46 protein-coding genes (1 of these 46 running past the window's edge) are annotated in these 57,671 nt (G+C 69.9%); 8 read left to right on the forward strand and 38 right to left on the reverse strand.

Going from position 1 to position 57,671, the window contains the following annotated elements; all coding sequences use genetic code 11:
* Positions 1-11: 11 nt before the first annotated feature.
* The 4 genes from V3W46_RS13135 to V3W46_RS13150 form a co-directional block, all read right to left on the reverse strand.
* Positions 12-1,652 carry a stealth family protein gene (locus tag V3W46_RS13135; protein WP_331783573.1) on the reverse strand — a complete coding sequence of 547 codons (1,641 nt, stop codon included), beginning with the start codon at positions 1,650-1,652 and terminating at the stop codon, positions 12-14.
* Positions 1,649-3,769 carry a DEAD/DEAH box helicase gene (locus tag V3W46_RS13140; protein WP_331783574.1) on the reverse strand — a complete coding sequence of 707 codons (2,121 nt, stop codon included), beginning with the start codon at positions 3,767-3,769 and terminating at the stop codon, positions 1,649-1,651. Before V3W46_RS13140 ends, V3W46_RS13135 begins: the two co-directional genes overlap by 4 nt.
* A 222-nt stretch (positions 3,770-3,991) precedes the next feature.
* Positions 3,992-4,348 (reverse strand): DUF6804 family protein, encoded by a 357-nt coding sequence (locus V3W46_RS13145; RefSeq protein ID WP_331783575.1) that lies wholly within the window; start codon positions 4,346-4,348, stop codon positions 3,992-3,994.
* A complete protein-coding gene (locus tag V3W46_RS13150; protein ID WP_331783576.1) occupies positions 4,345-4,908 on the reverse strand; it encodes a heme-degrading domain-containing protein in 564 nt (187 codons plus the stop codon). Before V3W46_RS13150 ends, V3W46_RS13145 begins: the two co-directional genes overlap by 4 nt.
* Positions 4,909-4,926: 18 nt before the next feature.
* On the opposite strand from V3W46_RS13150, the gene V3W46_RS13155 reads away from it, so the two are divergent.
* Together V3W46_RS13155 and V3W46_RS13160 are read left to right on the forward strand one after the other, a co-directional pair.
* The gene (locus V3W46_RS13155; RefSeq protein ID WP_331783577.1) at positions 4,927-5,844 is read left to right on the forward strand and encodes a pseudouridine-5'-phosphate glycosidase; all 918 of its coding nucleotides are present in this window, start codon (positions 4,927-4,929) and stop codon (positions 5,842-5,844) included.
* A 26-nt stretch (positions 5,845-5,870) separates the two neighbouring features.
* Positions 5,871-6,968 carry a carbohydrate kinase family protein gene (locus V3W46_RS13160; protein ID WP_331783578.1) on the forward strand — a complete coding sequence of 366 codons (1,098 nt, stop codon included), beginning with the start codon at positions 5,871-5,873 and terminating at the stop codon, positions 6,966-6,968.
* A 34-nt stretch (positions 6,969-7,002) separates the two neighbouring features.
* Here V3W46_RS13160 and V3W46_RS13165 read toward each other — a convergent pair whose 3' ends face one another.
* From V3W46_RS13165 to V3W46_RS13220, 12 genes are all read right to left on the reverse strand, one after another.
* Positions 7,003-7,587 carry an SGNH/GDSL hydrolase family protein gene (locus V3W46_RS13165; RefSeq protein WP_331783579.1) on the reverse strand — a complete coding sequence of 195 codons (585 nt, stop codon included), beginning with the start codon at positions 7,585-7,587 and terminating at the stop codon, positions 7,003-7,005.
* A gap of 80 nt (positions 7,588-7,667) precedes the next feature.
* Positions 7,668-9,215, reverse strand: a complete 1,548-nt coding sequence (locus V3W46_RS13170; protein ID WP_331783580.1) for an SDR family oxidoreductase — start codon at positions 9,213-9,215, stop codon at positions 7,668-7,670.
* A gap of 318 nt (positions 9,216-9,533) precedes the next feature.
* Entirely contained in the window at positions 9,534-10,481 is a 948-nt protein-coding gene (locus V3W46_RS13175) for a spermidine synthase (protein ID WP_331783581.1), read from the reverse strand.
* 35 nt (positions 10,482-10,516) lie between these two features.
* Positions 10,517-11,377, reverse strand: coding sequence for an aldehyde dehydrogenase family protein (locus V3W46_RS13180; RefSeq protein ID WP_331783582.1), 861 nt, complete (start codon positions 11,375-11,377; stop codon positions 10,517-10,519).
* Complete coding sequence (locus V3W46_RS13185; RefSeq protein ID WP_331783583.1) at positions 11,374-12,837, reverse strand: aldehyde dehydrogenase family protein; 1,464 nt, start codon at positions 12,835-12,837, stop codon at positions 11,374-11,376. Before V3W46_RS13185 ends, V3W46_RS13180 begins: the two co-directional genes overlap by 4 nt.
* A 12-nt stretch (positions 12,838-12,849) precedes the next feature.
* Complete coding sequence (gene deoC / locus V3W46_RS13190; RefSeq protein WP_331783584.1) at positions 12,850-13,857, reverse strand: deoxyribose-phosphate aldolase; 1,008 nt, start codon at positions 13,855-13,857, stop codon at positions 12,850-12,852.
* Positions 13,854-15,227, reverse strand: a complete 1,374-nt coding sequence (locus V3W46_RS13195; RefSeq protein ID WP_331783585.1) for an MFS transporter — start codon at positions 15,225-15,227, stop codon at positions 13,854-13,856. The genes deoC and V3W46_RS13195 overlap by 4 nt, the downstream gene beginning before the upstream one ends.
* Positions 15,224-16,153, reverse strand: a complete 930-nt coding sequence (locus tag V3W46_RS13200; RefSeq protein ID WP_331783586.1) for a bifunctional riboflavin kinase/FAD synthetase — start codon at positions 16,151-16,153, stop codon at positions 15,224-15,226. The genes V3W46_RS13195 and V3W46_RS13200 overlap by 4 nt, the downstream gene beginning before the upstream one ends.
* Positions 16,150-16,722, reverse strand: coding sequence for a hypothetical protein (locus V3W46_RS13205; protein ID WP_443069985.1), 573 nt, complete (start codon positions 16,720-16,722; stop codon positions 16,150-16,152). Before V3W46_RS13205 ends, V3W46_RS13200 begins: the two co-directional genes overlap by 4 nt.
* A gap of 13 nt (positions 16,723-16,735) precedes the next feature.
* Positions 16,736-17,104, reverse strand: a complete 369-nt coding sequence (locus V3W46_RS13210) for a hypothetical protein (protein ID WP_331783587.1) — start codon at positions 17,102-17,104, stop codon at positions 16,736-16,738.
* The gene (gene truB, locus V3W46_RS13215; RefSeq protein ID WP_331783588.1) at positions 17,101-18,024 is read right to left on the reverse strand and encodes a tRNA pseudouridine(55) synthase TruB; all 924 of its coding nucleotides are present in this window, start codon (positions 18,022-18,024) and stop codon (positions 17,101-17,103) included. Before truB ends, V3W46_RS13210 begins: the two co-directional genes overlap by 4 nt.
* Positions 18,025-18,177: 153 nt before the next feature.
* Positions 18,178-18,792, reverse strand: a complete 615-nt coding sequence (locus V3W46_RS13220; RefSeq protein ID WP_331783589.1) for a hypothetical protein — start codon at positions 18,790-18,792, stop codon at positions 18,178-18,180.
* A 123-nt stretch (positions 18,793-18,915) separates the two neighbouring features.
* Here V3W46_RS13220 and V3W46_RS13225 point away from each other — a divergent pair, with 123 nt between their 5' ends.
* The gene (locus V3W46_RS13225) at positions 18,916-19,794 is read left to right on the forward strand and encodes an A/G-specific adenine glycosylase (protein WP_331783590.1); all 879 of its coding nucleotides are present in this window, start codon (positions 18,916-18,918) and stop codon (positions 19,792-19,794) included.
* A gap of 17 nt (positions 19,795-19,811) precedes the next feature.
* Positions 19,812-20,831, forward strand: a complete 1,020-nt coding sequence (locus V3W46_RS13230; RefSeq protein WP_331783591.1) for a ketopantoate reductase family protein — start codon at positions 19,812-19,814, stop codon at positions 20,829-20,831.
* A 65-nt stretch (positions 20,832-20,896) separates the two neighbouring features.
* Here V3W46_RS13230 and V3W46_RS13235 read toward each other — a convergent pair whose 3' ends face one another.
* From V3W46_RS13235 to V3W46_RS13290, 12 genes are all read right to left on the reverse strand, one after another.
* Positions 20,897-21,214: a YciI family protein gene (locus tag V3W46_RS13235; RefSeq protein WP_331783592.1), complete on the reverse strand. Its 318-nt coding sequence runs from the start codon at positions 21,212-21,214 to the stop codon at positions 20,897-20,899.
* A 99-nt stretch (positions 21,215-21,313) separates the two neighbouring features.
* A complete protein-coding gene (gene rbfA / locus V3W46_RS13240; RefSeq protein ID WP_331783593.1) occupies positions 21,314-21,841 on the reverse strand; it encodes a 30S ribosome-binding factor RbfA in 528 nt (175 codons plus the stop codon).
* Between the two features lie 74 nt (positions 21,842-21,915).
* Entirely contained in the window at positions 21,916-24,975 is a 3,060-nt protein-coding gene (gene infB, locus V3W46_RS13245; RefSeq protein ID WP_331783594.1) for a translation initiation factor IF-2, read from the reverse strand.
* Between the two features lie 82 nt (positions 24,976-25,057).
* Complete coding sequence (locus tag V3W46_RS13250) at positions 25,058-25,366, reverse strand: YlxR family protein (protein WP_331783595.1); 309 nt, start codon at positions 25,364-25,366, stop codon at positions 25,058-25,060.
* Positions 25,367-25,419: 53 nt separating this feature from the next.
* Positions 25,420-26,421 (reverse strand): transcription termination factor NusA, encoded by a 1,002-nt coding sequence (nusA, locus tag V3W46_RS13255; RefSeq protein WP_331783596.1) that lies wholly within the window; start codon positions 26,419-26,421, stop codon positions 25,420-25,422.
* Between the two features lie 129 nt (positions 26,422-26,550).
* Entirely contained in the window at positions 26,551-27,522 is a 972-nt protein-coding gene (locus V3W46_RS13260; RefSeq protein ID WP_331783661.1) for an NAD-dependent epimerase/dehydratase family protein, read from the reverse strand.
* 104 nt (positions 27,523-27,626) lie between these two features.
* A complete protein-coding gene (locus V3W46_RS13265; RefSeq protein WP_331783597.1) occupies positions 27,627-31,094 on the reverse strand; it encodes an alpha/beta fold hydrolase in 3,468 nt (1,155 codons plus the stop codon).
* Positions 31,094-32,122: a 3-oxoacyl-ACP synthase III gene (locus V3W46_RS13270; protein WP_331783598.1), complete on the reverse strand. Its 1,029-nt coding sequence runs from the start codon at positions 32,120-32,122 to the stop codon at positions 31,094-31,096. Before V3W46_RS13270 ends, V3W46_RS13265 begins: the two co-directional genes overlap by 1 nt.
* Before the next feature lie 99 nt (positions 32,123-32,221).
* Positions 32,222-34,015, reverse strand: a complete 1,794-nt coding sequence (locus V3W46_RS13275) for a proline--tRNA ligase (protein ID WP_331783599.1) — start codon at positions 34,013-34,015, stop codon at positions 32,222-32,224.
* A 55-nt stretch (positions 34,016-34,070) separates the two neighbouring features.
* Positions 34,071-35,567, reverse strand: coding sequence for a trypsin-like peptidase domain-containing protein (locus V3W46_RS13280; RefSeq protein ID WP_331783600.1), 1,497 nt, complete (start codon positions 35,565-35,567; stop codon positions 34,071-34,073).
* A 113-nt stretch (positions 35,568-35,680) separates the two neighbouring features.
* Positions 35,681-37,084 carry an MFS transporter gene (locus tag V3W46_RS13285; RefSeq protein ID WP_443069986.1) on the reverse strand — a complete coding sequence of 468 codons (1,404 nt, stop codon included), beginning with the start codon at positions 37,082-37,084 and terminating at the stop codon, positions 35,681-35,683.
* A 37-nt stretch (positions 37,085-37,121) separates the two neighbouring features.
* Positions 37,122-37,607: a MarR family winged helix-turn-helix transcriptional regulator gene (locus tag V3W46_RS13290; protein ID WP_331783663.1), complete on the reverse strand. Its 486-nt coding sequence runs from the start codon at positions 37,605-37,607 to the stop codon at positions 37,122-37,124.
* Positions 37,608-37,890: 283 nt separating this feature from the next.
* Between V3W46_RS13290 and V3W46_RS13295 the strand changes: the two genes are divergently transcribed.
* Positions 37,891-39,471, forward strand: a complete 1,581-nt coding sequence (locus V3W46_RS13295; RefSeq protein ID WP_331783601.1) for an HNH endonuclease signature motif containing protein — start codon at positions 37,891-37,893, stop codon at positions 39,469-39,471.
* A 220-nt stretch (positions 39,472-39,691) separates the two neighbouring features.
* Here the strand turns inward: V3W46_RS13295 and V3W46_RS13300 are convergent, their stop codons facing one another.
* The 8 genes from V3W46_RS13300 to V3W46_RS13335 form a co-directional block, all read right to left on the reverse strand.
* Positions 39,692-40,264, reverse strand: coding sequence for a GNAT family N-acetyltransferase (locus V3W46_RS13300; RefSeq protein ID WP_331783602.1), 573 nt, complete (start codon positions 40,262-40,264; stop codon positions 39,692-39,694).
* A gap of 282 nt (positions 40,265-40,546) precedes the next feature.
* Positions 40,547-41,698 carry a flavodoxin-dependent (E)-4-hydroxy-3-methylbut-2-enyl-diphosphate synthase gene (ispG, locus tag V3W46_RS13305; RefSeq protein ID WP_331783603.1) on the reverse strand — a complete coding sequence of 384 codons (1,152 nt, stop codon included), beginning with the start codon at positions 41,696-41,698 and terminating at the stop codon, positions 40,547-40,549.
* Between the two features lie 221 nt (positions 41,699-41,919).
* Positions 41,920-42,330: an SHOCT domain-containing protein gene (locus tag V3W46_RS13310; protein ID WP_331783604.1), complete on the reverse strand. Its 411-nt coding sequence runs from the start codon at positions 42,328-42,330 to the stop codon at positions 41,920-41,922.
* A 225-nt stretch (positions 42,331-42,555) separates the two neighbouring features.
* Positions 42,556-43,398 carry a response regulator gene (locus V3W46_RS13315; RefSeq protein WP_443069989.1) on the reverse strand — a complete coding sequence of 281 codons (843 nt, stop codon included), beginning with the start codon at positions 43,396-43,398 and terminating at the stop codon, positions 42,556-42,558.
* Positions 43,399-43,545: 147 nt separating this feature from the next.
* A complete protein-coding gene (locus V3W46_RS13320; protein WP_331783606.1) occupies positions 43,546-45,258 on the reverse strand; it encodes a sensor histidine kinase in 1,713 nt (570 codons plus the stop codon).
* A gap of 120 nt (positions 45,259-45,378) precedes the next feature.
* Positions 45,379-46,713 (reverse strand): M50 family metallopeptidase, encoded by a 1,335-nt coding sequence (locus V3W46_RS13325; RefSeq protein WP_331783607.1) that lies wholly within the window; start codon positions 46,711-46,713, stop codon positions 45,379-45,381.
* 140 nt (positions 46,714-46,853) lie between these two features.
* Positions 46,854-47,939 carry a 1-deoxy-D-xylulose-5-phosphate reductoisomerase gene (gene dxr, locus V3W46_RS13330; RefSeq protein ID WP_331783608.1) on the reverse strand — a complete coding sequence of 362 codons (1,086 nt, stop codon included), beginning with the start codon at positions 47,937-47,939 and terminating at the stop codon, positions 46,854-46,856.
* 4 nt (positions 47,940-47,943) lie between these two features.
* Complete coding sequence (locus tag V3W46_RS13335; RefSeq protein ID WP_331783609.1) at positions 47,944-48,960, reverse strand: FKBP-type peptidyl-prolyl cis-trans isomerase; 1,017 nt, start codon at positions 48,958-48,960, stop codon at positions 47,944-47,946.
* A gap of 313 nt (positions 48,961-49,273) precedes the next feature.
* On the opposite strand from V3W46_RS13335, the gene V3W46_RS13340 reads away from it, so the two are divergent.
* Both V3W46_RS13340 and V3W46_RS13345 read left to right on the forward strand, forming a co-directional pair.
* Positions 49,274-53,818: a Pls/PosA family non-ribosomal peptide synthetase gene (locus V3W46_RS13340; RefSeq protein WP_331783610.1), complete on the forward strand. Its 4,545-nt coding sequence runs from the start codon at positions 49,274-49,276 to the stop codon at positions 53,816-53,818.
* Positions 53,818-55,173 carry a M1 family metallopeptidase gene (locus V3W46_RS13345; protein ID WP_331783611.1) on the forward strand — a complete coding sequence of 452 codons (1,356 nt, stop codon included), beginning with the start codon at positions 53,818-53,820 and terminating at the stop codon, positions 55,171-55,173. The genes V3W46_RS13340 and V3W46_RS13345 overlap by 1 nt, the downstream gene beginning before the upstream one ends.
* Before the next feature lie 49 nt (positions 55,174-55,222).
* Here the strand turns inward: V3W46_RS13345 and V3W46_RS13350 are convergent, their stop codons facing one another.
* The gene (locus tag V3W46_RS13350) at positions 55,223-56,587 is read right to left on the reverse strand and encodes an MFS transporter (protein WP_331783612.1); all 1,365 of its coding nucleotides are present in this window, start codon (positions 56,585-56,587) and stop codon (positions 55,223-55,225) included.
* A gap of 127 nt (positions 56,588-56,714) precedes the next feature.
* Positions 56,715-57,176 carry an OsmC family protein gene (locus V3W46_RS13355; RefSeq protein WP_331783613.1) on the reverse strand — a complete coding sequence of 154 codons (462 nt, stop codon included), beginning with the start codon at positions 57,174-57,176 and terminating at the stop codon, positions 56,715-56,717.
* 98 nt (positions 57,177-57,274) lie between these two features.
* On the opposite strand from V3W46_RS13355, the gene gabT reads away from it, so the two are divergent.
* Positions 57,275-57,671: the 5' end (the start) of a 4-aminobutyrate--2-oxoglutarate transaminase gene (gene gabT, locus V3W46_RS13360; protein WP_331783614.1), read on the forward strand. The gene runs 965 nt beyond the window's last position; only the first 397 of its 1,362 coding nucleotides appear in the window; its start codon is at positions 57,275-57,277; its stop codon lies off the right edge, out of view.

The raw sequence follows: 57,671 nt of genomic DNA on the forward strand, positions 1-57,671 counted from the left end.
GCGGCCCCCGCCTAGTTCTCCCAGGGCGCCTTGAACGGGAAGTACTGCTCGAGAAACGCCTGCACGGCCTCGGTGCGTTCTTCGGCCGACACCTCGGGGTAGCTGCCGTCGTTCAGGCAGAAGAAGTCGAACGAGCGCTTGCGCAGAATGCCGGGCAGCATGGCGAGCCCCGACCGGATGGTCGTGTCGACGTAGCGCACCCGGGCCGCCTCCTGCACCACCGCCCGCCCGGTCATCAGGGCGTAGTAGTGGTACAGCGAGTTCGTCACCGAGATGTCGGTGCTCGAACGGAAGCGGCTCGCCGCCGTGCGCTCGAAGTCTGCCGGAAACTCCATCTCGAGCTCAGACATGATGCTGCGGCGAAGCGGGGCGGCCGCGTGCTCGAGGTGACGGGTGATGATGCGGCCGAACTTCTCGAACAGCAGGCGCCGGTTCACCCGGGCCGCGTTCTCGAATCCGCTGCGCGACGCCTCGTTCTCGCCGAGCCCGATGCGGGTGGTCGCCTCGATGAACTTGGTCACGCCACCCGAGCTGAAGAACATGTTCGGCTGCACGGGGCGGCCGAAGAACATGTCGTCGTTCGAGTAGAGGAAGTGCTCGCTGATGCCCGGAATGTGGTGCAGCTGGCTCTCGACGGCCTGTGAGTTGTGAGTGGGCAGCACCGAGGCGTCGCTGAAGAACTCCTCGCTGCGCACGAAGGTGACCCGCGGATGATCGGCGAGCCACGAAGGCCTGGCCGAGTCGCTCGCCACGAAGATGCGCCGCACCCACGGGGCGAAGGTGTACACCGACCGCAGCGCGTACTTCAGTTCGTCGATCTGGCGGTACCGGGCATCCGAGTCGTCGCCGTCGCCGAGTACCACGTCGTCGGACTGCGCGCGGCGCCGGCGCTGGTACTCGATGTCGTTGCCGTCGACCCACGAGAACACCATGTCGATGTCGAACACGACGTCGTTGGCCTGCACATCGAACATGCCGCGCAGACTGTTCCAGGTCACCCCGTAGAGGTCGACGGTGCTCGCCACGGCCTCTGAACGCGGCAGGATGCGCCGGGTCAGCGAGTTCTCGACCGGGCACACGATGACGTTGTCTTCGAAGCCCCACAACTGCAGTTCGATGCCGGTGGACGAGCCGTAGGTCAGGCCGCCGACCGGCTCGACCCGGGGACGGTACAGCCGGAAGATACGGGCCTTGCGGCTCTCGGAGAGCAGGCCGTCGCAGACCAGCACGGGCGGCCGCTTCTTGCCCTCGACGGTCTTGGAGTACATCGGTTCGTCTTCACAGGCCCGGGCGAGAGCCCGTTCGAGCCGGCGCCGGCGCGCGGCGTCGACCACGACCACGGGCCGCTCGTCGTTGCCCCGGATGAGGAAGAACGGAATCGAGGCGTCGATGAGGGCACGACGGATGAACAGCAGGTCTTCGACCATCGCCTCGTGCGGCGTGAGGGTCGTGTTGACGAGCGCGAGCAGGCCCTTGCGCACGATGACGTCGGTGCGCCCGTGGCTCTTCGGCCACGACCGGGGCGAACCCAGCCGGCCCGAGACCGAGCCGAACAGCTCCTCGGGGGCCTCGGGCTCGAGCGTCGTCTCGAGCGCTACGTTGTGGGTCGCCGCGCTGCCGGTGGGCAGCGAGACGGGGCCGAACGAGCTCATGAGAGCGCCTTCTCGAGCAGGTGCACGAGGGCATCCAGCTGCACGCTGTCGCTGGAGGTGATCTCGGCGTCAGAGCCGTCGAGCGCCCGGGCGGCGAGTCCCTGCTTGCTGTCGATGAGTTCGGCGATCTTCGAGTCGATGGTCTGCGCGGCGATGATTCGCCACGCCGTCACGGGTTCCTCCTGGCCGATGCGGTGCACGCGGTCGATGGCCTGGGTCTGCTCGGCCGCCGTCCACGACAGTTCGGCGAGCACCACGTTCGACGCTGCCTGCAGGTTGAGGCCGACACCGGCCGCGGTCAGCGAACACACCGCCACCGAGACCTCCGGGTCGTTGTTGAACGCATCGATCTGGGTCTGCCTGAAGGCGGCGCTCTGGTCGCCGCGAATCGAGATCGTTTTGAGGTCGCGGCGGGCGAAGGCCTCTTCGGCCTGGTCCATCACGTCGATGTGCTTGGCGAAGAACACCACCTTGCCCACCGACCGAGCCAGCTGGGCGGCGTAGTCGGCGGCGAGGCCTGCCTTGGCCTGGCCGATCTTGCGCACCATGGTGAACACGTTCTCGCCGGTCGACGACGACTTCGACTCTTCGAGCTCGGCTTTGGCCACCAGCCGCATGAGCTCCCTGTTGGGGCCGTCGCTTGTGTCGTAACCGCTTCCGAGGGCTCCGGATGCCGCACGGCGGTACCGCGTGACGAGTCGTCTGCCGAGCTCCGCCTCGGCCTGCCTGATCGATCGCCCGAGGTCGTCGTCGAGTTCGACGGGAAGGTCGACCACTCGTTTGGCGGGCAGGTCGGCCGCGACATCCACTTTCTTGCGGCGCACGATGCCCATGTCGATAACCGCCTCGCGCGCTTCGGCGAAGAAGCCGAAGTCGGCCGGGGTGAGGCCGGTGTCTTCGAGCTTCGACATGAGCTCGGCGGTGGGCTTGTCGCCGTCGATCCAGCCCAGGAACTGCCAGATCGCCCTGAAGTCGTCGACGTCGTTGATGAGCGGTGTTCCGGTGAGCGCCATCATCAGCGGGTCTCCCCCGGGCGCGAACTTGCGGATGCGCTCGGCCAGCGCCAGCACGTTCTTCGAGCGCTGCGACTGCAGGTTCTTGATGAAGTGCGCCTCGTCGACGACCATGCCCTTGAAACCGAGCGTGCCGAGCCAGGCGAGGTGGCGGTCGAGCACGTCGTAGTTCACGATCACGACGTCGGCAAACGCGTCGAGGTTGGCCCCGTCGCCCTGGATGACGGTGGCGCGGCGCTGCGGGGTCCAGATCTCGACCTCGCGGGCCCAGTTCATCTTCACGACGTTCGGCACCACCGCGAGCAGCGGGTACGAGTCGCTGACAGATGCGGCCAGCAGCGACTGCGCCGTCTTGCCGAGCCCGGGCTCGTCGGCGAGCAGGAACGAGCGATGCCCGGCGGCGACGGCCGCGATGAAACGCGCCTGGTGGTGCATGAGCTCGTGACCGGGGGGCGAGATGCGGTCGATCTTCGGTGCCTCGGGCAGCTCCATGCTGGCGACCGTGCCGCCCGAGCCGTACTCGAAGGCACGGTAGAGGGGGCCGAGCAGCTCCCAGCTCGACAGCCGGCCGCGTGACACGGGCTTCTGCGCCGTGGCGGCGCTGAAATCGGGCGCCAGAAAGGGGTTCGCCAGCTGGCGGGCCTTGACCGACTGCGGAACGACCTGCCGCTCTGAGAACAGGTCGGCCGCGAACGGCGAGGCGGCGGCGGGCGCCGGGGGTTCTTCTTCGTCGAGCTCGACACCGGCATCCGCCAGGTACTCGCGGCGCAGCCGCTGAGCGACGGGCGAGACGGGCGCGTCGCTCTCGAGCAGGGTAATCAGCGACGTGTCGCGCGCGGCCGTCTGGGCCAGGATGCCCGCGATGCCGTCGAGCCGCTTGAGCTGTTCAGCGCGCTCGGCGTCACTCAGGTCGGCATCGCCCTTGATGCGGGCCCGTTCTTCGCGCATCAGCAGCGCGACGACGAGAAACTTGGTGCGGTTCGACGGCACGACCTTGCCGCGCTGAGCGGCGGCCTCGACCTCGCGCACCTTGCGCGCGAGAATCGGAATGAGCCCGGTGTTGTCGACCGTGCGGGTAGATCGGCGAACGCCTGATCGTGACATGCTCCTCCTGTGGAGTCGTGACGGGCCTCGTGACCCGTGACATGACTGCCGGGACTTCCTGGCCGTGCAGCGCGAGACGAATGCGGTCACCCGCGAGGTTCACACCTGCGGTGACTTCACCGAATCACGGTCGACGCTAGAGCGGAATTCCCCGTGCGCGTCTATTCTACCCGATGCCGGGGGTTCGCCGGCCCGGCCACTCGGGGTGTCACGGCGGAGCTGTCACTTCTTCGTGTCGACGGGAATCTTGATGAGCAGGCCAGAGGCCACGAAGACGACCGCCGCCGCCAGGTGGAAGGCGTACCAGACCGGCGCGTCGAAGTGCAGCGGCCACACCGGGTTCCAGATCACCGCGATGGGAACCAGCCCGATGATCCACCACCACTGCCTGGCCTGCCAGGCGAAGACGCAGATGATCAGCGCCAGAATGCTGATCACGTACTGCAGAATCGTGAACCAGCCCGAGTCGATGACCGCGACGGCGGCGAGCAGGGCGATCGCGCCGAGCAGGCCGGGCGCGAGGGCCGTGCGGGTGTAGGTGGGGTACCGCGACGCGTCGGCGCGGCCCCGGCCGCTCACTCCTGGCCCCGCAGGTACGACAGCGCGCTCACGACGAGGTCGTGGTCGTCTGACTGGGCGAGCCCAGAGACGCCGACCGCCCCGATCAGGCTGCCGTTCACCCGCAGCGGAAACGCTCCGCCGTGCGCGGCGAAGTCGGCCAGCGGCAGGCGCGAACTCGCCTCGAAGGTGGTTCCGCGCGAGCGGTACAGCGTGCCGACGGTGTACGACGCCTCGCCGTACCGGCGAACCACGTTGAACTTGCGCCGCAGCCAGTCGTCGTTTTCGGCGCTCGAACCCGGCAGGGCGGCGTGGAAGACGCGCTGCTCGCCGAAGACGACCGCGATGGCGACGGGCAGCGAAGCCGCCAGCGCCTCGTCGCGCAGACGTGAGCCGACATCCCAGGCGTCGTCGTAGTCGAACGAGGTGAACTGCAGGCTGCGCTCCTGCTCGCGCAGTTCTTCGAGCTGTCCGGCGGCGGCCAGAATCGCATCGTCGGTGTTCGCGGCCGTGTCGTCGCCCGTGCCGCCGGGGTCGCCGTCTGCGGCGTCGAAGGGGCGGGGCGAATCTGTGCTCGACATAAGGCTTAGCCTAGATCCATGCCTTCGCCATTCGTAATCTCCGACGCCGTGCAGACCGCCCTCGAGGCGAACCGCCCGGTGGTCGCGCTCGAGTCCACCATCATCTCGCACGGCCTCCCCCGGCCGCGCAACCTCGCCGCCGCGCAGGAGTTCGAAGAGATCCTGCGTTCGGCCGGAGTGACGCCGGCGACGATCGCCGTGCTCGACGGTGTTCCGCAGATCGGCCTCGACGCCGACGGTGTCGATCGCATCGCCAACGAAGACATGGTCAAGGCCAGCGTGCGCGATCTGCCCATTCTCTCGGCCAAGAAGATCTCGGGCGCCACCACCGTCGCGGCGACGGCGTATCTGGCCGGCAAGGCGGGCGTGCGGGTGTTCGCCACCGGCGGCCTCGGCGGCGTTCACCGCGGCGCCAGCGCCACGTTCGACGAATCGGCCGACCTCTCGTCGCTGGCAATCGCCGGCGTCACTGTCGTGGCCGCCGGGGTCAAGTCGGTGCTCGACATCGCCGGCACGCTCGAACGCCTCGAGACGCTGAGCGTGCCCGTCGTCGGCTACCGCACCACCAACTTCCCGAGCTTCTGGCTCACCGAGTCGGGCGAGCAGATCGACTGGTCGGTCGAGTCGCCCGGCGAGATCGCTGCCGTCATGCAGAGTCAGGATGAACTCGGTCACGGCCAGGGCATCATCGTGGCGAACCCGCTGCCGCCCGAGCTGCAGTGGGAGCCCGACGAGCACGACGCGGTGCTGCTCGAAGCACTCGCCGAGGCCGATGCGCAGGGCATCCGGGGCAAGGCGGTCACTCCGTTCCTGCTGTCGTACATCGTCGGCGCCTCGGGCGGCCGCAGCCTCGAGGTCAACCTCGATATCGCCCGCAACAACGTTCGGCTGGCCGGCGAGATCGCGACGGCCTGGAGCGCGCTGGCCGCCGGCTGAGCGACGCGCGACCGGCCCTGAGACACGTGACGAGCACTGAAGAGCATCCGGTGACCACCCCGCACCTGCCGATACGCATCGTGGTGTTCGGCGACGTCTTCGACGACATCATCGCCTCGCCTGCCTCGCCGATCCGCAGCGACACCGACACGCTGGCGCGCATCGAGCGTCGCCCGGGCGGCTCCGCGGCGAACACAGCGGCCTGGCTCGGGTCGCTCGGCACGCAGGTCGACTTCGTCGGCCGCACGAACATCGTCGACACCGTGCGGCACGAGACGGCGCTGCGCAACTCGGGCGTCACGGCGCACCTGCTCGGCGAGAGCATCCTGCCCACCGGAACCATCGTGGTGATCGTCGAGACCACCACCGACCCCGTCTCGGGCCGCACCATCGACACCCGCACCATGCTCACCGAGCGGGGCGCCAACGCGCTCACCGCGCCCGACGACGTCAGCGACGCCCTGCTGCGCGTGGCCAGCCACCTGCACTTCACCGGCTACACCATCTTCAGCGGCCAGCCCGTCGACGGCTTCGGCCGCCTCATCGAGCGGGCCCGGATGCACGGCATCACGGTCTCGATCGACCCGGCCTCCTCGGGGTTCATCACCGACCACGGCGCCGACGCGTTCCTCGAGGCGGTTCGAGGCGCCGATGTGCTGTTTCCGAACCTCGACGAGGCGCGGGCGCTGACGGGCCTCGGCCATGCCGCCAGGCCGGCCGAGCTGGTCGACGCCCTCGCCGAACACTTCGCGGTGGTGGCCCTGACACTCGGCCGCACCGGCGCGTTCATCGGGGCGGGCCCGCGCGGCAGTGACGCCGCCGTGCGCTTCACGGTCGACTGCGTTCCCGTCGAGCCGGTCGACACCACCGGCGCCGGAGACGCCTTCAACGCGGGCTTCCTGTCGGGCTACTTCGATACGCAGGCTGGGGAAGCGCTGCCCGCAGCCGCGGCGCCCATCGCCGTGCCGCCCGCAGCCGCGCGGCCCGCAGCCGTGGCGCTCGAAGCGCGCCTACGTCGAGCCGCCGAGCGCGGCGTGGCAACCGCATCACGGGCGATCGAGAGCGTCGGCGCCCGCCCGGTCGGTGTCGTCACCCACCACCACGGCGTCAACGTCAACGACTGACCACTGCCGCAACGTCGCTGCGCGGCGCCCGGCCTCAGATGTGCGGGTTGCGCAGCTCGGGCAGCCTGATCGGGCGGCTCTTCGGGGGCAGGCCGTAGACGCGCTCGAGGGCCGGCTCCAGCTCGTCGAGCCAGGCACGGTAGCCCTGCTCGTTGAGGTGCAGCCCGTCGTCGGTGTACTCGGGGTTCAGTTCTCCCTCGGCCGTCGCCAGAGCGGGCCAGAGGTCGAGGTAGTGCGTGCGCACGCTCGACGCGAACTGCCAGATGTGCCGGTTGATCTCGCGCACCTCGTCGGCGAACTCGGCGCCGCGCGGCATCACCGACTCGAGCAGAATCTCGGCGTCGGGCAACTCGGCGCGAAGCACGGCCAGAATCGTCTCGATGTTCTGCACCACGTGCTCGACCGACCGGCGCTTGTTGCCGAGGTCGTTGGTGCCGATCAGCAGCACCACGGTGCCGGGGTTCAGGGCGACGACGTCGTCGAGCCGGGCCCTGACGTCATCGGTGGTGTCGCCGCCGACTCCGAGGTTGTGCACGTCGTAGTCGGGGAACCACTCCTGCCAGCGACCGTGCGCTGTCAAGCTGTCGCCGAGAAAAACGAGTGTGGGGTTTTCGGGCATGTCCGCCTCCTGATTGTGGAGATATGCGAGGTCGTGGGCTATGCGATCATCCAGTGTGCGACGGGTGGGGAGCTACAAGTCTACGCAACCTCGTCGGCGGGCGACGCATTCGCCGGTTCGGCGGGATGCGTATGGCCCACATCGCCGACCGTGCGGCCCGCCTCGACCTCGGCCGTCTGGGTGATGCGGTTCGCCATTCCGGGAAAGATGAAGCCGTGGAACGGCAGGATCGAATACCAGTACAACCGCCCCGCGAGCCCCTTCGGAAAGAACACCGCGCGCTGTGTGTAGGTCGAGCCGCCGCCCTCGCGGGGCTCTACGCGCAGCTCGAGCCAGGCCGGGCCGGGCACCTTCATTTCGGCCCGCAGGCGCAGGAAGCTGCCGCGGGTGATCTGCTCGACGCGCCAGAAGTCGAGCGCGTCGCCCGTATGCAGGTGGTCGGGGTTGCGGCGGCCGCGGCGCAGGCCGACTCCGCCGACGAGCTTGTCCATCCAGCCGCGAACCGCCCACGCCAACGGAAAGGAGTACCAGCCGTTGTCGCCGCCGATGCCCTCGATGACCCGCCAGAGGTCACCGGGCCGGGCATCCGTCGTGCGTACCTGAAGGTCGGTGTAGACCGTGTGGCCCGCCCAGTCGGGGTCGCTTGGCAGCGTGTCGGCCGGGGCGCCGCGCACGTCGCTGTCTTGCCAGCTCGTCTCGACCTGGCCGGTGCGCACCTTGTCGAGGGCGAGCCGAACAGAGCGCCGGTAGCCGGTCAGACCGCCCTCGGGGTCGGGGATGTACGTGCGGATGTCGTGCTCGCTCGTGACGCACTCGAACTGCAGCGACTCGATGATCGGAACCGCGAGGCTGCGCGGAATCGGCGACACCAGGTTGACCCACTGCGAGGCCAGCCACGGAGTGAACACCGGCAGCGACGCGATGGGCCGTTGGTGCAGGCCGGCCTCGACGGCGTACCCGTTCATCATCTGGCCGTAGCGCAGGATGTCGGGCCCGCCGATGTCGAAGGTGCGGTTGACCGGCTCGTCGATGTCGGCCGCCTTGACGAGATAGTAGAGCACGTCGCGAATGGCGATGGGCTGGATGCGGTTGCGCACCCACTTGGGCGCGGGCATGTACGGCAGCACCTCGGTGAGGTGCCGGATCATCTCGAAACTCGTCGACCCCGACCCGATGACCACGCCCGCCTGCAACGCCACGGTCGGCACACCCGACTGCAACAGGATGCTGCCCACCGCCGCCCGCGAACGCAGGTGCCGTGACAGTGTGACGCCCTGCGGGTGCAGACCGCCGAGGTAGACGATGCGCTTCACGTCGGCCTTCAGCGCGAGTTGCGCGACGTTCTTCGCGCTCGACAGCTCGGTGCCGTCGAAGTTGCCCGAGCTGCCCATGGAGTGCACGAGGTAGTAGAGCACGTCGACGCCGTCGAACGCGCCCTCGAGCGAGTCTCGGTCGGCGAGGTCGGCCGTGATGACCTGCACCTGGTCGGCCCAGGGCACGTCGGCGAGCTTCATGGGCGAACGCACCAGCACCCGCACCGCGAACCCCGCGTCGAGCAGGCGGGGCACGAGGCGGCCTCCGATGTATCCGGTGGCGCCGGTCACGAGGGCGGTTCGCTGAGTAGTCACCTGAACAGGCTACGCCGCCCGGCCGACATCGACCCGGGATGCACAGCAGGCTGGAAGTCACCCGCCAGAGGATCTATAGTAGACATCGTTCCCGAGCATTGCTCATGTAGTGAGAAGGAGAGGTGAGCCATGGGCACCCTGCCCCCGAAGCCCCCGACCGAGTAGGCCAGACCGAGCTCGTCAGACCTCGTCGGCCAGACCGAGTAGGCCAAGTCCGAGCGACTCAGACCCGTGGGCTAAAGCGTTCGTCACGGCGCGTTCGTCACGGCGCGCCCGTCACGGCGCGCCCGTTACGGCGCGTTCGCCGCGGCGCGCCCGTCACGGCGCGAAGAAGTCGCGGCCGAAGAACCGCTCGAAGTGCGACTCGTCGGGAGGCGGCGAGTCGCACGCCTGGGCATCGTCGGCCGCCGGCACGTCACCGACCCACCCGGCGAGTTCGGCTGCGTCGAGCACGCGCACACCGCCGGCCAGCGAGACCGCGTGCAGCGCGCGGCCGAGGGCGGCATCAGATGCCAGCACGAGCACGTTGCCCATCTGCGTATTGTCGAGCATCCGTTCGTCGAGCACGACAGCCACGTAGGCGAACACGTGGCTGAGTGCGGCGACCTGGCCCTTGGTGTAGACGAAACCGGGACCGTCGAGCAGATTGACGGCCACCACTCCCGTCGCAGCCGAGCGAGCACCCACCAGACGATAGAACTCGAGGCCCGCCACCCGTGACGCGATGAACGCACCCGACCACAGGTCGACCACGGTGACCTCGGCGTCGCTCCACCCCGCCACCGCAGATTCGGCCACCGCCCTCGCGTCGCCGCCGCTCCACCCCGCCACCGCAGATTCGGCCACCGCCCTCGCATCGCCGTACACGAGCCGGAGCGGCTCGCACAGCGGCAGGGCCTCGAGCACCGCCTCGCAGAGCGCGCGTTCGACCTCGACCACCACCTGGCGCGACGTGGCCCTGGTGGCGGCCACGTAGCGCGGCAGCGTGAGGGCTCCCGCCCCGAGGTGCACGACGGCGAGCGGATGCCCGGCCGGCGCCCACGCATCGATGACCCGCGCCACCTGCCGGATGTACCCGAACGCGAGCGAAGTGGGGTCGCTCAGGAACACCCGCGACTGCGGAATCCCGTCGACCGACAGCACGTACTCCTGCGTCACTGCGTCGATGCAGACGAGGTCGGCTCGCTGCTCCGCGCGCGGCCCCACAGCCATGGTGAACACGAGCCCCGGCGAAGCCGGAGCGGCGGCGGTGCGGGGTCGAGGCATTGCCCCAGTCTACCGTTACCGAGCGTTGCTCAGCTTCACAGCATCGACTTGGTGTGCCAGACCGTCTTCGTCTCGGTGAACGCGGTGATGCGTTCGAGCGACGGCAGCGCGGCATCCGGTCCGTTCTCGGGCGGCAGCACGCGCTTCAGCGTCTCGGCCGCCGCGATCTGCAGCGACACCCAGTCGAGCGAACCAGCCCCGACCAGGTCGAGGGCGTTCACGTCGGCGTGCGAGGCGAGCCACGGCACGATCTCGGCCGGCGACCCCGTCAGCACGTTCACGACTCCCCCGGGCACATCGCTCGTGGCGAGCACCTCCGACAGGCTGATGGCCGCGAGCGGCAGCTTCTCGGCTGCGATGACCACGACCGTGTTGCCGGCGACGAGAGCCGGTGCCACCGCGCTCACGAAGCCGAGCAGTGACGAATCCTGCGGGGCCACGACAGCGACCACGCCGGTGGCCTCGGGCACTGAGATGTTGAAGAACGGGCCCGACACGGCATTCGCGTTGCCCGCCACCTGCACGTACTTGTCGGCCCAGCCCGCGTACCAGATCCAGCGGTCGATGGCCTCGTCGACCTGGCCGGCGGCGACCTCCGCCGTCACGCCTTCGCCGGTGACGATCTCGTCGACGAACTGCGCCCGGCGCCCCTCGAGCAGCTCGGCGATGCGGTACAGCACCTGGCCCCGGTTGTACCCGGTGGCCTTCGACCAGCCCGAGACGGCGGCGCGGGCCGCCACCACGGCGTCGCGGGCATCCTTTCGCGACGCCTGGGCGGCGTTCGCCACGAACTCGCCCGACGCGCTGCGCACCTCGTAGACGCGGCCCGACTCGCTGCGCGGAAACTTTCCGCCGATGTAGAGCTTGTAGGTCTTCAACACGGCCAGCCGGCTCACTTCGTGCCACCCTTCGTCACGACCGACGCCGGCGCGAGGTACGCAGCCAGCCCCTGCTTGCCGCCCTCACGGCCGTAGCCACTCTCTTTGTAGCCGCCGAACGGGCTGGCCGGATCGAACTGGTTGAAGGTGTTCGCCCATACGACGCCGGCCCGCAGCTTGTCGGCCACGGCGAGGATCTTACTGCCCTTGTCGCTCCAGATTCCGGCAGACAGCCCGTAGGGCGTGTTGTTCGCCTTGGCGACGGCCTCGGCAGGCGTGCGGAAGCTGAGCACCGACAGCACCGGCCCGAAGATCTCGTCGCGTGCGATGCGACTGCTCGTCGACACGTTCGTGAAGATCGTGGGCGCGAACCAGAAGCCCGACGTCGGCAGCTCGCACGCGGGGCTCCAGCGATCGGCGCCCTCGTCTTCGCCGATGGCAGAGAGCTCACGGATGCGCTGCAGCTGTTCCCTCGAATTGATGGCCCCGACGTCGGTGTTCTTGTCGAGCGGATCGCCGACCCGCAGCGTCGACAGCCGCACCTTCAGACGCTCGACCACCTCGTCGTGGATGTTCTCCTGCACCAGCAGGCGCGACCCGGCGCAGCAGACGTGCCCCTGGTTGAAGAAGATGCCGCGCACGATTCCCTCGACGGCCTGGTCGATCGGGGCGTCGTCGAAGACGATGTTGGCGCCCTTGCCGCCGAGTTCGAGCGTGAGCTTCTTCGTTGTTCCGGCCAGCGACCGGGCGATCTCGCGGCCGACTGACGTCGAGCCGGTGAACGCCACCTTGTTCACGTCGGGGTGGTTGACCAGGTCGCGGCCGGTGTCGCCCGCGCCCGTGATGATGTTCACCACGCCCGATGGCAGGCCGGCCTGCTGCACGATCTCGGCGAACAGCAGCGCGGTGAGCGGTGTGGTCTCGGCGGGCTTCAGCACGACCGTGTTGCCGGCCGCGAGGGCGGGAGCGATCTTCCACGCCAGCATGAGCAGCGGAAAGTTCCATGGGATGACCTGGGCAGCCACGCCGAGCGCGCGCGGGTTCGCCCCGAGGCCGGCGTGGTCGAGCTTGTCGGCCCAACCGGCGTAGTAGAAGAACCACGCGGAGACGAGCGGAACGTCGACGTCGCGGCTCTCCTTGATCGGCTTTCCGTTGTCGAGGCTCTCGGCGACGGCGAGTTCGCGGGCGCGCTCCTGCACCAGCCGCGCGATGCGGAACAGGTACTTTCCGCGCTCACGACCCGACAGGCGCGACCACGTCGTGTCGTAGGCGCGGCGAGCGGCGGCAACCGCGGCATCCACGTCGGCCGACGAGGCCTGCGCGATGGTGGCGATGTGCTTCTCGGTCGCCGGCGAGATGGTCGCGAACGATTCACCCGACCCGGCCGTGAACTCGCCGTCGATGAAGAGCCCATACTCAGATTTGAGGTTCAGCAGCGCCGTCGACTCGGGGGCCGGGGCATATTCCAGGAATGACATGTCTTGCGTCTCTCAGTCGATCGTCACGTAGTCGGCACCGGAGTAGTGCCCCGACGCCAGCTTCTGGCGTTGCAGCAGAACGTCGTTCAGCAGGCTCGACGCCCCGAATCTGAACAGGTGCGGCTGCAGCCACTGCTCCCCCGCCGTCTCAGCGACGGCGACCACGTATTTGATGGCGTCTTTCGACGCCCGGATTCCGCCGGCCGGCTTCACGCCGATCTGCTCGCCGGTGAGCCGGTACCAGTCGCGAACGACCTCCAGCATCAGCACGGTGACGGGCAGCGTGGCGGCCGGGGCGACCTTGCCGGTCGACGTCTTGATGAAGTCGCCGCCCGCGAGAATGGCGAGCCAGGATGCCCGGCGCACGTTGTCGTAGGTGTTCAGTTCCCCTGTCTCGAGAATCACCTTCAGGTGGGCGTAGCTGCCGTCGGCCCGGCGGCACGCCTCCTTGACGGCGACGATCTCGTCGAAGACCTGGCCGTAACGGCCGGAGAGGAACGCCCCCCGGTCGATGACCATGTCGATCTCGTCGGCGCCGGCGGCCACGGCGTCTGCGGTGTCGGCCAGCTTGACCGGCAGCGATGCGCGGCCGCTCGGAAAGGCGGTGGCGACGGCGGCGACGTTGATGCCGCCCTCGACGGCGTCGCCGTGGAAGGCGCCGAGCGCCTCGACCGCAGAGGGCACCATGTCGCCGTACACGCAGACGGCGGCCACCCGCGGGCAGCTCGGGTCTGCAGCATCCGGAGTCAGGCCCTTCGCAACGAGCGACCGCACCTTGCCGGGCGTGTCGGCCCCCTCGAGCGTGGTCAGGTCGATCAGCGAGATGATGCGATCGAGCGCCCAGGCCTTCGAGGTCGTCTTGATCGACCGGCTGCCGAGGTCGGCCGCCCGTGCCTCGAGGCCGACGGCATCGACGCCGGGGATGCCCGCAAGGTAGCGTTTCAGACTCGACTCGGTCAGGTCACCGCCGACGATCTCGATGGCCCTCGACGCGGGGCTCACAACTCTGTCAATACTCACCGATCAAGTGTACGGCCCTCGGCTGGGCGACGCCCGGTGCCGATCGGTACCTCTGGCGTGCGACGGTGCCAGTCGTCTTCGAGCAGCCGCGGCCGCGCCACCACGAGACCTGCGATCAGGATGATCGGCACCGTCGCCGTGAGAAAGAGCAGCGCGAGCGTCCAGTCGCCGGTCGACTCGCGCAGCACACCGAGCAGCAGCGGGCCGGCCGCACCGATCAGGTAGCCGATGCCCTGCATGAACCCACTGAGGGCGACCGATCCGGCCTGGCTGCGCGTACGCAGGTTGACGAGCAGCAGCGAGAGCGGGAAGAGCAGCGGACCGATGCCGGCGAACGCGACCCAGAGCCACGTGAGCGTGCCGGGTGCGAGCAGCAGACCGAGATCGCCGGCCAGGTAGAACCCGGCGCCGGCCCAGACCAGCCCACCGATGCCGGGCAGCCGCGACGCCAGCAGAGGGATCAGCAGCGACAGCGGTATTCCCATCGCGGAATACAGCGCCAGCAGTGCCCCGGCCTGGGCGGCGTCGACTCCGGCACGCTCGGTCAGCAGCTCGGGCAGCCACGCGAACACGGCGTAGACGTTCAGCGATGTCACTCCGAACATGATCGCGAGGGCCCAGGCGAGCCCCGAGTGCCACACGCGCCCGACCAGCGGGCCGCCGGTTCCCCCGGGCGCGTGTGTTGCTCCGTCTGCGGATTCGTCGGTCTCCGAGACGGCGCGTTCGCCGGTCGCCGAGTCACCGGACGAATCGCCCTTCTCTGGCCTCACCGCCCTCCGGTCGCGCACTAGCAGCACCAACCAGGGCGCGATGGCAATGACGCTGAACACGCCCCACATGCCCACCGACACCCGCCAGCCGGCCTGCTCGCTGACCGGCACCGCGACGAGCGGCGGCACCAGTGAGAACAGCGCCATCGAGGTGGCGTAGAGCGACGTCAGCAGCCCGATGCGATCGGGAAAGTACTTCTTCACCAGTGGCGGCAGCAGAACGTTGCCGGTACCCATCCCCGCGAAGGTCAGGATGCTGCTGCCGACCAGCACCGCGTACGACCCCGACAGGGCGCGACCCGCGTCGCCCAGCACCATCGCGGCCAGGGCGAACAGCAGCAGCGTCTCGAGCCGCAGGTGGCGCTGCAACAGCGGGGTGAGCAACCCGAACGCGGCGAAGCACAGCGGCGGCAGCGTGCCCAGAACGCCGATGCCCAGGCTGCCGAACGGAATGTCGATCTCGATCGCCCCGAAGATCGGCGAGAGGGCCGCGACCGCGGTGCGCAGGTTGATGGCGACGAGCAGCACGCCGGCCAGGGCGAGGGCACGACCGGCCCACAGAGGCCGCACGGGCAGCGGCCGGGCATCCCGAGCGGTCACGCCAGGCGCTTTCGAACCTGCTCTACGTCGTCGTTCATCTGTTCGATCAGCGGTTCGATTCCGGTGAACTTCACCATGCCGCGGATGCGGTCGGCGAACGAGATCAGCACCGTGTGCCCGTAGAGGTCGATGGTCTCGTCGAGCACGTAGGCCTCGACCTGCTTCGGCGGCACGCCGTCGAAGGTGGGGTTGCTGCCGACCGAGATGGCGGCCGGGTAGCGCCGGTCGCCGTCGGTCAGCCAGCCGGCGTACACCCCGTCGGCGGGAATCAGGCCCTCCGACCGCGGCGACAGGTTGGCCGTCGGAAAGCCGAGCTCGCGCCCGCGCTTCGCCCCGTGCACCACTTCGCCCTGGATCGCCGGCGGATGGCCGAGCAGGGCCGTCGCGCGCACGACGTCGCCGTCGGCGAGCAGCTCGCGAATCCAGGTCGACGACACCCGGCGGTCGGAGTCGGGCGCGACGTCGGCGATCACCCGGGTCTCGAAACCGAACTCGGCGCCGAGCGTGCGCAGCAGGGCGACGTCGCCCGCACTGCGGTGCCCGAAACGGAAGTCGCCGCCCACCAGCACCACCCTGGCGTGCAGCCCGTCGACCAGGATGCTCGTGACGAAGTCGCGCGGGCTGAGCGACGCGAGCTCGTTGTCGAACGTGAGCATGAGCGTGGCATCCACACCCGTCTCGGCCAGCAGGTCGAGCTTCTGCTCGTTGCCGACCAGCGAGATGGGCGCCCGCTCGGGGTTCAGCAGGCGGGCCGGATGCCGGTCGAACGTCACGACGACGGCGGCGAGGTCATCGTGCCGTGCGGCATCCAGCAGCTCGCGGATGACCGCGCGGTGCCCGGCGTGCACGCCGTCGAACTTGCCGACGGTGATCGCAGACGGGCCGAAGTCGGCGGGCACCTCGCCGACCGACCTGAAGACCTTCACGACCGGCCCGGGCCAGCGGTCGCCGATGGGCCAGGGGTCGCCGATGGGCCACCGGTCGCCGATGAGCCAGTGGTCGCCGATGGGCCACCGGTCGCCGCCGGTTCTGCCGGCAGCTCGGCCGAGCGCACCGGGCGGTTCTTCGACAGCCAGATCATGCCGAGAACCGGGAGTACCAGCGGCACGAAGCCGTAGCCGATGCCGTAGAACGACCACACCGAGGCATGCGCGAACAGCTCGGGAGCGACGATGCTCAGGGTGCCCACGACGAGCACGCCGAGCATCTCGAACGAGATCGTGATCCAGGCGATGCGATACCACACGGCGCCGCGCGCGACGAGAGCGATGGTCGCCACGATGTACACCGCGGCCGAGACGGCCGAGAGCGTGTAGGCGACGGGTGCGTCGGCGAACTGCTCGGTGATCTGCACGAGCGACCGCCCGAAGGCGCCCAGCGCGAGAATGGCGTAGACCACCACGAGAACACGGCCGATGCCCGCCACCCGGGGCCGTTTGAGGGTCGTGCCGACCGCGGCAGGAACGGTGGCAGGAGTGTCATTGGTCGATGGCATGGCACTGTCGAGTTTAGACGTTCTGAACCAGCCAGATTTCGTTCATTCGAAAGACCATCACGGCGATGGCCAGACAGGCGACGCCGAGCACGACGGTGCTCCACTTCGACCGGTCGATCAGCGCCCAGAACACGGCGGCCACGGGCAGCAGTAGCGCCGACACCATGTAGACCCAGAACGTCAGCACGTCGCCCTGGGGCGGGTTGCCGGCCGCGGGCGACACGATGGCGACGATCAGCTGCGCCACCAGCAACACCTCGACGAGCGCCGTCGCGCCGAGACTGAAGTCGTTCGGCTTGCGCCCGGCGAAGCCCGAGACGAGGCAGAAGACTCCGGCGACGAGGGCCACGGCGATCTGCACGTACGAGAACCAGACGATCATGCGGGCTCCTTGTCGGCCGGGAAGTTCACCAGAACGCGAGCCGCCCCGCCTCGCACTTCGAAGAGCCCGATCAGGTCGCCGGCCGGGTCGATGGCGGCGAACGTCGTGCGGGCCGGGCCGTCGAAGGCGATCTTCTTGCCGTTGCGCAGATCGATCGACTGCTGGGCATCGAGGTCGGCCACGGTGAACAGCGCAGCGGCGACCCGGGCCGGGGGCACGAGCGCCGTCGACGGGTCGAGCGTGTCGATCGCGTGGGCCTGAGCCACGCCGAAGGGGCCGATTCGGGTGCGCCTCAGCGCAGTGAGGTGGCCGCCGACGCCGAGCGTGTCGCCCAGGTCGCGGGCGATGGCGCGGATGTACGTTCCCGACGAGCACGTCACCCGCACGTCGAGGTCGAGCACGGTCGCGCCCGCCGCATCGAGCACTGGCCTCTCGGCGAGCAGGTCGATCGAGGCGATCGTGACCGGCCGGGCATCCAGAACGACCGTCTCGCCCTGGCGCACCCGGGCGTAGGCACGGCGGCCGTCGACCTTGATGGCGCTGACCGAGCTGGGGCGCTGCAGGACGGCACCGGTCTGGGCAGCGAGGCCGGCCGCGATCGCCTCGGGCGTGACGCGTTCGACGGTTCCGGATGCTGCGGTCTCGAGGGTCTCACCCTCGGCGTCGTCGGTGGTGGTAGAGGCCCCGAGCCGGATGGTCGCCTCATACTCCTTGTCGAGCCCGACAACGTAGGTGAGCAGCCGGGTCGCCGAGTTGAGCCCCAGCACCAGCAGGCCGGTGGCCATCGGGTCGAGCGTTCCGGCGTGGCCGACCTTGCGGGTGCCGGCGGCACGGCGGGTTTTGGCGACGACATCGTGGCTGGTGAGCCCGGTGGGCTTGTCGATGAGCAGGATGCCGCTGGTCGGGCCCGAAGAAGTCACCCGACAACGCTAACAGCGGTCGGCACCGACAGCGGCCGAGGATGGCAGCGTTCGGCGCCAACGGCGATTGAAGTCAGCCGCGGTCGAGGTCGGCCGCGGTCGAAATCAGCCGCGGTCGAGCTCAGCCGCGGTCGAGGTCAGCCGCGGTCGGCGTCAACAGCGGTCGGCGAAGAGGCGGCGCGGTGCGGCCGCAACGGTGTCGTCGATGATCGCATCGGCGAGCGGGCGGGGCCCCACGGCTGCCTCGTACAGCTGCTTCGCCCCGGCCTGCTGCGCATCGAGCGTGTCTGCGGGTGTTTCGAGGTAGGCGATGAAGTTGGCGTTGCCGCGCAGCTCGGGGCGCTGCAGAAACGGGCCGTCCACCAGAAGCATCGCGTCTTGCGGGCCGGTGACCCAGCGCGATTCGCGCGGAATGTCGCGGTCGGCGTCGAAGTTCGCCGTGCTGAAGCCGGTGCTGCCGCCCATGCGGAACGGCTGCACGAGCACCCGCAGAAAGGCCGAGTAGTCGTACCAGTCGAAATAGAGCGCTTCGGGTGAGGCGGCTCCGCGCTGGGTGCGAGCCGCCCTCGGTCGCTGGAAGTCGTCGAACGAAGCGCGGAAGACGGCGTGGCCGGCCTCGCGCAGCGCCACGGCGAGGTCGTCGGCGAACGCTCGCGCGCCGACGAGGCCGTCGATGCCGATGAGCACCCGGCCGCGCCGGTAGTTGTGCAAGATCTCGGCCGCGAGAGCGTCGAAGAATTCGCTGCGGGGCGTCGGTGGATAGACCATGCCCCCAGTCTACGAGCGTGGCAGAAGGGCGGGGCAGGGCAGCGCGGGCAGGGCAGGGCACGCGACAGCACCCCGGCCGCCGTGCCGGCATCACCGCGCGCTCCGTTCGGTAACGTTGCGACTGTGACTGCCGAGATCAGCGCCGCGATCATCCCGTGGTTCGCCGCCACCGCCCGCGACCTGCCCTGGCGCCGGCCCGGCTTCCCCCCGTGGGGCACGCTGGTCAGCGAGTTCATGCTGCAGCAGACACCCGTCAGCCGCGTCGTTCCGCGCCTGGCCGAGTGGCTCGAGCGCTGGCCCACCCCCGCCGCCCTCGCCGCCGACTCCCCCGGCGACGCCGTGCGCGCCTGGCAGTCGCTCGGCTACCCGCGCCGCGCGCTCTGGCTGCACGCGGCCGCGGTCGCCATCGTCGAACGGCACGACGGCGTCGTTCCGCGAGACGTGGATGCCCTGCTGGCCCTGCCCGGAATAGGCGACTACACCGCCCGCGCCGTCGCCGCGTTCGCCTACGGCGACCGGCACCCGGTGGTCGACACGAACATCCGTCGTGTGATCGCCCGCGCCGTGCTCGGCCAGGCCGAACCGGGGCCACCGACCGGCCGCCGCGACCTCGCCGACATGGCGGCGCTGCTGCCCGAGGGCCGCGACGACGCCCGTGCCTTCAACGCGGGCATGATGGAGCTCGGCGCCGTGGTCTGCACCGCGCGGGCTCCCCGCTGCGATGAGTGTCCGCTGCGCGCGACGTGTGCCTGGCGGGCCGCCGGGTACCCCGGCTTCACGGGCCGCCGCAAGGCCGTGCAGAAGAAGTACGAGGGCTCTGACCGCCAGGTTCGGGGCATCATCCTCTCCGCGCTGCGGGCGACAGCCGAGCGCCACGACACGGTCTCGGCGGCCGAGGTCGACGCCCTCTGGCCCGATGCAGAGCAGCGCGCACGAGCACTGGCCGGCCTGCTCGTCGACGGTCTGGCCGTCGAATCGAACGGCGGGTTCCGCCTGCCGTGACGCGTTAGCCTGTAGCCATGAAGATCGCCATCGTCGGTGCCGGTGCCATCGGAGGCAGCATCGCCGCCGCTCTCGACCGTGCGGGTCACCAGGTCGAGCTCGCGGCACGCGGTGACAATCTCGTCGCAATACGGCAGAGCGGCATCCGGCTCACGGGCGCGTGGGGCGATCACGTCGCGCATGTGACGGCACACGAACAGCTCACCCGCCGCCCCGAGCTCGCCCTGGTCTGCACGAAGGCGCAGGATGCCCGGGCGGCCATCACCGCGAATGCCGACCTGCTGCGAGGGCTGCCCGTGGTCATCGTGCAGAACGGCCTCGAAGCGCTCGACACGGCCCGCGCCGCCCTGCCCGAGGCGACCTGGATCGGCGCCCTCGCCCTCTACGCCACGAGCTACCTGTCACCCGGCGAGGTGACCGTCACGACGTCGGGCCCGACGTACCTCGGCACCGGCGCGGGACCGGTCGGCTCGGCGGCCCTCGCCGCCGCCTCGACCCTCGCCCAGGGCATTCCGGCGCAGGCGATCGGCAACTTCCGCGGCGCACAGTGGACCAAACTCATCGTCAACCAGGTCAACGCGATGCCTGCGATCACCGGGCTGAGCGCCCAGCAGACCCTCGCACACCCACGGTTGAACCCGGTGATCTCTGCGAGCATGCGGGAGGCCGTGCGCACCGGGTTCGCCCGAAAGATCCACTACGGCAGCGTGCAGGGGCTGAACAACGCTCTGCTGCGCGTGTTCGCGGTGGCACCGGTTCGGCTCGGCGGAGCACTGCCGAGGCTGATGGGGCGACGGATGGGCGGCACTCCGAACCCGGGATCGACGCTGCAGAGCATCCGTCGTGGCCAGCCGACCGAGATCGACTACCTCAACGGCGCCGTGGTCGCCGAGGCTCGGCAGCTCGGCCGGCACGCGCCGGTGAACCAGGCGCTGACCGACCTGGTGCACCGGGTGGAGCGCTCGGGCGAGTTCGTCGCCCCCGACGAGGTCGTCGCAGTCGTCGCTGCGGCCGTCGCTGCCGACGCTCGCAGCTGAGCTGACGTAGCCGCCAGTGCGCGGTAGAGGCCGCGCTGCGTTCAGCCAGGTTCAGCCAGGTTCAGCTAGCCCACGAAGTTGGCCGGGTCGAGCGTGCGGCTGGCCCGGGCCGGCTCGAACTCGAGGGGCTGCCACTCACGGATGCTCGACGAGGCCACGAGGCCCTCGGTGACGAACGGGTCGTTCGCCACGAACTCCTCGGCGGCGTCGCGCGTTCGGAAGACGGCCATCGATCCCTCGACCTCCGGGTCGCCGAAGCTGCCGATCAGCCACAGGCCGCCGCCCTCGGCGAAGGCGTCGAGGTACGCGCGGTGCCGCGGATACACCTCGGCCACGCGGGCGAAACCGGCCGGATCGGCCGTGTAGAGCGTCACGTAGTACACGCAAGAATCGTAAGCCCGTCACCGGCCCCGGTGGAAGGAATTTCACCACGTTGCAGCAAGCGGTGTGAAATTTCTCACCGCAGCCGTGCAACCGAGTGTCTAGCGGGCGCCTTTCCCGGCGTCGGCGTCAACTGCGTCATCACTTTCGTCATCGAAGTCGTCGTCATCGTCATCGTCATCGAAGTCGTCATCGTCATCGTCGCCGATCACGCGCGGCTTGACGTACGGGTCGGCGTCGCCGGCGTACGTGCCCTGCCGGGCCAGTCTCTCCACCTCGGCGTCGCGCGCCCTCGCCTCATTCAGCAGGGAGTCGATGAGCTTCGCGTTCTCGGGGATGCCGTCGGCGATGAACTCGAGCGAGGGGGTGAGGCGCGACGTGATGTTCTTGCCCACCTCGGTGCGCAGCATGCCGGTGGCCGACTTCAGCGCCGCGGCGCTGTCGGCCCGCTCTTCGTCGGTGCCGTACACCGTGTAGAAGATCGAGGCGTGCTGCAGGTCGCCGGTGACCCGAACGTCGGTGATGGTGACGAATCCGAGGCGCGGATCTTTGATGCCGCGTTCGAGCTTCTTCGCCACGATGACCTTGATGCGGTCTGCCAACTTGCGTGCTCTGGCTTCGTCAACCATGACTGATCCTTTCATCGGAAGTGAAAGCGGGGCATCCCAAGGTTCAGGATGCCCCGCCGGGGTACTGCTACCGCCTACGCGCGCGGCTTCTCTTTGAGCTCGATGGTCTCGATCTCGTCGCCCACCTGGATGTCGTTGAACTTGCCGAGACCGATACCGGCCTCGAAGTCGGTACGAACCTCGGTGACGTCGTCTTTGAAGCGACGCAGCGACTCGATGGCCAGGTTGTCGCCGACCACGACACCGTCGCGGATGACCCGCGCCTTGGCGTTCCTCGTGATCGTGCCCGACCGCACGATGACACCGGCGATGTTGCCGAACTTCGACGAGCGGAAGATCTCGCGAATCTCGGCCACACCCGACTGCACCTCTTCGAACTCGGGCTTGAGCATGCCCTTGAGCGAGTTCTCGATGTCTTCGAGCGCGTTGTAGATGACCGAGTAGAACCGCACATCCACACCCTCGCGCGCCGCACGTTCGCGGGCCTTCGGGTCGGGGCGCACGTTGAACCCGATGATGATCGCGTTGTCGATCGTCGCCAGGTCGACGTCGGATGCCGTGACGGCACCCACACCGCGGTGGATGATGCGCAGCTGCACGCTGTCGTCGACCTCGATCTTGAGCAGCGACTCCTCGAGTGCTTCGACAGCACCGGAGACGTCACCCTTGATGATGAGGTTGAGCGACTCGACCTTGCCCTCTTCGAGAGCCTTGGTGAAGTCTTCGAGCGAGATGCGCTTGCGGGCACGGGCCAACAGGGCGTTGCGCTCGACGGCTTCACGCTTCTCAGCGATCTGGCGGGCGGTGCGGTCTTCTTCGGTCACGAGGAAGGTGTCACCGGCGCGTGGCACGCTCGACAGACCCTGCACCTGAACCGGGCGTGACGGGGTTGCCGCCTCGACCGAGTTGCCGTTCTCGTCGTGCATCGCCCGAACGCGGCCGTAGGCCGTTCCGGCGACGATGGCGTCACCCACGTGCAACGTACCCGACTGGATGAGCACGGTGGCGACAGCACCGCGGCCCTTGTCGAGCTTCGCCTCGATGGCGACACCACGGGCATCCTTGTTCGGGTTGGCCCGCAGGTCGAGACCTGCGTCTGCGGTGAGCAGCACAGCGTCGAGCAGCTTGTCGATGTTCGTGTTGTTACGAGCCGACACGTCGACGAACATCACGTCTCCGCCGTACTCTTCGGCGACGAGACCGAACTCGGTGAGCTGCTGGCGCACCTTGGCCGGGTTCGCACCGTCGACGTCGATCTTGTTGACCGCGACCACGATCGGCACGTTGGCCGCCTGGGCGTGGTTCAGGGCCTCGATGGTCTGCGGCATGATACCGTCATCGGCCGCGACAACCAGAACCGCGATGTCGGTGACCTGAGCACCACGGGCACGCATGGCGGTGAACGCCTCGTGGCCCGGTGTGTCGATGAAGGTGATGGCGCGTTCGATGCCCTCGTGCTCGGTGATGACCTGGTAGGCACCGATGTGCTGGGTGATGCCACCGGCTTCACCGGCGACGACGTTCGCGTTGCGAATGGCGTCGAGCAGGCGGGTCTTACCGTGGTCGACGTGACCCATGACGGTGACGACGGGCGGCCGGATCTCGAGTTCTTCATCGGTCTCATCGGCGAGTTCTTCGTCGATGTCGATGTCGAAGCCGAGCAGCAGCTCGCGGTCTTCGTCTTCGGGCGAGACCATCTGGATCTTGTAGCCCAGCTCTTCGCCCAGCACGCCGAACGTGGCCTCGTCGAGCGACTCGGTCGCCGTGGCCATCTCACCGAGGTGGAACAGCACGGTGACCAGGTTGCCCGGGCTCGCGTCGATCTTGTCGGCGAAGTCGGTGATCGAGGCGCCACGGCGCAGACGGATGACCGTCGTGCCGTCACCGCGGGGAACACTGACACCACCGAGCGAGGGAGCCTCTCTCAGCTCGAACTCGGCCCTCTTCGTGCGCTTCGACTTGCGTGCCTTCGCACGACCGCCGCCGCGACCGAATGCGCCTGCGGTACCACCACCGGGGCCACGACCGCGACCGCCGGCTCCACCAGCGGGGCGCGGGGCGCCGAAGGTGTTGCCACCGGCTGCGCCGGGAGCGCCACCGGGGCGGAAACCACCGGCACCGGCCGGGCGAGCGCCACCGGCGCCACCGGGACGGAAGCCGCCGGCACCCGCGGGGCGGGCACCGAAGCCGCCGGGGCGAGCGCCCTGGCCTGCGCCACCCGGGCGCGGGGCGCCGGGGCGGGGCGCGCCGGGGCGAGGAGCGCCGGGGCGGGGGATGTTGCTGGCTCCGCCGGCCGCGGGAGCACCGGGGCGGGGCGCCTGGCCACCGGCCTGCATGCCCTGCTGGCTCGCGAACGGGTTGTTGCCCGGGCGCGGTGCGCCGGGGCGCTGCATGCCCTGGCTCGAGGCGAAGGGGTTGTTGCCGGGGCGCGGGCCGCCGGGGCGGGGAGCACCGGGAGTCGCCGAGCCGGGCGTGGCCGAGGCGGTGCCCGAACCGGCCTGAGCGGCGGAACCGGGAGCGGCCGAACCTGGGGTTGTCGTACCGGGGGCGGCCGAACCGGATGCCGCACCGGGGGTTGCACCGGTCGCAGCGCCTGCGGCAGCACCCGTCGCAGCCGAGCGTGGCGCGGACTGGTCAGTGGAGGGCGCGCTCGAGCGCGGCGCGCTGGGCGCCGACGTGCCGGCAGTCGCGGCCGGAGCCTCGGCAGCGGGCGCGGTCGACGAGGCCGACGGCGAACCGGTCGACGACGCGGCCGGCGCCGACTGGCGGCCGGGCGTCGGGGTCGACGAGGGGCCCGTCGAGCCGGGGCGGCCGGGAGCAGACGAGGCCTGCGAACCGGGCGCCTTGGGCGCGGCGGGGCCGGGCCGTGAGCCCGGGCGAACGGCGGTCGCTGAGGCGACGCCGCCGGCCGAACCCGACGATGAACCGCCGGCGGCGGCAGACGAGGCCTGGCCGCCCGACGTCGCTGCGGCACTCTCGGCCTGCAGCGCCTCTTTCAGGCGCCGGGCCACGGGGGGCTCGATGCTCGATGACGGGCCCTTGACGAACTGACCCATTTCTTTCAGCTTGGCCAGTGCGACCTTGCTGTCGACGCCGAGTTCGCTTGCGATCTCGTGTACGCGTGGTTTTGCCACAATTCTCCTTGTTCGGGCCTACTCCCGAACAGGGGCAGGCCTCAGCTACGTGCGGGACTCATTTCGAGTCGCTCATCAGTTGTCACTCATTTGTGTTCACAATGCCGTTCAGCCTTGTCTGTAGGTTGGCCGTGTCAGGTGGTGTGTTGCCGGGGGCGAGACGAAGTGCACGGGCGAAGGCCCGGCGCTTCACAGCGCTGTCGAAACACGCCTGCGTCGGATGCACGTACGCGCCGCGGCCCGGAAGAACAGCGGCCTCGTCGACGACGAGCACTGGGTTCTGGGCGAGTGCCCTCCGCTGACCCGCGGCCGTGGTCTGAACCACGATGCGAAGCAGAGAGGACTTTTCGGCGCGTGCCCGGCAACCGACACACGTTCTTACTGGATTCATTCTAGCACCCGCCGACTGGCGACACCCGGCAGCGCCGCCGCCGGGAACGCCGTTCAGTCGCCTTCGAGAATCGAGTCGGGCTGGATGTCGATCTTCGCCCCGGTCAGTTTCGCCGCAAGCCTGGCGTTCTGGCCCTCTTTGCCGATGGCGAGGGAGAGCTGGTAGTCGGGCACGAGGGCGCGAACAGCCTTGAGCGAAGCGTCGATCACGAACGAGCTGGTGACCTTCGCCGGCGAGAGGGCGTTCGCCACGAACGTCGGCAGGTCATCCGAATAGTCGACGATGTCGATCTTCTCGTTGCCGAGTTCGCTGGTGACGGCGCGCACCCGCTGGCCGAGCTCGCCGATGCAGGCACCCTTGGCGTTGATGCCGGGCTCGGTGGCGCGCACCGCGATCTTGGTGCGGTGACCCGCCTCGCGGGCGAGCGACACGATCTCGACGAGGCCGCTTGCGATCTCGGGCACCTCGAGCGCGAACAGCTTGCGAACGAGCGACGGGTGGGTGCGCGAGACGGTGATCTGGGGGCCCTTCGTGCCCTTCGACACGGCGGTCACGTACACCCGGATGCGGCTGCCGTGTGCGTAGGTCTCGCCGGCGACCTGCTCTTCGGGAGGCATGATGGCCTCCACCGTGCCGAGGTCGACGTGGATCATGCGGGGGTTCGGGCCCTGCTGGATGATGCCCGCGACGATGTCGCCCTCGCGGCCCTTGAACTCGCCGAGCACGGCGTCGTCGGCGATGTCGCGCAGTCGCTGGTTGATGACCTGTTTGGCGGCGAAGGCGGCGATACGGCCGAAGTCGCTCGGGTTGTCTTCGCTCTCGCCGATGACCGCGCCCTCGTCGTCGAGCTCGGGCACGAAGATGCTCACGTGGCCGGTCTTGCGGTCGAGGTGCACACGGGCCTTCACCGGCTCGTCGGCGTGGCCGTGTTCGGCCTGCCCGGTGTGCTTCAGGTACGCGGTGAGAATTGCCTGTTCGATGATCTGCACGAGCTCGTCGAATGGAATGTCGCGTTCCCGCTCCATGAGCTTGAGCACGCTGAGGTCGATATCCACGGCCGGCCTCCTTCTTTTCTGTATTCAGTTCTCGGTTGGGTTCGTCTTGTCGTGCGCGCCGCCGTCGCTGGCAGGGCGCGCAGCCCAGCTATACAGGATAGCCGAGAAAGATGGTGTTGGCACGCGCGGTCAGCGGGCGGCGTACCACTGCCGCAGTCGTTCGAGCCCCGCGTCGAGGCTGACGGCCGGCTGCCAGTCGAGCTCGGCCCGCGTGCGGCGCTGGTCGTACCAGTGGGAGGTCGAGAGCTGCTCGGCCAAGAACCGGGTCATCGGCGGTTCATCGTCGTGGGGGCGCAGGTTCCACACCGACTCGATGAGGCCGCCCGCCTCGCGCGCCAATGGTGCCGGAACACTGAACCGGGGCCCCGGCACGCCCGCCGCCGCGCAGATCTTCGCCAGCAGCTCCGCCACCGTTCGGGGCTCGCCGTTCGTGATGACGTACGAGCGGCCGTGCACCGCCTCGGTCCGCTCGAGGGCGGCGACGATGGCCGTGGCCGCGTTGTCGATGTAGGTGGTGTCGATGAGCGCGCGACCGCCGCCGAGCAGCGGCAGCCTCCCCCGGCGCGACCGCTCGACGATGCGCTCGATGAGCTGCGTGTCGCCCGGGCCCCACACGATGTGCGGGCGTACCGCCACCACGGCGAAGCCGGGCGCGTCTTCGGCCAGCGCGAGCAGTTCGGCCTCGGCCTTGCTGCGCGCATACTCGCCCCGCGCCCGTTCGGGGTCGGCGGGCAGCGCGTCGTCGCCGACCACCGAGAGCCCGGCGTGGGCGACCGAGGGCGACGACACCATCACGAACCGGCGTACCCCTGCCTCGCGCGCGGCCGCCAGCAGCGTTCTGGTGCCCTCGACGTTCACCGCGTCGAACTCGTCGGGGCGCCCCGCCATCGACACCTTCGCAGCGAGATGGATGACCGCCTCGACGCCCTCGACCGCAGCGCGCACGCTCGCCGGGTCGGTGAGCGACCCACGGGCATCCTCGGCGCCGGGCACGTCGGCAGCACCGCGCTGGAACGTGCGCACGGCGTTCCCCCGGGCGAGCGTCTCGACGGCGACCGAACGGCCGAGCATCCCACTCGCCCCCGTGACGAGAACGGTCACGGCCGGTGCCGCGGTCGGCCCGCGCGACGGCTGGGCAGCATGTCGCACGGTCACGGCCGGTGCTGCGCTCGGCCCGCGCGACGGCCGGCCAGCATGTCCTCCGGTCACGGCCGGTGCCGCGGTCGGCCCGCGCGACGGCCGGCCAGCAGGTCGCCCGCCCAGGCGGCCAGGGCTGCCCGGTCGATCTTCGAGTTGTGCCTGATGTCGGTGGGCAGCTCGGCGATCATCAGCACAGCGACCACGTCGACGCCCGAGGCCTCGCGCACGGCGGCGACCAGCCGGGTCGGCGCGAGACCGGCCGAGCGGGCGGGCCGAACGGTCTCGATGACCGCGACGGGCTGCTGCGTTCCGGCGGGGCCGATGCCGACGAGCGCTGCCCGCCGAACCTCCGGCAACGCCTCGATTCGCTGCTCGGGGCCGACCGGGGTCAGGATGCCCGTGGCCGTCGTGACGACGTGCACGAGGCGCCCCTCGACCCAGAGCCGCCCCTCGCCGTCGAGGTGCCCCACGTCGCCGGTGCGGTGCCAGCGCGGTGCTGAGGGGGTGGCCCCGCCACGCGTCCCGGCGCGGGCCGACGGTGCTGCGGGGGTGGCCTCGCCACGCATCGCGGCGCGGGCCGACGGGGTGCCGCGGGTGGCCTCGCGGTCGGTGAGCCAGAGCTGGTCGTAGTGGTCTTTGAGGTGCGGCGCCGAGACGACGATCTCTCCGGTCACGAACGGCTCACGGCCGAGGGCGCCCGTGGCGCGGCCGACAGCGTCGAGCGCACTGATCCGAAGCTCGACGCCGTGCGCGGGCGTGCCGACGCAGACTCCTCCCGGCACGACCCGGTCGGGCTGCTGTGGCTGTGCGGTGTGCCCGGCGTGCGCCGCTGTCGTGCGCCCCGCCAGCTGGTCCTGCGGCGTGCAGCTGACCGAGCTCGCCTGGCCGGCCTGGGCCCGACGGATCTCCGGCAGCGTGATGTCGGTCATCAGCAGGCCCTCGGTCATGCCGTAGGGCGTGTGGATGACCGCGTCGGGCACGAGCGCCTGAACCCGTTCGAGCAGCGCAACGGGCAGCGGCGCGCCGGCCGAGAGCACCGTCTGCACGCGCCCGAGCGTGCGGCGCTGCAGGTCAGACAGGGTGTCGGCCGTAGCGAGCACGTTCGTCAGGGCGGCGGGCGAAGCGAACACCACGGTGGCCTGCACCGCCTGCGCCGCCGCCGCGATGGCTGTGGCGGTCAGGGTCTTGGGGGCGGTGACGTCCATGTCGGGGGTGACGGAGGTCGCGCCGAGAGCCGGCCCCAGCAGCGCGAACGGAGCGAACCCCGCCACGAGACCGGTCGAGGGCCCGAGCCCGAACGTCTCGCGCAGCAGAGCGACGAGGGCGGCCAGCTGGCGGTGGGTGTAGACGACACCCTTCGCCGGCCCTGTCGACCCCGACGTGAAGAGGATGGCCGCCGTGTCGTCGGCGCCCGGCGCCTCGACGGCCAGTCCGCCCACCCGCCCTGTGCTGTCGCTTACGGTGCTGTCGACGGGCACAGTGCTGTCGACGGACGCAGCACTGTCGACAGGCGCAGCACCGTCGACAGGCGCAGCACTGTCAACGGACGCCGCACCGTCGACGGGCGCCGCACTGCCGACGGACGCCGCCGCCGCGGCGGCGAGCGTCGCGCGGCCGATCGTCGCGACCTGGCCGAGCGAGTGGGAGACGCCGAGCGCGGCGGCGAGGGTGCGTGACAGGGTTCTGGTGGAGATCTTCTGCCCCGGCCATCCGAGAACCCGGGCCGCCGCCAGACCCTTCTCGATGCCGATGACGTGTTGGGGGCGTGCTCCCCGAACGGCGCGGCCGAGGCCCTTCACACCCAGGCCCGCGTCGGCCACGACCACGACGGCGCCGATGCGCAGGCACGCGTAGAGCACAGCGGTGAGGTCGGCCCCCGGCGGCACGAGAAGCGACACGCGGTCGCCCTTCGACACGCCGACGGCGATGAGCCCCGCGGCCAGCTCGTCGACACGCCGGGCCAGCAGGGCCCAACTGACGACGTGTGGCTCGCTCGCATCCCGCACTCCGCTCGTGCGGGGCGCTCCGCTCGTGCTGGGCGCTCCGCTCGCGCGGCCCGCTCCGATGGCGCCCAGCCCTCCGGTCGTGCGACGCCCCCAGGTCATGCCACGCCCCCCGGTCATGCCACGCCCCCCGGTCATGCCACGCCCTCCGGTGGTGCCTCTGGGCGCCATCTCGACGACAGCCGCAGTGCGGTCACCGCGGCGCTCGTCGAGGGTGCTCCACAGCGGCCGGTATGCGGGTTCGGGGAACGCGCCAGCTGTCTCCGGAGCAGGCCCCGCCTCCCGCCCCTCAAGCGCCTCCGGCTCCTGCAGCGGCTCCGTCACCGACACCGCCCGTGCGCCGGCCGCTGCACCGGCTGCTGAGCCCCCTGCGCGAGCGCCACCGCCACCATCAACCTCACTGCCACTGCCACCGCCACTGCCACTGCCACCGCCACTGCCACCGCCAGCCTCAGCGCCAGCACCCGTCTCACTTGCGCGCTCCCCCGGGCCGAACCGGTCGCTCAGCCACTGCGTGATCATCGGCGCCACGGCGACGTCTTCGCCGACCAGGTGTCCGGCCCGCTCGAAGCGCGTCACGTCGGCGTGCGGCAGCCTCGCGATCAGGTCGCCGAGGTACCGATCGCTGAAGACCGGGTCGCGGGGGCCCCACAGCATCAGTGCGGGCACCTCGAGGCGAGACACCCCGGTCGACACCCGGGTCAGCTCGCTGAAACTCACGTGGGAGTCATCGACGGGTATATCGGCGACGAATGCGCCGATACCGGCCCGGCGAGCTGCCGAACGGTAGGGTGCGCGAAAGGCTCGCCGAACATCCGGAGTCAGCGCGGGATGCGCGATCGCCAGCGTCGTGTCGAGAAACGCAGTAGTTCGAACGGTGCTGGTCGCCAGCATCGAGCGCGCGAGCACGAGTCGCAGCGCCGCGGGCAGGGGCGAGTCTTCGGGCTGATGCACCGCGGTGTTGAGCAGCATCACGGCCGCCAGCTGCTGCGGATGATCGACCGCCCAGCCGAGCGAGACGACACCGCCCCAGTCGTGCCCGAGTGTCACCACCGGTTCACGCAGCCCCAGCGCGTCGGTGAGAGCGCCGAGGTCGGCCACGCGGCGGGCGAGCGTTCGCGTCTCACCGGTGCGCTCGGAGTACCCCATCTCGAGCTGGTCGACGGCGATCACCCGCCAGACGGGTGCAGTGCCGCCCTGTGTGAACGCCTGCCGAGCATCCGTCGCCGTGTGCGCCCCGGTCTGCCGAGCATCCGTCGCCGTGTGCGCCCCGGTCAGCCGAGCATCGAGCACCGCCTGCTCGAGCACTGAACGCCACAGGTACGACCACGTGGGGTTGCCGTGCACGCACAAAATGGTGCCGGTGGGCACCGCCCCGGCGGCGGCGAGCTCAGAGGCGTTGTCGAGCAGGTGCCAGGTGCGCGGCACCCCGTCGCCGTCGGGCGCCGTGACGAGCCGCGACCAGCGGTCGTTCAGCCCCGGCAGCCCGGGCGGCGGGTATGACGCCGGTGCGGTGAAGCCCGACTCCACTACCAGACGATTTCGGTCATCGCCGTGTTGATGCCCGAACCGACGCCCATGCAGAGAACACGCTGGCCCTTGACCAGCTTCTCGACCTCGAGGGCGAGGGTCATCGGCAGCGAGGCCGGGCCGACGTTGCCGAAGATCGGGTAGGTCAGCGGAATCTTCTTGCGGTCGAGCTTCGCCGCCTTGACGATGGAGTCGGTGTGCACGTCAGAGACCTGGTGCAAGATGTAGCGGTCCATCTTCTGCCAGTCCCATGAGCTCTTGGCCTCCTTCCAGGCCTCGACGACGAGCGCCATGCCGCCCGCGAGCAGCTCTTTCGTGTGCGTGAACATGCCGTCTTTGTCGCCGACGCAGAGCAGGTGGTGCTCGGTGCCGGCGCGGGAGATGCCGCCCATGATGCGGTGACCCTCGGGATGAGCATCCGCCGGGCCGAGCACCGCAGCGGCGGCACCCGAGCCGAGGGTGAGCGAGGCGAACTCGTTCACGAAGTCTTTGCGCGAGATGCCGGGCTGCGAGAGCCGGTTGATCGTGTTGGCCTGAATCTCGTTCGAGTCTTCGCCGTCGACGATCACGGCGTACTTGATCTGGCCCGAGTCGATCATCTGCGAGGCCAGGGTCATTCCGTTCACGAACCCGAGGCAGGCGTTCGTGATGTCGAAGTTCATCGCCGAGGGCGGCAGGCCGAGGGCGTGGTGGATGCCCACCGCGACACTCGGCTCCAGGTGCTTGCGGGTCACCGACGTGTTGATGAGCAGGCCGACCTCGCTCGGGTCGACGTTGGCCTCGGCGAGGGCGTCTTTCGCGGCTCCCGCCGCGGCCTGGTCGAAGGTCTCGCCGTTGTCGTCCCAGTTGCGGCGCGAGATGACGCCGGCCACCCGCTGCAGCAGGCCCGTAGGCAGACGCAGGCGGGTCAGCGCCTCAGCCAGCCGCACATCGATCTCTTCACTCGTCACGACGAGCGGCGCGAGACGGGCCTTGACCGCGAGAAGCGCTGAATTCTGATGCCGGAAGGTGGCATTCTGAAGCGTCAATGGAATCCTTCGTAAAGCGGGAACAGCCGGAACAAGGCTGAATGCATCGTTCAAGTCTAGGTTGAGCTTGGTGGGAGTTTGCCCGGGCGGCCGGCCGGCTCAGACTGCGTCGGCCACCACGTCGGCCACAGCGGCAGCCACCGCGTCGACGGCGACCTCCGTGCGTGCGCCGCTCGCGCGGTTCCACACCTCGACCATTCCATCGACGACTCCCCTGCCGACGATCACGATCTTCGGCACACCGATGAGCTCGGCGTCACCGAATTTTACTCCCGGCGACACCTTCGGGCGGTCGTCGAACAGAACCGACTTCCCCGCACGCTCGAGGTCGACTACGATCTGCTCGGCCGCCTCGAAGATCGCGTCGTCTTTGCCGGCCCGGCCGGCCGCGACGACGTGCACGTCGAACGGCGCGACGGCCGGCGGCCAGATGAGGCCCTTGTCGTCGTTGTTGAGCTCGGCGATGATCGCGAGAATGCGCGTGACGCCGATGCCGTACGAGCCCATGGTCACCGTGACCAGCTTGCCGTTCTCGTCGAGCACCTTCAGGCCCAGGGCCTCGGCGTACTTGCGCCCGAGCTGGAAGACGTGCCCGATCTCCATGCCGCGCGCGAGCTCGACCGGCCCCGACCCGTCGGGAGCGGGGTCGCCAGCCCTGACCTCGGCGATCTCGATCGTGCCGTCGGCCACGAAGTCGCGCCCGGCGACCAGGCCGAACACGTGCTTGCCGTGGATGTTCGACCCGGTGATCCACCCGCTGCCGCTCACCACGCGCGGGTCGACGAAGTACCGGATGCCCGTGCTCGATGTCTCGCCGAGCACCTGGCCCTCGGGCGACCACGGCCCGATGTAGCCCTTGACGAGCCCGGGGTGCAGGGCGAAGTCGTCGTCGGTCGCCGCCTCGACCTCGGCCGGCGCGAACGCGACCTCGGCGCGCTTCAGGTCGACTTCGCGGTCGCCGGGCAGGCCCACGACGACGATCTCGCGCGAGTGGTCGAGGTGGGTGAGCGCGAGCACGACGTTCTTGAGCGTCTCGCCGGCGTTCCACGGCGTGCCGTCGGGTCGCGGATGCACGGCGTTCGCCGCGGCGACCAGAGTGGCGATCGTGGGGGTGTCGGGGGTGTCGACGACCTCGGCAGGGGTGAGGCCGTCGAACCCGCGCTCCGGCGGAGCCAGGGTGGTGAACGCCTCGACGTTGGCCGCGTAGCCGCCCGCCGAACGTACAAACGTGTCTTCGCCCACGGAGGTGGGGTGCAGGAACTCCTCGCTCTTCGAGCCGCCCATGGCACCGGCGTCGGCCTTGACGATGACGTACTCGAGGCCGAGTCGGGTGAAGATGCGCTCGTAGGCGTCGCGCTGGGCCTGGTACGAGGCATCCAGCCCCGCATCGGTGTAGTCGAACGAGTACGCGTCTTTCATCGTGAACTCGCGACCGCGCAACAGACCGGCGCGGGGGCGCGCCTCGTCGCGGTACTTGTCTTGAATCTGGTAGATCGACAGGGGCAGGTCTTTGTAGCTGTTGTACAGGTCTTTCACCAGCAGGGTGAAGACCTCTTCGTGCGTCGGGGCCAGCACGTAGCCCGCACCGCGCCGATCGTTCAGGCGGAACATGCCGTCGCCGTACTCGACGTACCGGTTCGTGACCTCGTAGGGCTCCTTGGGCAGCAGGGCCGGGAAGTGCACCTCGTGGGCGCCCGCGTTGGTCATCTCGTCACGGATGATCGCCTCGATCTTGCTCTTCACCCGCAGACCGAGCGGCAGCCAGGCGAAGATGCCGGGCGCCTGGCGCCGGATGTAGCCGGCCCGAACGAGCAGACGGTGGCTGGTCACCTCGGCATCGGCGGGGTCTTCGCGGAGGGTCTTGAGAAAGTAGTTGGTCAGGCGAGTGGGCACCATACGAGTCTATTTGCACCTGCGTCGCGCACGCACGGCACCCAGTCGCCCGCCGTTAGCCCGCCGAGCCGGCCGTCGGGGGCGCCGGTCGCGTGTCGCCGTCGGCCGACGGCGCTGCCTGCGGCTGGTGCACCGCTGCCTCCGTCGCCTGCTGCGTCGCGGGCACCGACGGGCCCGCGAGTGGCGGTGTGGAGGTGGACGTCGGAATGGACGCGGACGTCGGCATGGAGGTGGACGTCGGAATGGAGGTGGATGCTCCGGCCGACGCATAGCCGGGTGCCGCGGCGCTGTCGGCCACTGCATAGCCGGGCGCAGCGGCGCTGTCAGTGACTGTGTACCCGCCGGCCGCACGGGCACGCCGACGCCGGCCCGACAGCACGAGCAGCAGCACCACGAGCGCGATGACGATGACGAGCAGACCGCCGCCGAGCAGCAGCCAGAGCACCCAGCCGGTGGTGTTCTCCTGAGGGAAGGCCGCGATCGCCTTCTCCTGGTACTGGGTGGCGATCGCGTTGTCGGGGTTCGCCGCCAGCGCGGCTGCGAGGTCATCGGCCGCCGCATGGTACTTGCCGGCGAAGTACTCGTCGAGACCGGCGCGGAAGGGCACGTCTGCGGCTCCGAGTTCGTTCTTCACCCCGTTGCGCGACAGGAGGGCCGAGATCGTCTCGGGCGCGGCTGCGAAGTTCAGCTGCTGGGTGTCGCTCGACGGGCCGAAGCTCACCGTGCCGACGACCGCGGCCGAGCCGTCGACCACCGGGCCGCCGCTCATGCCCGGGCTCATCGCCACGCCGACCTGAGTGAACGGACCGCCGTCTGTCTGCTGCCGCCCGCTCACCTGGCCCTGGGCGAACGTCGGCTCGGGGTTGCCGCTGACGAGGCTCGTCACGTTGCCGGGATACCCGATCGCATCGACCTGCTGGCCGGTCGCGGGCTGGCTGGAGGAGACCACGAGCACCGGGAGGGGGCTCGGCGTGTCGATCTTGAACAGGGCCACGTCGCCCTGGTCGAGGGGCCGGTCATCCACCAACACCGCAGGGTATGACGTGGAGTCGTCGGCGGTGATCGTGATCGCCGGGTACACCTTCATCGTCAGCACGGGCGCCTCGCCCGTCTTCTCGCCCTCGACGGGCCAACTCGATTCGGCCCCTGCCGCCAGGTAACCCTGCTCGTCTTCGGCGGTGATGTCGCCGTTCTGCACCTCGCCGTCAAGAAACGTGTCGATGATCGCGGTCTTGCCCTCGGCGACGTCGGCGCAGTGCCCCGCGGTCACCACCGACCCGTCTGCGCTGGCGACGAAGCCGCTGCAGCTGAACGACGCGTCGACCTCGTCAGACCACGCCGTGCCGCCGTCGGCCGTGGGAAAGTTGACGAACCCCGACCAGGTTCCGCTCAGGTACACCGTGCCGGCCTCGCCGATCGCGGCGATCTGCTCCTGCGGCAGGTCTGTCGGCGTGGCCGCGAGGGCCCCCGTGGTCGCCCAGAGGGGCGAGGCGACCAGCGCGAACGCGACGGCGGCGGCCGGAAGATGGGCGGATAGGGGTGCGTGCAGCACGCGGGCCTCCACATACGTGAGTATTCTTCGCTAACAAGGAATTCTCACTATACACAATCCGGCCAGGCCTGCAGAATCCGGCCAGGCCAGCAGAATCCGGTCCGGCGGTGCCCTCACCTGCTCTCGGTCACCTCGTCGGCCAGCACGTCGTCACGCAACCGCTCACGCTCGTCTGCCGCGGTGGCCGGTTCGGCAGAAGCGCCGGCCGGCGCCGGCAGGGCGATGCTCCCCGTCTCGAGCACCTCCACGCTGCGACCGTCACCGTCGTGGCTCACGACGAACCGGGGTGAGCCGTGCAGGTGAACGGCGACGCGCAGATGCTGGTGTGCGATCATCCAGACCAGCCCGGCCAGGGCCGCCGCGAACCCGGCGGCCGCGCCGAGCCCGATCGCCCAGCGGGGCCCGAAGTTGTCGGCCACCCAGCCCACGATGGGCGCGCCGACCGGGGTGCCGCCCATGAAGATGGCCATATAGAGGGCCATCACCCGCCCGCGGAACTCGGGCGCGGTGGTCATCTGCACCGTGCCGTTCGCGGTGGTCATCAACGTCTGCGCCGCGAATCCGAGCAGCACCAGCGTCAGGGCGAAGGTGAGGTACGACGGCGCCAACGCGCCCAGCAGACAGGCGAGACCGAACAACGCAGACGCTGCGAAGATCAGCCGCAGTCGCGGCACCTCCCGTCTCGCCGAGAGGAGCGCGCCGGTGACCGAACCGACGGCGAGCACCGACGACAGCAGCCCGAACGCCGTCGAGTCGAGGTGGAAGGTCACGGTGGTCATCGTCGAGGTGAAGATCTGGAAGTTGAGCCCGAACGCCCCGATGATGGCGATGATCACCAGCACGATCACGATGTCTGGCCGTTTCGACACGTAGCGGAACCCGCCGAGCAGCTGCCCCTTGCCGCTGCGCGCCGTCTTACGGGTGCGCAGGCTCTCGCGGTGCATCCGAGTCAGCGAGAAGAGCACGGCGCCGAAACTCGCCGCGTTGATGAGGAACACCCAGCCGGCGCCGACCACGGCGATCAGCACGCCCGCGATCGCCGGCCCGATCATCCGCGCCGCGTTGAAGGAAGCCGAGTTCAGTGCGACGGCATTCGAAAGGTCGGCGTCAGACACCAGGTTCGACACGAATGACTGGCGCGCGGGTGCGTCGAAAGCCGAGGTGATACCCAGAAGCAGCGCGAAGATGTACACCTGCCAGAGCTGGGCGGCGCCGCCGAGCACGATGAGACCCAGACCGAGGCCCAGGATGCCCATCACACCCTGCGTCAGCATCAACAGCTTCTGGCGATCGAACCGGTCGGCGACCAGGCCCGTCCAGGGCACGAGCAGCAGCTGCGGGCCCAGCTGCAGGGCCATGACGACGCCCACCGCGATGGCGTTGTTGTCGCTGAGCTGGGTGAGAACGATCCAGTCCTGGGCCGTGCGCTGCATCCACGTGCCGGTGTTCGACACGAGTGCGCCGCCCGCCCAGAGGCGGTAGTTGTAGTCCTTCAGCGAACGGAACATGCTGCTCACCGGCCCACCTCTGCCGCCCGGAGTCGTGTGCGGCGCATCACCTGTCGGCCAGGGCGCGCAGAATGTCTGCGGCGCGGTCGAGGGTGTGCCGGTCATCCGTCGACAGCTCGGCGAGCTGCTGATAGAGCCACGCGTCGCGCTGGCGGCGGGTCTCCTTCACGAGAGCGGTGCCGGCAGCGGTGAGCGAGACGACGACCTTACGGCCATCGTCGACCGAGGGCGAGCGCACGGCGTATCCGGCCGCGACCAGGGCGTTGATCGTGCGGTTCATCGAGGGCGGCGTGACACGCTCGAAAGCCGCGAGGGCGCCGGGGGTGGTCGGGCCGCGGTTGAGCAGGTAGCCGAGGATGCCCGACTGCGAGTCACTCAGTTCGTGATCGGCCTTCTCGGCACGCAGGCGGCGCGAGACCCGCAGGATGGCGGGGCGCAGTTTCGCCGAGAGGGCGTCGACGGGGGCGGCCTGGGATTCGCTGGCCGACGCGGCTCGACTCTCTTCGGCTCGCCCGTCGGTTTCTATTAACATCACCTCATTAGTGTAGCTCATTAGCTAGGCTAAGTATCTCGGGCTCGGATGCTGTGGGACTGGTCTGACGGCCTGGTCTGACGGGCTGGTCCTGGTCTGACGGCCTGGGAGCTTTGGGTCGTCAGTGGCAGCTCGTCGGTCGTGGGTCGTGGGTCGACGGCCGTGGGTCGACGGCCTCGGGTCGTGGATCTTCGGTCTGAGTCTTGCGTCTCGACACCTGAATCTCGACCTGTATTTCGACGAATTCGAACACATCTTCGAATGTATGAGATATACTCAGGTCATGATCTTTTCTGAACGAGCCGCGAAAACCGTCGGTCTCTTCATCGAGCAGATTCTCGACGTCGACCGCGAGATCGCCCGACTGATCGCACGAAGGGTGTGGCTCGTCGATCAGGCGCGGCTGTGGTCGGAGGCGTCGGTCGATGCGATCGTCGCCTCGTCGTTCTCCTCGGGCAGACGCGCCGAACTCGCGCGGCGCTCCCTCACCGCCGAGATCGCCTGCGCGACGCGCATCCCAGAGGCCACGGCGTGCCGCCTGCTCGACGAGAGCGAGGCGCTCGTCCACGAACTGCCCGAGACGCGCGCCGCCCTCGCGGCGGGCGCCATCGGGTTTCGGCACGCCCAGGTCATGTGCAACCAGGCGCGCTCGCTGCCCGGCGACGCTCGCCGGGCCTTCGAGTCGAGTGTGCTCCCCGCCGCGCTCACCTCGACCGCAAGCCAGTTCTCCCGGGCCGCCGGTGCCCAGCGCGAGCGCAGCCACCCCGAATCCATGGTCACGCGAGCGCAGAAAGCCGCCGCAGATCGCCACGTCTCCTTCGAGTCCGACCGCGACGGAATGGCGTGGCTGCACCACTACCTCCCCGCCGTCGACGCCGTTCGCATCGACGACACCCTCGACCAGCTCGCCCGCCACCTCCGCGACGACGCCCTCGCCGCCGCCTGCCCGCCCACGCGGCATGCGCCAGGCGGCACGAGCACCAACTTCGGCGGCGAATTCATCGAGACTGGCCGCGGTGCCGAGTGCTATGGCAGCAGTATCCCGAGCGGCGGAAGCGACTGCAGCGACATCAGCAGTAGCGAGCTCAGCGACGGCAGCGACTTCTGCAGCAGCAAAGGCGAAATCGGCGGCGGCAGCGATTACTGCAGCAGCAATAGCAGCGAGCTCAGCGGCGGGAGCGACTTCTGCAGCAGCAACAGCAAGCTCAGCGGCGGCAGCGACTACAGCAGCAGTAGCAGGAGCACCGAGCTCAGCGACAGCCGTACATTGGCGCAACTGCGGTCGGATGCCCTGCGCGACCTGCTCCTGCGCGACCCGGTCGACGGCAGCCCGAGACCGCTGCGGCCGACAGTGATCGTGAGCGTTCCCGTGATGACCCTGCTCGGCCACGACGACGCACCCGCCACGCTCGACGGCTACGGACCCATCGACGCCGACACCGCACGCGACCTCTGCGCACACGCTCCATCGTTCCTGCGAATCCTCACGCACCCCGAGACCGGCGCGACGCTCTCTGTCGGACGAGACCATTACCGCCCTCCGGCCGACCTGAAGACGGCGCTGCAGGTCGCCGACCAGACGTGCCGGTTTCCGGGATGTGCGCGAAGGGCGGTGGGCTGCGAGATCGACCACACCTGGCCTTGGCAGGCCGGCGGTGCCACCGACTTCACAAACCTGGCTCACCTCTGCCCCAAACACCACCATCTGAAACACGAAACGGCCTGGGCCGTCTCAATCGATCGTGACCGCACGCTGCATTGGCGTTCCCCCTCCGGCCGGCACTACGACACCCACGCGGCCGCACCACCCCCACCCATCAACGCCAGAACTGACCTCGCAATGCACGATGACGCGCCGTTCTAGACCGACGGCACACGTGTGGGCACCTCGCGCCGCGCACGGACTCCCACGTGGCGGCGGTAGCGTCGCACCGATGAAACTGAATCGGTGGCATCAAATGGGTAAGTCCGAGCGGAGTCGATTCGGGCGGGGTGGGTTCGAACGGGGCGGGTTCGAACGGGGCGGGTCCAGGCGAGGCGGATCCAGGCGAGGCGGCCAGGCGCTGCGGGTCCAGACGCCAGCGTCAGAAGCCCCACATGCCGACGCGGGCACTATCAGGGGCGTCGAAGAGGTCGAGGCGGGTCATCCCGAGCTTCGTGGCGACAGCGATCGAGGGGCCGTTGAGTTCGTCGATCATGGCGATGGGCGACTCCACGCCGGCCGCGACACCACGGGCCAGCGCTTCGCGGGCGCCTGCCGTCGCGAGGCCGCGCCCATGAAACTCCGCGCCAAGACGCCATCCGATCTCAAGCCGGCCGAGGGGCGGACCCCACGGTCGGCTCCACGGCTGCAGGCCGACGAACCCGGCCACTGTCGTCCCGTCGACTGTCGTCCCGTCGACTGTCGTCCACTCGCCTGTCGGCCCCGGCACGACGAGCGCGAAGAGGCAGACACCAAGTGTGGCTGCGAATCCTTGCTGGCGGACGACGAAGTCGCGGTACCAGAGAAGTGGCTGAACGGCTCCCCCGCCTACGTACCGCATGATCTCGGGGTCGTCGAAAAGGTGGAACCACGCCTCGGCGTCGGCATCCAGCGGCACGCGAAGTTCGAACCGGGGCGGCGTCGTGCCGATGGATCGCGCCGTGTCGAGATTCACCTCAGTGGCAGGATGACCCGCCTCGTCAGTAGTTCCGATCGCTTCGACGAGCCGCGCCGTGTCAGAAGACTCCGCAACGTCAGCAGGCCCCGCCGACTCAGACGACCGCTCGGCGCTAACAGGCCGCGCTACCCCCGCAGACCCCGCCAGGTCACCAGACCCCGCCACATCGCCAGACCCGACCACACCGCCAGACCCCGCCGCGTCAAGACGCCCTGCGACGTCACCAGACCCCGCCACCTCACCAGACCCCGCCGCGTCAAGGCGCCCAGCCACAACCACTCAGCCGGCCGTGACGACCTGGGGCGCCCCCAGCTCGCCGGGGGGCATCTCGGCCGCGAGGCGGTTGGCCTCTTCGATGAGGGTGGCGACGATCTCCGACTCGGGAACGGTCTTGATGACCTCGCCACGCACGAAGATCTGGCCCTTGCCGTTGCCAGAAGCCACGCCGAGGTCGGCGTCGCGGGCCTCGCCGGGGCCGTTGACGACGCAGCCCATGACGGCGACACGCAGCGGCACGGTCATGCCCTCGAGCCCATCGGTGACGTCGTTCGCAAGCTTGTAGACGTCGACCTGGGCGCGCCCGCAGGAGGGGCACGACACGATCTCAAGCTTGCGTTCACGCAGATTCAGCGACTGCAGAATCTGCAAGCCGACCTTGACCTCCTGCGCGGGCGGGGCCGACAGCGAGACGCGGATGGTGTCGCCGATGCCCTCCGACAGCAGAATGCCGAACGCGGTGGCCGACTTGATGGTGCCCTGAAACTCGGGCCCCGCCTCGGTCACACCGAGGTGCAGGGGCCAGTCGCCGCGCTCGGCGAGCAGGCGGTAGGCCTTCACCATGACGATGGGGTCGTTGTGCTTCACCGAGATCTTGAAGTCGTGAAAGTCGTGCTCCTCGAACAGCGAGGCCTCCCACACGGCGCTCTCGACGAGCGCTTCGGGCGTGGCCTTGCCGTACTTGGCCAGGATGCTCGGCTCGAGCGACCCGGCATTGACACCGATGCGGATACTCACGTCTGCGGCCTTCGCGGCAGCAGCGATCTTGCCCACCTGGTCGTCGAACTTGCGGATGTTGCCCGGGTTCACCCGAACCCCTGCACACCCCGCATCGATGGCCGCGAACACGTAGTTCGGCTGGAAGTGGATGTCGGCGATCACCGGAATCTGGCTCTTGTGCGCGATGATCGGCAGCGCCTCTGCGTCGTCACGGCTCGGCACCGCGACCCGCACGATGTCGCAGCCCGAGGCGGTGAGCTCGGCGATCTGCTGCAGGGTCGCGTTGATGTTCGTCGTCGGCGTCGTGCACATCGACTGCACGCTGATCTGGGCGTCACCACCCACCATCACCTTGCCGACTTTGATCTGACGAGATTTACGACGGGGGGCGAGGGTCTCGACGACCTTCGGCATACCCAAATTGATTGCAGCCACGTTTCGAGCTTACCCGCAGTGCCGATCGCCGGGCCCTGTGGCGCGAGGTGCACGGCGACCAGTCAGCGAGTGGATACCCGACCGAGCGGGTGCCCGGCTGAGTTGATGCCCGGCCAAGCGGATGCCCGACGGCGCGGTAGCGGCGGCGGGTGCCCGCCGGGGCGGGGCCGGGGCCAAGCGGACTGCCTGTGCATCCACCATCCCCGGCCACTCGCCGAGCGTCACGCGGCGGGCGGTGCCGGCGGAGTCGGGCCGGACCGGTTTGCGCGGAGCACCTCGAGGCGGGCGCGGTACTCCACCTCGTCGATGTCGCCCTGGGCGAAGCGCTCGGCGAGCGTCTTCTCGGCGTCGCTCGAGCCCTGGGCCTGAGCCGCCCACGCACCGGGGTAACCGGGGCCGCCCCAACCCGGTCGGCCGCCCCAGCCGGGGTAGCCGCCGTTCGCTGCCCAGAAGCGGCGACGACGCCGGGTGACGAGCGAGACGATGAGAATGATGACGCCGATCCAGAACAGCGGAATCAGCAGGAACAGGAAGCCGAAGCCGCCGGGGTGCCACCCCATCGGGCCCCAGTGGGCGAGGAGGGTCGCCGCGGGTGCGGCCACGACGGGTGCGGCCAGTGCGGTGGTGATCACGATGGTTCGTCCTTTCAGGAGCGGCCCCGTTTGGGCCGGTACCTCAAGACTCGCCGTCGGCGCCCGGCCGCACATCGGTTGGCGGGAGGCCTATCGCGCGCGGCCGTACTCCCCCGGTCGTGTCGTGGCGAGCCGGATGGTACCCGGGTGCTACGCCTGTTCGGCACGGGAGCGGCTAGGCCTGCCCGGCAGGAGAGCGGCTAGGCCTGCCTGGCAGGAGAGCGGCTAGGCCTGCCCGGCGCGCACGAGCCCGGCCTCATAGGCGACCACGACGAGCTGGGCACGGTCGCGCGCCGCCAGCTTCGTCATGGTGCGCGAGACGTGCGTCTTCACGGTCAGCGGGCTGAGAAACAGGCGCCCGGCGATCTCGGTGTTGGTGAGCCCGGCGCCGACCAGGGTCAGCACCTCGCGCTCGCGATCGGTCAGCGTGCCGAGCAGGGAGAGGTTCGATGTGGCGTGGTGGCCGCCCGCAGCCGACCGGGGGGCGCCGTCACGGGCGGTGCGGTCACGAGTGGTGCGGTCACGAGCGGTGCCATCGGGCCCGGTGCCATCACGCCCGGTGCCGTCACGCCCGGTGCCGTCGGGCCCGGTGCCATCGCCCCACGTGCCATCGCGTTCGGCCGACGTGCGCCCGTCGACGAGCGTGCCCGCGACGCGTTCGAGCAGCCGGCGGGTGACGCTCGGCGACAGCAGGGCATCCCCGGCGGCCACCACCCGCACGGCCCTGATCAGCTCGACGGGTTCGGTGTCTTTGACGAGGAATCCGCTCGCACCGGCACGGATGGCCCGCCCCACATACTCGTCGAGTTCGAACGTTGTGACGATGACGATGTGCGTCGCGGCCAGCGCGGGGTCGGCCACGATCTGCTCGGTCGCCCAGAGGCCGTCGCCGTCGGGCATCCGGATGTCCATCAGCACCACATCGGGGCGAAGACGGGTGACGACCTCGACCACCTCGGTGCCGGTCGCGGCCGAGCCCACCACGTCGATGTCGGGCTCGTTGGCGAGCAGGGCGGTGAAGCCGGCGCGGATCAGGTGCTGGTCGTCGGCAATGACCACCCGGATCATCGGGGCACCCTGGTCATCAGGCGACCTGGCCATCGGGGCACCCTGGTCATCGGGCGACCTGGCCATCGGGTCACCCTGGTTGACGGAGCACGCTGATCGTCGGGGCACCGTGGCGATCGCGGCGCGCCCCTCATCAGCACGCGCAGCTCATCGCGATGGCCGCCGGGGCACCGTGGCCACGACGGCGAAGCCGCCCGAGGCGATGGGCCCGGCCTCGAGGTGACCGCCCAGCAGCTGGGCGCGCTCAGACATGCCGAGCAGCCCGTTGCCGGCGCGGGCGAAGGCCTGGGCATCCACTCGGCCTGGCATGATCTGGCGAATGCCGTCGCCGGCACGCAGGGCGGCGAGCGGATGCACGGGGTCGCCCACCCCGTCGTCGATGACGGTCAGGTGGTAGTCGTCGGCCCGCTCGTCGAGAGTGACCCGCGCGTGGGTCGCGTGGGCGTGCCGGGTGACGTTCGTCAGGCTCTCCTGTGTGATGCGGTAGAGCGCGAGCTGTACGCCGGGCGGCGGGTCGGAGGTGAGCCGGTTGTCGAGGGTGACGTCGAGGTGGCCGTTCGAGATGGACTCGATGAGGGCCGGCAGCCGGGAGAGGTCGGCCTGCGGCACGAGGGGTGCGGGTGCCGTGCCTGTGCTGTGAGCTGCGCCTGCGCCTGTGCTTGCGCCTGTGGCCCCGCCAGCGCCTGCGCCTGTGGCCCCGCCAGCGCCTGTGCCCCCGCCAGCGCTTGTGCCCCAGCCAGCGCCTGTGCCCCCGCCAGCGCTTGTGCCCCAGCCTGCGCTCGGCCCCGAGCCCGTTCTCACCCTCGAGCCCGTTCGCGTCGTCGAACCCCAGGTGGTGTCGAAGGTGCTGTGCACCGGCCCCGACTCCGACCCGATCGAATCCGACCCGACCGACTCCGACCCCACGGATCCCACCGACCCCACCGACCCCTCCGACCCCTCCGAGCGGAGGAAGCCGAGCACACCGCGCACCTCGTCGAGCGCGGTCTTGCTGGTGGCCTTGATGCTTGCCAGGGCCTCAGCGGCCTTCTCGGGATGATCGTCGATGAGGTGCAGCCCGACGCCGGCCTGCACGTTGATCTGCGAGAGCGAGTGGGCGAGAACGTCGTGCAGCTCGCGGGCGATGCGTTCGCGTTCTGCCTGCGCCACGTCGTCGCGGCGTTTACGGAAGGCGGCCTGGTACGCCGCGACCCGGTCGCGCCGGGTGCGGATCGATTCGCCGATGACCAGCACCAGCACGATACCGATGGTGGTGAGGATGATGCGGGCCGGGTGCCACTCTACGCCCAGCATGACCGACCCGATGAGTGCCAGTACCCAGCCGGCGCCGACCGAGACGAACGCCCAGGCCCGGGCGCCGCGGGCCATCGCCGACACGATGGCGAAGGCCAGCGCGACGTATGGCGCCCCCGAGCCGGGCGTGAAGACGAGGTCGGCACAGGCGGCCGCTGCGGTGATCGCGACGACGGGGCCGGGGATGCGGCGGGCGAAGATCAGCGCGACCGGGCCCGCCAGCGCCAGCAGCACCATGAAGGGTCCGGCGGCGCCGTAGGCGGGGTGGTGGGTGGCCGCGAACGCAGCCGCGGGCACCTGGATCACGAACGACAGGATGACCGGAACCCAGACGAACAGCGCGGCCGGCGGCCCGAGGCGCGGTTCGCGCCACCGTGTGCCGCCGTCGCCGAAGTCTGCGCGCCGCAGCGCCCAGGCGGGCGGATTCTCAGACGACGACATGTTCTCGATGGTACGCCGAGCGCCGGGGCCGGGCATCTTGCTCACGGCGTCGTGCGTACTGCGCTGGGAGTAGTTCCAGGCCCAGCGGAAGTACCAGCCGAGGTACCAGCCGAGGTACCAGCCCACCGCTCAGCCGAGGGCCCAGCAGACACGCTGGCCGCCCGGCCAGCCGAGGGCCCAGCACTCGCCCCGGCAGACGCCGCAGTCGCCCCGGCCCACCACCCGGCCGCCCGCCCAGCCGACCGCCTAACCAAAGAGATTCACCGGGTTCACGATGTCGGCGTACATCAGCAGGGCACTCACCCCGCCGAGAAAGACGACCACCACGAACGTCAGCGGCATCAGCCGGGCCGTGTCGACGGGCCCGGGGTCGCGGCGACCGAACAGCTTGGCGATGCGGCGCCGCAGGCCCTCCCAGAGGGCGCCTGCGATGTGGCCGCCGTCGAGGGGCATCAGCGGCACCAGGTTGATGACGAAGAGCCCGATGTTGACCGAGCCGAGCAGGCCGATCAACGTGGCGACCTTCGACTGCAGCGGAATGTCGATGGTCGCGATCTCGCCCGCGACACGGCCCACTCCGACCACGCTCATCGGGCTGTCGGCGCTGCGCTCGCCGCCACCGAAGGCAGCCTGCGCGACGCTGCTCAGCCGCTGGGGCAGGTTGAAGATGGTGTTGGCCACGCCCGCGACGTTCTCGCCGACGAACGGCAGCACCGAGGTGATCGGCTGGGGCTGCAGCTCGGTGGCGTAGCCGATGCCCACGAAGCCCACGTTCTCGGTGACCGCGGCGCCCGTGGCGTCGGTCTTCGTGACGGTCTGGTTGTTGACGACCTCGGTCACGTTGCGCTCGGTGAGCAGCGGCGTCACGGTGAGCGTCACGTCGGCGCCGGCACGTTCGACCACGAACGTCAGCGGTACGCCGGCCGAATCACGGATGATGTCGGTCGAGTCGCTCCACGAGTCGATGGGGGTGCCATTGATGCTCACGATGCGGTCACCGGGCAGGATGCCCGCGGCGGCGCCGGGCGACACAGGGTCGCTTGCGGCGCAGGTCGTGCTCGTGCTCGAGGCGGGAAGCACGCACGCGCTGACCGAGCCGACCGTCGTGCTCGCGCCGGCGACGCCGAAGCCGCAGAGCACGATCGCGAAGAACAGGATGCCGAGCAGCAGGTTCATCGTCGGACCGCCGAGCATGATGATCACGCGCTTATACACCGGAAGCGTGTAGAACGCACGGCTGTCGTCGTCACCGATGGAGTCGGAGCTCGCCTTGCGGGCATCCTGAACCAGCGAGTTGAAGAACCCCGTGCTGGTGCGGCGCAGCGTGCCGCCGGGCTTCGCGGGCGGAAACATTCCGACCATCGAGATGTAGCCCCCGAGCGGGAACGCCTTGACCCCGTACTGCGTCTCGCCGCGACGCCGCGAGAAGATCGTGGGGCCGAACCCGATCATGTACTGCGTGACCTTGACGCCGAACTTCTTCGCCGGAACCAGGTGACCGACCTCGTGCAGCGCGATCGACACACCGAGGCCGACCGCGATGATGAGCACACCGACCACGAAGAGGAGCACGTTTTCCACGGGTTCACGTTACCCCGGGGCGATTGCCGCCCGCTGGGCGCGGGCTGAACCCGCGCTGTGAAGGGCTCGGCCATCATGTGGGCCGTGCCTGCGGCCCCGGCGACGGGAGGCCGACACCGGGGCCCACAGGGTGTGGCGGGTCAGACGTGCGAGATGATGCGGTCGGCCTCGCGGCGGGCCCAGAGCTCGGCCTCGGTGAGCGCCTCGCGGGTGAGAACAGCCTCGGCGGTCTCGTGCCGCTGCACGACGGCCTCGATGGTGTCGACGATGTCGAGAAACCCGATACGCCCCGCATGGAACGCGGCGACGGCCTGCTCGTTCGCCGCGTTGAACACGGCGGGGAAGGTCGAACCGGCGCGGCCGACCTGTTTGGCGAGCTTCACCGCCGGAAACGCCGCCACGTCGAGCGGCTCGAACGTCCAGCTGTGCGAGGCGGTCCAGTCGAGTGGCACGCCGACCCCGGCGACCCGGTTCGGCCAGTCAAGCCCGAGCGAGATGGGCAGCCGCATGTCGGGCGGCGAGGCCTGGGCGATGGTCGAGCCGTCGACGAACTCCACCATCGAATGGATGACCGACTGCGGGTGCACGGTCACCACGATGCGGCTGTACGGCACGTCGAACAGCAGGTGCGCCTCGATCACCTCCAGGCCCTTGTTCACCAGCGTCGCCGAGTTGGTGGTGACGACGAGCCCCATGTCCCAGGTGGGATGCGCGAGGGCCTCGCGCGGCGTGACGGTCGCCAGCGACTCCCGGCTGCGCCCGCGGAACGGCCCGCCCGAGGCGGTCAGCACGAGCCGCCCCACCTCGCCGGCGGTGCCTGAGCGCAGCGCCTGGGCAATGGCCGAGTGCTCGGAGTCGACGGGCACGATCTGGCCGGGCGCCGCGATGCCCTTCACCAGTTCGCCGCCGACGATCAGGCTCTCTTTGTTCGCCAGGGCCAGGGTGCGACCCTCCTCGAGCGCGGCGAGGGTGGGGCCGAGCCCCACCGATCCGGTGATGCCGTTCAACACCACGTCGGCGTCGATGTCGCGCACGAGCTGCTCGGCCTCGACGGCACCGAGAGCGACGTCGGCGACGCCGAACTCTGCCGCCTGGGCATCCATCGCCGCCCGGTTCGAGCCTGCCGCGAGACCCACCACCTCGAACGTGTCGGGGTTGGCGCGGATGACGTCGAGGGCCTGGGTTCCGATCGAACCGGTCGAGCCGAGAATGACGACGCGGCGCATGGGCCTAGGCCGCGGCCGTCGCGAGAATGTCGATCACGAACACGAGCGTGTCGGTGCCCGTGATGTTGGCCGACGCGACGCCGGCCGAGCCGTAACCCTGGTCGGGCGGAATGATGACGATGACCTGCGAGCCGACCGTCTGGCCGATCAGCGCCTGGCTGAAGCCCGGGATGACCTGGCCGGTGCCGAAGGCCACGGCGCCCTTGCCCCAGCTCTGGTCGAACACCCCGCCCGTGCGCCAGATGACGCCCTGGTACTGCACCGTGACGTTGTCGCCGCTGGCGACCGTGGCGCCGTCGCCCTTCTTCAGCACGCCGATCTGCAGCGTGGTGGGCGGGTCGACCGGCGGAATGGTGATGGTCGGCGTTCCATCGGCAGCGAGCGTGACGGTCGGGAAGCCCTCGGGTGCGGCCTGCGGCGCCCCGGTGGCCTGGGTCGGCAGGTTCGGGTCGACGGTGGCCGACGGCGAGGCGGTGGATGCCGCACCGACGTCTTTCACGTCGACGACGAACACGAGGTTGTCGGTGGCCGCGACCTTCAGGTTCGCGTTGCCGGCCGCGCCGTAGGCGTCACCGGGCGGAACGACTGCGACGACCCGCGAGCCCACAGGTGAACAGGAGACGGCCTTCACGAGGCCGGGCAGGAACTGCGATTCGTCGACAGTCACCGGAATCGGCGAGCCGCTGGTGAACGTGCTGAACAACTCGGCGCCGGTGGTGCCGTTGTAGAGGGTGAAGTCGATGGTGGCCTGCGAGCCGGTGCTGGCGACGGTGCCGGTTCCCTCAGTGAGCACGGTGCGCTCGGTGATGTCGGTGCTGATGGGGGCGGTGAACGTGGTGGTCGGGTGCGTGTCGAATTCGCCCGTGACCGTCACCGAGTCTGAGGCCGTGCCGGGCGCAGTCAGGTTGCATGGGGCGCTCGGGGTCGGGCTGGCGGCGGGCGAGCCGCTGCACCCCGCGAGCGCGAGAAGCACGGCCGTGGCCGCGCCGACGGCGGTTACGGCTTTACCGAACGTACGCATGGCACCTCTATCTGATCGAAGTGACCATGCTATCCGGCTGTGCTGGTGGACTGCGCTGGCCGGGGGGTCTGCGTTGGTCGACTGGAGTCGAACTGGTCGACTGACCTGGTTGACTGGCCTGGTTCTGCCTGGATCGGAGTGGGCTGATGCGATTCGTTCATTCGGGCGACAGATCGGCTCGCTACAATCCCGATCACCCTCCCTGTCTACCCCTCCCTGTCTACCCCCCTGTCTACTCTCCCTGTCTACCCTTCCCTGTCTACTCTCCCCGCCCACACTTCCCGCCCTGCGATCGACGAACAGGATGCCCGACATGCCACCCAGCGCCACCCCCGGCCTGCTGCTCGCCGGGGAGCGTGCGCCCGAACCGCGCACGCTCATGGACGTTCTGCGCGCGACCGCCGCCGCGCATCCGCAGGCCTCGGCGCTGGCCGACAGCGCCGGAACCCTGAGCTACCGCGAGCTGCTGCGCGCAGTCAACGCCTCGGCGGCGCGGCTCGCCACGGCCGGCGTGCGACGCGGCGACCGCGTGGGCATTCGCATACCGTCGGGAACGCGCACCCTGTACGTCTCGATACTCGCGGTGCTCGCGGTGGGGGCGAGCTACGTTCCGGTCGACGCCGACGATCCGGAGGAGCGCGCCGCGCTGGTCTTCGGCGAGGCGGCGGTGGCGGGCGTGATCGGGGCGAGCGGCGAGATCGTGTTCGCGCAGCCGTCGGGCACGGCGGAGCCATCGGGCACGGCGGAGCCATCGGGCACGGCGAAGCCATCGGGCACGGCGAAGCCATCGGGCACGGCGCAGCCATCGGGCGCAGAGGCGGTGTCGGCCGAGGCGGTGTCGGCCGAGGCGGTGTCGGCCAGGGGGGCGCCGGCCGAGGCGGCGCCGGCCAAGGGGGCGCCGGCCGAGGCGGTGTCGGCCGAGGCGGTGTCTCACGGAGCGACATCTGCCGCACCGGCGCTGCCCACCCTCGGCTCCCCCACCGGCACGCTGCCCGTGGTCGGCGGCCCGACGCCCGACGACGACGCCTGGATCATCTTCACCTCCGGTTCCACCGGCACGCCGAAGGGCGTCGCGGTCACGCACCGTTCGGCCGCGGCGTTCGTCGACGCCGAGGCCCGCATGTTCCTGCAGGGCGACCCGCTCGGCCCGGGTGACCGCGTGCTGGCCGGGCTCTCGGTGGCCTTCGACGCCTCGTGCGAAGAGATGTGGCTGGCCTGGCGGCACGGCGCCTGTCTCGTGCCCGCCCCGCGCTCGCTCGTGCGCTCGGGCGTCGACCTCGGCCCGTGGCTGATCGCCCATGGCATCACCATCGTCTCGACTGTGCCCACCCTCGCGGCCCTCTGGCCGCCGGATGCGCTCGAACTCGTGCGCCTGCTCATCTTCGGCGGTGAGGCCTGCCCAGTGGAACTGGCCGCACGGCTCGCGGTCGACGGCCGTGAGGTGTGGAACACCTACGGCCCCACCGAGGCCACCGTCGTCGCCTGCGGCGCCCGGCTCACCGGTGACGTTCCGGTGCGCATCGGCCTGCCGCTCGACGGCTGGGATCTGGCCGTGGTCGACGCCGACGGCCGGCCCGTCGGCGAGGGCGAGATCGGCGAGCTGATCATCGGCGGCGTCGGGCTCGCCCGCTACCTCGACCCGGCGAAGGATGCCGAGAAGTACGCCCCCATGCCGAGCCTCGGCTGGCAGCGCGCCTACCGCAGCGGCGACCTCGTCGTCTTCGACAGCGACGGCCTGGTCTTCCAGGGCCGGGTCGACGACCAGATCAAGCTCGGTGGGCGCCGCATCGAACTCGGCGAGATCGAGGCGGCGCTGCAGGCGCTGCCCGGCGTCGCCGGCGCCGCCGTCGTGGTGCAGCGAACGACGGCGGGCAACCAGATTCTCGTGGGCTACCTCGCCCCGAGCGATGCGGGCGAGGCGGGCACCCTGGGCACCACCGCCCCGAGCGATTCGGGCGATGCGGGCGGCGCGGGCACCCCGGCCACCACCGTACCCTTCGACACCGCCGCGGCCACCCGGTTGCTGCGTGACGAACTGCCGGCGGCCCTCATCCCCCTGCTCACCGTGGTCGACGCGCTGCCGACCCGCACCTCGGGCAAGGTCGACAAGGCCGCACTGCCCTGGCCGCTGCCGGGCGCAGGCGGTGCCGGTCGGGCGGGCGCATCTGGCGGGGCTGCGTCTGGCGGGGCTGCGTCTGACAGAGCGGCGTCTGGCGGGGCTGCGTCTGACAGAGCAGCGTCTGACAGAGCAGGTGCCGACGGGCATCCGGATGCCCTCGCCAGGGCCCTCGGCCCGACCGGCCTCTGGCTCGCCGAACAGTGGGCGGCCATTCTGGGCGCCCCCGTGCAGAGCCCCGACGACGACTTCTTCGCCTTCGGCGGCGGCAGCCTGTCGGCCGCCCAGCTCGTGTCGGCCATCCGCACCCGATTCGCCGACACGACCGTCGCCGACATCTACGATCACCCCCGCATCGGCGCGCTGGCGGCCGAGCTCGACGCTCGCGCCCCGGCGAGCGCCACCACCCGCGAGTCGGTCAGGCCGACGCCCGTGGGCACGCAGCTCGCCCAGACGCTGCTCGGTGTTCCGCTCTACGTGCTCGTCGGGCTGCGCTGGCTGGTGTACGTGCTGGCGGCCAACAACATCCTGTCGGCGTTCGGGGTCTTCCCGTGGGCGCCGACCGTCTCGTGGTGGTACCTGCTCGTCGGCTTCGTGGTGCTCGTCACGCCGTTCGGGCGCATGGCGATCTCGGTCGCGGCCGCGCGCACCCTGCTGGCGGGTGTCGAGCCGGGCGACTATCCGCGCGGCGGAACCGTGCACCTGCGGCTCTGGCTGGCCGAGCAGATCGCACACCTCGTGGGCGCGACGAACCTCGCCGGAGCCCCGTGGATCATCACCTACGCCCGCGCCCTCGGCGCGAAGATCGGCCCCGGTGTCGACCTGCACTCGCTGCCGCCGATCACCGGGCTACTGAAGATCGGCGCTCGGGCATCGGTCGAACCAGAGGTCGATCTCGCCGGCTACTGGATCGACGGCGATGTGCTGCGCCTCGGCTCGGTGCAGATCGGCGCCGATGCGGCCGTCGGCGCCCGCAGCACGCTGCTGCCCGGCGCACGCATCGGTCGGCGCGCCGAGGTCGCCCCCGGCTCGGCCGTCTCGGGCCGTGTGCCCGGCGGCCAGCTCTGGGCCGGTTCTCCCGCCCAGCGCATCGGCCGTGCCCGGCCCGACTGGCCCGACCACCGGCCGCCGCGCAACACCCGCTGGGTGGTGGCCTACGCCCTGGCCTCTGTGGTGCTCTCGCTGCTGCCCGTGCTGGCCGTGCTCGCCGGTGCCGTGGTCGTCGGCGCGTTCCTCGGGCTGAGCCTCGACCCGAACGCAGCGAACGGCCTCGGCAGCGTCGTGGCGGGCGGGTCGACCGCCGACGTCTCCGGCGCGGCACAGGTCGCCAAGAACTCGAGCGTGCTGGGCGCCTCGGGCTCCCTCAGCGGCATCTCGACACTCGCCGACGCGGGCTGGCGCGCCCTCGCCGCCGTGCCGCTCGCCACCATCGTCGCCGGAATCGTCTATGCGGGCCTCACCGTCGTCTTCGCCCGCCTGCTCGGCCTCGGCGTGCGGCCGGGCAGCTACCCGGTGCGCAGCCGGGTCGGCTGGCAGGTCTGGGCGACCGAGCGACTGCTCGACGCCGCCCGCACCGTTCTGTTCCCCTTCTACGCCAGCCTCTTCACACCCGTCTGGCTCCGGATGCTCGGGGCGAAGGTCGGCTCGAACGTCGAGGCGTCGACGGTGCTGCTGCTGCCGGTCATGACCACGATCGACGACCACGCCTTTCTCGCCGACGACACGATGGTCGCCTCGTACGAACTCGGCGGCGGCTGGGTTCGCATCGACGAGGCCACGATCGGCAAGCGCGCATTTCTCGGCAACAGCGGCATGACCGCGCCGGGGCGCAGTGTGCCGCGAAACGGTCTGGTCGCGGTTCTCTCCGCCACCCCGCGCAAGGCCAAGAACGGGTCGTCGTGGCTCGGCAACCCGCCCGTGCGGCTGCGGCGCCAGGTGAACGAGTTCGATGAGGGCCGCACCTTCCAGCCTTCCGCCTGGCTGAAGCTCGCCCGGGCGCTCTGGGAGATCGGCCGCATCGTGCCGGTCATGGTGAGTGTCGCCATCGGGCTGGGCATCGCGGTGCTGCTCGAGTGGTTGCTCGCGACGCTCGGGCTCGGCTACACCATCGTGCTGTCGGGTGCCGTGATGCTGGCCGCCGGAGCGGTGGCCGCGGCGGTGACGACGGCGGCGAAGTGGATTCTGGTGGGCCGCATCAGGGCGTCAGAGCATCCACTCTGGTCGTCGTTCGTCTGGCGCAACGAAGTGTCGGATACCTTTGTAGAGATGGTTGCTGCTCCGTGGTTCGCGAACGCCGCTACCGGCACGCCCGCTCTGGCGTGGTGGCTGCGCTCGCTCGGCACCAGCATCGGCCGCGGCGCCTGGGTCGAGACCTACTGGCTGCCCGAGGCCGACCTGGTGTCGCTCGGCACCGGGGCGACGGTGAACCGCGGCTGCGTGGTGCAGACCCACCTCTTTCACGACCGGGTGATGAGCCTCGACGGGGTGTCGCTCGACGACGGCGCCACGCTCGGCCCGCACGGCGTCATTCTGCCTGCCGCCGCCATCGGCGAGAACGCGACCGTCGGCCCCGCCTCGCTCGTGATGCGCGGCGAGAACGTTCCGACCGGTTCGCGCTGGGCGGGCAATCCCATCGCGCCCTGGGTCGTGCACGACGACACTGCCGACACCCTCACGACGGATGCCGCACTCGCCGGCCTCGTGCCGCGCTCGCCTGCCGCACCGGCCGGGGGCGCTGCCTAGTGCCGCGCTCGACCTCGACCGCCCTCGCCTCGGAGGGCGCCCGCACCCTCGGCGACCCGTACCTGCCCACCAGCGGGAATGGCGGGTACACGGTCATCCACTACGACCTCGACTGCGACTACCGCGTGGCGAGCAACCGGCTGACCGCGACCGCCACCATCACGGCCCGCGCCACCCAGCGCCTCAGCAAGTTCAGCATGGACTTCGCCGGGCTCGTGGCCAGCAAGGTCACGGTCAACGCGGCGCGAACGACCCACCTGCAGCAGACCGCCCGCAAGCTCGTCATCACCCCCGCCACCGCCATCAACAACGGCACCGAGTTCACCATCGTGGTCAAGTACTCGGGGCAGCCGAAGCCGGTACGCAGCCAGTGGGGCGAGGTCGGCTGGGAGGAACTCAGCGACGGGGTCATCGTCGCCGGGCAGCCGAGCGGCGCACCCTCGTGGTTTCCGTGCAACGACCATCCGTCGAACAAGGCGACGTACGCCTTCCGGTTCTCGGCCGAGACGCCCTACCGGGTGCTGTGCAACGGCGAACTGGTGCGCAAGACCCAGCGGGCCAGCCGCACCCAGTGGGAGTTCCACAGCCACGAACCCATGGCGACCTACCTCGCCACGGTGCAGATCGGGCTGTACGAGACACTGGGTGTCTCGCAGAACGGCGTGCCGCAGTTCGTGCTGCTGCCCGACGACCTGCGCTCGAACGCCCTGGCCGACTTCGAGCCACAGGAGCGCATGATGGCCCTGTTCGAGCGGCTCTTCGGCCCCTACCCGTTCGACGACTACACGGTGGTCGTCACCGACGACGAGCTCGAGATACCGCTCGAAGCGCAGGGCCTGGCCATCTTCGGACGCAACCACATCGATGGCGTCGCCGGGTCGGAGCGGCTCATCGCGCACGAGCTCTCGCACCAGTGGTTCGGCAACAGCCTCACGCTCTCGCACTGGAAAGACATCTGGCTGCACGAAGGCTTCGCCTGCTACTCGGAGTGGCTCTGGTCGGAGGAGTCGGGCGGCCCGACCGCCGACGCCTGCGCCGAGACGCACTGGGCGCGCATCAACCGGCTGCCCAAAGACCTCACGGTGGGCGACCCCGGCTCACAGCGCATGTTCGACGATCGCGTCTACAAGCGCGGCGCGCTCACCCTGCACGCCCTGCGGCGCACGCTCGGCGACCAGGCGTTCTTCGACCTGCTGCGCGAATGGGTCGCCGTGCACCGGCACGGTTCGGTGACGACTGGTGAGTTCATCCAGCTCGTCGAGCGCTACGCCACTGTGCCCGTTCGCTCGCTGTTCGCCTCCTGGCTCGACCAGTCGGCCCTGCCGGAGCTCCCCCGCCGTCATCCCCAGAGCTGACCCTGCGGTCACACTGGCCCGTCATATCTTGGCTGTCACACTCCTGCGGTCATACTTTGGCAGGGCGCTTGCCGTTCTGAATGCCGATGGCCGACACGACGCCACCTGCGGCGAGCAGGATGGCCGTGGTGATGGCACCCCGGGCGAACCCCTCTGTCGTGAGCGCGTCGCCCACGATCAGCGCCGCCGCCGCCGTGGCCACCAGCCCGGCCACCCGCGAGATCGCGTTGTTCACCGCCGACGCGATGCCGGCACGCTCAGGATCGATCGCCCCGAGCACCGCCGCCGTCAACGGCGCCACCGTGATGGTCAGCCCGATGGCGAACACCACTGTTCCCGGCAGCACCTGCGTCAGGTAGTTCGCCTCGGGAGTCACCTGCGAGAGCATCAGGTACCCGATCGCGCCGATGACCGGGCCCGCCGCCATGAACCAGCGCGAACCGTATTTGCCCGCGAGCGAGCCGAACAGCGTCGAGAACGAGATACTGATGATGGTCGAGGGCAGTGAGGCCAGGCCCGCCTCGGTGGCCGAGTACCCGGCGACCTGCTGCAGGAACAGGGTGAGCAGAAACCCACCGAGCGACAGCGCCGCGTAGATGAAGGTCGTCGCCAGGTTGCCCACCCAGAAGTTGCGCACCCTGAACAGGCTGAGCGGCAGCATCGGCTGCTTCACATGCCGCTCGTTGACGATGAAGGCGACGAACGCGGCGACGCCGATGACCAGCGCGCCCCACACCACCGGGTTGCCCCAGCCCAGCCGGCCCTGCTCGATGAGGGCGAACACCGGCAGGCCGATTCCGAAGACGCCGAGAACGGCGCCGCGGTAGTCGATCTTCGGCTTCACCGGCCGCGGCGGCTCGGCATGCACGCCGCGAAGCAACCAGAGGGTGACGAGAATCGGAACCACGTTGATGCCGAACACCAGCCGCCACGACGCGTAGTCGACCAGCACGCCGCCGAGCAGCGGGCCGGCAAGAAACGCGGTGCTGGTCCAGGCGGTCCACTGGCCGATGGCCTTGGCCCGCTTCGGGCCGTCGAAGTTCGAGATGATGATGGCGAGCGAACTCGGCACGAGCAGAGCCCCCGCCAGCCCCTGCAGGCCGCGCGACACGATCAGGAACTCGTCGGTGGGCGAGACGGCGCAGAGAACGGATGCCGCACCGAACCCGATCAGGCCCCAGAAGATCACGCGCCGCCGCCCGAACGCGTCAGACAGCGAACCGGCGAGCAGAATGACGGCCGTGAGCGTGATCAGGTAGGCGTCGACCACCCACTGCTGGCCCGCGAGCCCGCCGCCGAGCTCCTTGCTGATCGCCGGCAACGCGACGTTGATGACGGTGCCGTCGAGAAACGCGATGAACGACGCCAGAATGGCGACGATCAGCACCCTGCGCTGGTAGCCCGTCACGGGCATCCGCCGTGCCGGCGGTGTGTGTTCACGTGCTGGCGGGGTGCAGTCACATGCTGGCGGGGTGCGGTCACGTGCCGGCGGGGTGTGCTCACATGCTGGCGGGGTGCGGTCACGGGCGCGAGAGCCGCCATCACTGGGCCCGCGGTTCGTGCAGCACCGCGAAGTTGACCGACTGGGCGATGAAGCAGTGTTCGCTCGCCTCGTGGTGCAGGCCGTTCGCGAGCTCGGCCTGACCCGGGTCGGCGAGGGTCACCACCGGCCGCAGCGTCACCTCGGTGAAGCGCCCGCCCTGCCCGGCCTGCTGCATCGTGCCGACGGCCGCGTCTTCATAGGCCGTGACCACGACGCCGTGCTGAACCGCCACGTGCAGGTACGAGAGCATGTGACACTCGGCGAGCGCGGCGAGCAGCAGTTCTTCGGGGTTCCAGCGATCGCGGTCGCCGTGGAAGGTGCGGTCGGCCGACGACGGCAGCTCGATCTTGCCCTCGGCTCGAATGACGCCCTGGCGGCTGTAGTCGCGGTACCCGCTCGTGCCGGTGCCGCGGTTGCCCTGCCATTCGACAGTCACAGAGTAGTGGTGTTCGGCGTTCACGTTCGTCAGCCTATCCCCAGCCCCGGCGGCTCCGGCGAGTTCTCCACAATCGGCACGGTGGGCCTGCACCCTGACCGTCCGGCCGGTAATCTGGTGGCATGACCGACACCATTCCCACCGCAGATTTCACCGTGCCCCAGGAGCGCAAGATCGTCACCGTGATTCCGGGCCCCGCCTCCGACGCGCTGCACGCACGCCGCCTGGCCGTCGTGCCGGTGGGCGTCTCCTCTGCCCTGCCGGTGTACATCGCCCGTGCGAACGGTGCCATCCTGGTCGACGTCGACGGCAACCAGTTCATCGACCTGGGCGCCGGCATCGGCGTCACCACCATCGGCCACACCCAGTCGGGCGTCGTCGAGGCGGCCACCGAGCAGCTGAACGCCGTCACCCACACCCTGTTCACCATCACGCCCTACGAAGAGTACGTGCGCGTCGCCGAGCTGCTCGCCGAGCACACCCCCGGCACGTTCGCCAAGAAGACCATGCTCGCGAACT

It is taken from the genome of Subtercola sp. YIM 133946, from assembly GCF_036553535.1.
Classification (GTDB): Bacteria; Actinomycetota; Actinomycetes; order Actinomycetales; family Microbacteriaceae; genus Subtercola.

What these genes read in the sequence shown, in the direction of transcription:
- V3W46_RS13135 (WP_331783573.1), bottom strand. Translation starts at nt 1,652, where the DNA reads ATGAGCTCGTTCGGCCCCGTCTCGCTGCCCACCGGCAGCGCGGCGACC.
- V3W46_RS13140 (WP_331783574.1), bottom strand. Translation starts at nt 3,769, where the DNA reads ATGTCACGATCAGGCGTTCGCCGATCTACCCGCACGGTCGACAACACC.
- V3W46_RS13150 (WP_331783576.1), bottom strand. Translation starts at nt 4,908, where the DNA reads ATGTCGAGCACAGATTCGCCCCGCCCCTTCGACGCCGCAGACGGCGAC.
- V3W46_RS13155 (WP_331783577.1), top strand. Translation starts at nt 4,927, where the DNA reads ATGCCTTCGCCATTCGTAATCTCCGACGCCGTGCAGACCGCCCTCGAG.
- V3W46_RS13165 (WP_331783579.1), bottom strand. Translation starts at nt 7,587, where the DNA reads ATGCCCGAAAACCCCACACTCGTTTTTCTCGGCGACAGCTTGACAGCG.
- V3W46_RS13175 (WP_331783581.1), bottom strand. Translation starts at nt 10,481, where the DNA reads ATGCCTCGACCCCGCACCGCCGCCGCTCCGGCTTCGCCGGGGCTCGTG.
- V3W46_RS13185 (WP_331783583.1), bottom strand. Translation starts at nt 12,837, where the DNA reads ATGTCATTCCTGGAATATGCCCCGGCCCCCGAGTCGACGGCGCTGCTG.
- V3W46_RS13205 (WP_443069985.1), bottom strand. Translation starts at nt 16,722, where the DNA reads ATGCCATCGACCAATGACACTCCTGCCACCGTTCCTGCCGCGGTCGGC.
- V3W46_RS13210 (WP_331783587.1), bottom strand. Translation starts at nt 17,104, where the DNA reads ATGATCGTCTGGTTCTCGTACGTGCAGATCGCCGTGGCCCTCGTCGCC.
- V3W46_RS13220 (WP_331783589.1), bottom strand. Translation starts at nt 18,792, where the DNA reads ATGGTCTATCCACCGACGCCCCGCAGCGAATTCTTCGACGCTCTCGCG.
- V3W46_RS13230 (WP_331783591.1), top strand. Translation starts at nt 19,812, where the DNA reads ATGAAGATCGCCATCGTCGGTGCCGGTGCCATCGGAGGCAGCATCGCC.
- rbfA (WP_331783593.1), bottom strand. Translation starts at nt 21,841, where the DNA reads ATGGTTGACGAAGCCAGAGCACGCAAGTTGGCAGACCGCATCAAGGTC.
- V3W46_RS13250 (WP_331783595.1), bottom strand. Translation starts at nt 25,366, where the DNA reads ATGAATCCAGTAAGAACGTGTGTCGGTTGCCGGGCACGCGCCGAAAAG.
- V3W46_RS13290 (WP_331783663.1), bottom strand. Translation starts at nt 37,607, where the DNA reads ATGTTAATAGAAACCGACGGGCGAGCCGAAGAGAGTCGAGCCGCGTCG.
- V3W46_RS13295 (WP_331783601.1), top strand. Translation starts at nt 37,891, where the DNA reads ATGATCTTTTCTGAACGAGCCGCGAAAACCGTCGGTCTCTTCATCGAG.
- V3W46_RS13315 (WP_443069989.1), bottom strand. Translation starts at nt 43,398, where the DNA reads ATGATCCGGGTGGTCATTGCCGACGACCAGCACCTGATCCGCGCCGGC.
- dxr (WP_331783608.1), bottom strand. Translation starts at nt 47,939, where the DNA reads ATGCGCCGCGTCGTCATTCTCGGCTCGACCGGTTCGATCGGAACCCAG.
- V3W46_RS13335 (WP_331783609.1), bottom strand. Translation starts at nt 48,960, where the DNA reads ATGCGTACGTTCGGTAAAGCCGTAACCGCCGTCGGCGCGGCCACGGCC.
- V3W46_RS13340 (WP_331783610.1), top strand. Translation starts at nt 49,274, where the DNA reads ATGCCACCCAGCGCCACCCCCGGCCTGCTGCTCGCCGGGGAGCGTGCG.
- V3W46_RS13350 (WP_331783612.1), bottom strand. Translation starts at nt 56,587, where the DNA reads ATGCCCGTGACGGGCTACCAGCGCAGGGTGCTGATCGTCGCCATTCTG.